The sequence below is a fragment of the Microcoleus sp. AT9b-C3 genome, assembly GCF_036705485.1.
Classification (GTDB): domain Bacteria; phylum Cyanobacteriota; class Cyanobacteriia; order Cyanobacteriales; family Microcoleaceae; genus Microcoleus.
Genome location: NZ_JAUBUR010000003.1, coordinates 283,103 through 327,781, shown reverse-complemented (window position 1 = coordinate 327,781; position 44,679 = coordinate 283,103). Strand labels below are relative to the sequence as shown.

Annotated in this window: 34 protein-coding genes and 1 pseudogene (1 of these 35 running past the window's edge); 10 read left to right on the top strand and 25 right to left on the bottom strand. The window is 46.6% G+C overall.

Going from position 1 to position 44,679, the window contains the following annotated elements:
* A pseudogene (locus tag QUB77_RS05065) lies at nucleotides 1-393 on the top strand (hypothetical protein); the annotation flags it as partial.
* A gap of 456 nt (nucleotides 394-849) precedes the next feature.
* Nucleotides 850-2,481, top strand: coding sequence for a sodium:proton antiporter (locus QUB77_RS05060; protein ID WP_333169953.1), 1,632 nt, complete (start codon nucleotides 850-852; stop codon nucleotides 2,479-2,481).
* Here QUB77_RS05060 and QUB77_RS05055 read toward each other — a convergent pair.
* From QUB77_RS05055 to QUB77_RS05045, 3 genes are all read right to left on the bottom strand, one after another.
* The gene (locus QUB77_RS05055; protein ID WP_333169954.1) at nucleotides 2,438-3,154 is read right to left on the bottom strand and encodes a TrkA family potassium uptake protein; all 717 of its coding nucleotides are present in this window, start codon (nucleotides 3,152-3,154) and stop codon (nucleotides 2,438-2,440) included. The genes QUB77_RS05060 and QUB77_RS05055 overlap by 44 nt on opposite strands.
* 210 nt (nucleotides 3,155-3,364) lie before the next feature.
* Nucleotides 3,365-3,646 (bottom strand): Asp-tRNA(Asn)/Glu-tRNA(Gln) amidotransferase subunit GatC, encoded by a 282-nt coding sequence (gene gatC / locus QUB77_RS05050; RefSeq protein WP_333069565.1) that lies wholly within the window; start codon nucleotides 3,644-3,646, stop codon nucleotides 3,365-3,367.
* A gap of 152 nt (nucleotides 3,647-3,798) precedes the next feature.
* Nucleotides 3,799-4,320 (bottom strand): photosystem I assembly protein Ycf3, encoded by a 522-nt coding sequence (locus QUB77_RS05045; protein WP_333039118.1) that lies wholly within the window; start codon nucleotides 4,318-4,320, stop codon nucleotides 3,799-3,801.
* A gap of 627 nt (nucleotides 4,321-4,947) precedes the next feature.
* On the opposite strand from QUB77_RS05045, the gene QUB77_RS05040 reads away from it, so the two are divergent.
* Nucleotides 4,948-6,264 (top strand): hypothetical protein, encoded by a 1,317-nt coding sequence (locus QUB77_RS05040; protein ID WP_333169955.1) that lies wholly within the window; start codon nucleotides 4,948-4,950, stop codon nucleotides 6,262-6,264.
* Between the two features lie 194 nt (nucleotides 6,265-6,458).
* On the opposite strand, the gene QUB77_RS05035 is transcribed toward QUB77_RS05040, so the two are convergent.
* The 3 genes from QUB77_RS05035 to QUB77_RS05025 form a co-directional block, all read right to left on the bottom strand.
* Nucleotides 6,459-6,683 carry a hypothetical protein gene (locus QUB77_RS05035; RefSeq protein ID WP_333169956.1) on the bottom strand — a complete coding sequence of 75 codons (225 nt, stop codon included), beginning with the start codon at nucleotides 6,681-6,683 and terminating at the stop codon, nucleotides 6,459-6,461.
* Nucleotides 6,684-6,940: 257 nt separating this feature from the next.
* Complete coding sequence (locus tag QUB77_RS05030; protein WP_333169957.1) at nucleotides 6,941-7,096, bottom strand: hypothetical protein; 156 nt, start codon at nucleotides 7,094-7,096, stop codon at nucleotides 6,941-6,943.
* Nucleotides 7,097-7,105: 9 nt separating this feature from the next.
* Nucleotides 7,106-8,281 (bottom strand): SpoIID/LytB domain-containing protein, encoded by a 1,176-nt coding sequence (locus QUB77_RS05025; protein WP_333169958.1) that lies wholly within the window; start codon nucleotides 8,279-8,281, stop codon nucleotides 7,106-7,108.
* A gap of 269 nt (nucleotides 8,282-8,550) precedes the next feature.
* Between QUB77_RS05025 and QUB77_RS05020 the strand changes: the two genes are divergently transcribed.
* Complete coding sequence (locus QUB77_RS05020) at nucleotides 8,551-9,495, top strand: ribonuclease Z (protein ID WP_333169959.1); 945 nt, start codon at nucleotides 8,551-8,553, stop codon at nucleotides 9,493-9,495.
* Nucleotides 9,496-9,891: 396 nt separating this feature from the next.
* Nucleotides 9,892-12,708 (top strand): preprotein translocase subunit SecA, encoded by a 2,817-nt coding sequence (gene secA, locus QUB77_RS05015; protein WP_333169960.1) that lies wholly within the window; start codon nucleotides 9,892-9,894, stop codon nucleotides 12,706-12,708.
* 86 nt (nucleotides 12,709-12,794) lie between these two features.
* Here secA and QUB77_RS05010 read toward each other — a convergent pair whose 3' ends face one another.
* The 3 genes from QUB77_RS05010 to QUB77_RS05000 all read right to left on the bottom strand — a co-directional run bounded on the left by QUB77_RS05010 (nucleotide 12,795) and on the right by QUB77_RS05000 (nucleotide 14,768).
* Nucleotides 12,795-13,088, bottom strand: a complete 294-nt coding sequence (locus tag QUB77_RS05010; protein ID WP_333169961.1) for a DUF3288 family protein — start codon at nucleotides 13,086-13,088, stop codon at nucleotides 12,795-12,797.
* 134 nt (nucleotides 13,089-13,222) lie between these two features.
* Nucleotides 13,223-14,146, bottom strand: a complete 924-nt coding sequence (locus QUB77_RS05005) for a hypothetical protein (protein ID WP_333169962.1) — start codon at nucleotides 14,144-14,146, stop codon at nucleotides 13,223-13,225.
* A 55-nt stretch (nucleotides 14,147-14,201) separates the two neighbouring features.
* Entirely contained in the window at nucleotides 14,202-14,768 is a 567-nt protein-coding gene (locus tag QUB77_RS05000) for a tetratricopeptide repeat protein (protein ID WP_333169963.1), read from the bottom strand.
* A 135-nt stretch (nucleotides 14,769-14,903) separates the two neighbouring features.
* On the opposite strand from QUB77_RS05000, the gene QUB77_RS04995 reads away from it, so the two are divergent.
* Nucleotides 14,904-15,149, top strand: a complete 246-nt coding sequence (locus QUB77_RS04995; protein WP_333169964.1) for a hypothetical protein — start codon at nucleotides 14,904-14,906, stop codon at nucleotides 15,147-15,149.
* Here the strand turns inward: QUB77_RS04995 and QUB77_RS04990 are convergent.
* Entirely contained in the window at nucleotides 15,124-17,169 is a 2,046-nt protein-coding gene (locus tag QUB77_RS04990; RefSeq protein ID WP_333169965.1) for a serine/threonine-protein kinase, read from the bottom strand. The two genes, QUB77_RS04995 and QUB77_RS04990, sit on opposite strands and share 26 nt — an antisense overlap.
* 436 nt (nucleotides 17,170-17,605) lie before the next feature.
* On the opposite strand from QUB77_RS04990, the gene msrP reads away from it, so the two are divergent.
* On the top strand, nucleotides 17,606-18,589 hold the full coding sequence (gene msrP, locus QUB77_RS04985) for a protein-methionine-sulfoxide reductase catalytic subunit MsrP (protein WP_333169966.1): 984 nt from the start codon (nucleotides 17,606-17,608) through the stop codon (nucleotides 18,587-18,589).
* Nucleotides 18,590-18,720: 131 nt separating this feature from the next.
* On the opposite strand, the gene miaA is transcribed toward msrP, so the two are convergent.
* The gene (gene miaA, locus QUB77_RS04980; RefSeq protein ID WP_333169968.1) at nucleotides 18,721-19,641 is read right to left on the bottom strand and encodes a tRNA (adenosine(37)-N6)-dimethylallyltransferase MiaA; all 921 of its coding nucleotides are present in this window, start codon (nucleotides 19,639-19,641) and stop codon (nucleotides 18,721-18,723) included.
* Nucleotides 19,642-19,898: 257 nt separating this feature from the next.
* Between miaA and gyrB the strand changes: the two genes are divergently transcribed.
* The gene (gene gyrB / locus QUB77_RS04975; protein ID WP_190734614.1) at nucleotides 19,899-21,839 is read left to right on the top strand and encodes a DNA topoisomerase (ATP-hydrolyzing) subunit B; all 1,941 of its coding nucleotides are present in this window, start codon (nucleotides 19,899-19,901) and stop codon (nucleotides 21,837-21,839) included.
* Between the two features lie 242 nt (nucleotides 21,840-22,081).
* Nucleotides 22,082-22,798: a heme oxygenase (biliverdin-producing) gene (locus QUB77_RS04970; protein WP_333169969.1), complete on the top strand. Its 717-nt coding sequence runs from the start codon at nucleotides 22,082-22,084 to the stop codon at nucleotides 22,796-22,798.
* A 274-nt stretch (nucleotides 22,799-23,072) separates the two neighbouring features.
* On the opposite strand, the gene QUB77_RS04965 is transcribed toward QUB77_RS04970, so the two are convergent.
* On the bottom strand, nucleotides 23,073-23,732 hold the full coding sequence (locus tag QUB77_RS04965; RefSeq protein ID WP_333169970.1) for an S-layer homology domain-containing protein: 660 nt from the start codon (nucleotides 23,730-23,732) through the stop codon (nucleotides 23,073-23,075).
* Nucleotides 23,733-23,858: 126 nt separating this feature from the next.
* Nucleotides 23,859-27,419, bottom strand: a complete 3,561-nt coding sequence (mfd, locus tag QUB77_RS04960) for a transcription-repair coupling factor (RefSeq protein WP_333169971.1) — start codon at nucleotides 27,417-27,419, stop codon at nucleotides 23,859-23,861.
* A 424-nt stretch (nucleotides 27,420-27,843) separates the two neighbouring features.
* Here mfd and QUB77_RS04955 point away from each other — a divergent pair, with 424 nt between their 5' ends.
* The gene (locus QUB77_RS04955; protein WP_333169972.1) at nucleotides 27,844-29,172 is read left to right on the top strand and encodes a hemolysin family protein; all 1,329 of its coding nucleotides are present in this window, start codon (nucleotides 27,844-27,846) and stop codon (nucleotides 29,170-29,172) included.
* A 67-nt stretch (nucleotides 29,173-29,239) separates the two neighbouring features.
* Here the strand turns inward: QUB77_RS04955 and QUB77_RS04950 are convergent, their stop codons facing one another.
* From QUB77_RS04950 to QUB77_RS04895, 12 genes are all read right to left on the bottom strand, one after another.
* Nucleotides 29,240-30,574, bottom strand: a complete 1,335-nt coding sequence (locus QUB77_RS04950) for a hypothetical protein (protein WP_333169973.1) — start codon at nucleotides 30,572-30,574, stop codon at nucleotides 29,240-29,242.
* 6 nt (nucleotides 30,575-30,580) lie between these two features.
* Nucleotides 30,581-31,906 (bottom strand): hypothetical protein, encoded by a 1,326-nt coding sequence (locus QUB77_RS04945; protein WP_333169974.1) that lies wholly within the window; start codon nucleotides 31,904-31,906, stop codon nucleotides 30,581-30,583.
* A 13-nt stretch (nucleotides 31,907-31,919) separates the two neighbouring features.
* A complete protein-coding gene (locus QUB77_RS04940) occupies nucleotides 31,920-33,149 on the bottom strand; it encodes an SGNH/GDSL hydrolase family protein (RefSeq protein WP_333169975.1) in 1,230 nt (409 codons plus the stop codon).
* Nucleotides 33,150-33,153: 4 nt separating this feature from the next.
* On the bottom strand, nucleotides 33,154-33,318 hold the full coding sequence (locus QUB77_RS04935) for a DUF5989 family protein (RefSeq protein WP_190657062.1): 165 nt from the start codon (nucleotides 33,316-33,318) through the stop codon (nucleotides 33,154-33,156).
* Nucleotides 33,319-33,726 (bottom strand): SxtJ family membrane protein, encoded by a 408-nt coding sequence (locus QUB77_RS04930; protein ID WP_333169976.1) that lies wholly within the window; start codon nucleotides 33,724-33,726, stop codon nucleotides 33,319-33,321.
* Between the two features lie 110 nt (nucleotides 33,727-33,836).
* Nucleotides 33,837-35,813 carry a carbamoyltransferase gene (locus QUB77_RS04925; protein ID WP_333169977.1) on the bottom strand — a complete coding sequence of 659 codons (1,977 nt, stop codon included), beginning with the start codon at nucleotides 35,811-35,813 and terminating at the stop codon, nucleotides 33,837-33,839.
* A gap of 169 nt (nucleotides 35,814-35,982) precedes the next feature.
* Nucleotides 35,983-36,468: a hypothetical protein gene (locus QUB77_RS04920; RefSeq protein ID WP_333169978.1), complete on the bottom strand. Its 486-nt coding sequence runs from the start codon at nucleotides 36,466-36,468 to the stop codon at nucleotides 35,983-35,985.
* 323 nt (nucleotides 36,469-36,791) lie between these two features.
* Entirely contained in the window at nucleotides 36,792-37,712 is a 921-nt protein-coding gene (locus QUB77_RS04915; protein ID WP_333169979.1) for an NAD(+) kinase, read from the bottom strand.
* A 307-nt stretch (nucleotides 37,713-38,019) separates the two neighbouring features.
* The gene (locus QUB77_RS04910) at nucleotides 38,020-39,651 is read right to left on the bottom strand and encodes a hypothetical protein (RefSeq protein ID WP_333322836.1); all 1,632 of its coding nucleotides are present in this window, start codon (nucleotides 39,649-39,651) and stop codon (nucleotides 38,020-38,022) included.
* An 85-nt stretch (nucleotides 39,652-39,736) separates the two neighbouring features.
* On the bottom strand, nucleotides 39,737-43,552 hold the full coding sequence (cobN, locus tag QUB77_RS04905; protein ID WP_333169981.1) for a cobaltochelatase subunit CobN: 3,816 nt from the start codon (nucleotides 43,550-43,552) through the stop codon (nucleotides 39,737-39,739).
* A gap of 191 nt (nucleotides 43,553-43,743) precedes the next feature.
* Entirely contained in the window at nucleotides 43,744-44,604 is an 861-nt protein-coding gene (locus tag QUB77_RS04900) for a DMT family transporter (protein WP_190734590.1), read from the bottom strand.
* On the bottom strand, nucleotides 44,601-44,679 hold the end of the coding sequence (locus tag QUB77_RS04895; RefSeq protein WP_333169982.1) for an ABC transporter ATP-binding protein. 659 nt of this gene lie beyond the right edge of the window; the window shows 79 of its 738 coding nt (coding positions 660-738); its start codon lies off the right edge, out of view — the gene reads right to left on this strand; its stop codon occupies nucleotides 44,601-44,603. Before QUB77_RS04895 ends, QUB77_RS04900 begins: the two co-directional genes overlap by 4 nt.

Here is a 44,679-nt window from a genome sequence, read left to right as displayed (position 1 = left end):
AGGCATGGGTGCTGCTGGATAATGCTTTTACGGTCACGCTACCACAAGACCGTAAAAGATGTCAAATGGGCTCTATACGGCAGCATACGACTAGGTTCACTAGCCTTAATTGTTGGACTCAGCAGCTTGCTAATTCCTGGTATTGGTCAGGCATTAGCGGTGGAAAGCATTTTAGCAACTTTCTTTGGAAGTGGGATTGCTGCAACTGCTGGCGGTCTATACGGCGCACTTCAAGGATGGTTGGTGCCAGAAGAACAAGCAAGAATTTACAATCACAGATTTAACCAGGGAGATTATTTGCTCGTCATGGAGGCAAGAGAAAATGAGATCGTGGTTGCTGAACCTGTCCTTAAACGTTGGGAGATTCTGACGTGGCGTGTCTGTGATGCCTAGGTAAATTCAAGGTAAGAAATAACGATTACCTTCGAGGAATTTAGTCCCGCGAATAAGAACGTCCAAAACCCACTCAAAAATTGGAAGGTCGATGATTTTGGGCGATCGCTCTTTTATTCCTGACATACGGAGCGACAACTTCCAGTACCCGCCGATTCGGCAACCGCGATCGGGTCTGCAATGCTTCAGAATAGACAGTTAAAAAACTCTTAAAAACCCGCAAAATTAAGAGGAATTAGCATCCTGTAAGGGTTGGGAATTCATCCTAATTTACCCAAAAAATTGCACTGTAAAAACGATTCGATCGCCCAAAAAACCCAGAAATGCTGTTTCAGCTTCATCGCCATTCATCCAAATACACCCCATAAATTGCAGTTAATTGTACAACAGAGTGAACCGTTTCCTGTAGACTAAAACCGTAGTTAATCTGTTAATTTCTTCGAGGAAAAGGAGTTTATGGGAGGAGTATCGGTGATAGAGTCGATTGTAGCGCAACAAACTCCCTTGGGCAGCGAACCTGCTACAAATAGCCAAACGGCAGGAGTCATTCCTGAATTGGTCATCATCTTGATTATTTTGCTGCTGATTGCAACTGTTGTGGCACTCGTAACCCAACGGTTGCGAATTCCCTATGTGACGGGCTTAGTGTTAGCAGGCTTGCCCATTACCGAGGTCTTGTCGCGTCGAATTGGTTTAGACCCATCTTTAGTATTAAATCTTTTTCTACCAATTCTGATTTTTGAAGCAGCTATCAATACGGATATCAGCCGTCTCCGCAGCACCTTTAAGGCGATCGCCCTGCTGGCGGGTCCAGGATCGATCTTTTCCTCAGCAATTATCGCTGTTCTGGTTAAATTTGGGCTGGGGCTAGACTGGATTCCAGCATCGCTGATCGGAGTCATTCTGGCAAACACTGATACAGTCTCTATGATCGCGGTATTTAAGGAGATCCGTGTGCCTTCCCGGCTATCCACCATCGTGGAAGGAGAAACTCTGTTCAATGATGCGGCGGCCCTGGTTTCTTTCAATTTGATTCTAGTCGTTTATGCTACAGGTTCTCTTACTGTCATAGGAGGAATTAAGGAACTGCTCGTGGTTGCCTTGGGTGGAGGACTCGTGGGTTTCATCTTAGGTTACTTGAGTCTGCCGATATTTGTTCGATTAAATGACCCGTTGAGTAGTCTCTTGCTGACCGTTGCCCTAGCGTTAGGAACATTCCAAATTGGGCAATTTTTTGGGGTATCTGGTGCGGTGGCTGTGGTTATCGCCGGACTCATTTTTGGCAATCTGGGGCTTTCTCGCAGTACGTCTGCTTCCGATCGAATTACGCTACTCAGCTTCTGGGAGTACGCTGGTTTTGGTGTCAATACATTTATTTTTCTGCTGATCGGCATTGAGATTAACCCCCTCACGCTGTGGAGAATTTTGCCATCCATCCTGTTCGTCATTTTCGCGTATCAACTGGGACGGATTCTCTCAGTCTATCTGTTGTTAGCGGGGCTGCGATGGTTCGATCGTCCGATTCCCCTGCGCTGGCAGCACGTTCTGTTTCTGGGAAACATCAAAGGCTCACTCTCGATGGCACTGGCGCTGAGTATTCCTCTGGCATTGACAGGACGAGATAACATCATTGCGCTGGTTTTCGGTGCAGTTTTATTCTCCTTGGTCGGACAGGGATTAAGTTTACCCTGGCTGGTAAAACGACTAAAAATTAGCCGTGTTTCTGATGTAATGCAGGAAGCTGGGCAGTTACAGATTCAGTTGATTGCTTCCAAAGCGGCTCAAGATGAGCTAGATAGTTTGCTGAAAGCAGGCGTATTGCCGAAGGCAGTTTACGAGGAGTTATGGGCATCGTATCAAGCACGAGTAGCACACTCGGAGCGAGTGCTGCGCGATCTCTACAATAAACATCGGGCCGGGCAAGTACAGGGCGATCGCAGCGGGCTAGATACGATTCGACGGCGATTACTTTTAGCAGAAAAAGGAGCCGTTAGCGATGCCCTCCGCAAACGAATTGTTCCAGAGGATCTGGTTGAGCCTTACATCAAAGATTTGGATGAGAAACTTCTAACGTTGGCAGATGACTAGCGCGAATGCCGAGGTAATCAATCATTTGGTGAACTAGCTCTGGACGGGTGACGACGAGAATGGTAGAACCTGCTTCAAGAACAGTATTGCCGTTCGGAATCTCCAGATTGGCGCAGGCATGGCATTGATAACCAATAATCAGCGAACCTGTTGGAAAACGAGAATCTTGAGCAATTTGGGCAACGGTGCGACCTGCCACCTTGCAATCGCCGGGAACTGGCAGCTTTAGTACCTCGACTTGCCCGTGTTCAAAGTGCATCATCGACTCAATTTGGGGATATTCAATCGCATTGGCCATTGATGCAACTGCCAAATCAATAGTGCTGATGATGTGACTGGCTCCGGCAAGTCGATAGGCTTCCAGGAATTCGCGATCGCGCATTCGCACCACAATATGGGAAATGCCATAGCTTCTGGATAGGGTGATCAGCGCTAAATTCAGTGCATCGTCCCTGAGTGCAGCAACGACTGCGCTTGCTTGTTTAATTCCCGCTTCCAGAAGAACCGTTGTGCTCACCGCACTGCCTTCAAATGCCATGACTCCGATTTTTTCTCGAGCAAAACGACAGGCCAGCGGGTCGGCATCGATGATTGCAACCGTATGACCGAGTTTTAATAACTGCTGGGCTAAACCCAGTCCCATCATTCCTGCTCCACCAATTAATACGTACATGACTGTTTGTCACCCCAAGAATGAACTTTACAGAGCGATCGCTGTGAGCGATATTGTGTTAGGTTTCTATCAGTTTGATCGGCTTGTGGGGTGGCTTATACCGGGCTTACTTATTTACCTGTTCCACAATTAATTTAATCTGCTTTTGGGGTAGGCATTGCTAGCCCGCCCCTCAAGGGATGTTCCTCAGTTAGGTTCCTAGCGGGAACCCTACATAATCTTAGGCACTTTAAAAAACTCCCCATCGCGATCGGGGGCTCCCTCCAAAATACTTTCTCGCTCAGGAAAAGGTTGCAAATCGTCAGATCGCATTACATTACTAACATCGATCGCCCGCGTTGTCGGCTGTACCTTGCTCGTATCGAGTTCGCTCAACTGCTCGAAATAATCCAAAATACCGTTTAGTTGACCAGTAAACTGCTCTTCTTCTTCCGGCGTTAATTCCAATCTTGCTAAATTCGCTACTTTCCGAACTTCTTCTCTGTCAATCATAAAAATCTGTAATTGGGACTTAGTGAGTAGTTTTGATCGGTGATTTGTAAGTTTTAAGCGAAAGAGTGTTCCATTCACCAATCCACACTTAAAACTTACAACTTTCTGTTTTTTCCCCAATCAAGCTTCTTGTAGCTAGCTAACAACTGAGGTTAAAAATAGACATCAATTTGCGATCGGCCTGTCGTCTTCAGCCAATTTTGCACCTCAATGTAATTGTTGGGGGCTAAGCGAATAGCCTCCTTCCAATAATCCGCAGCTTTATCAAACAGCCCTTCCGCCCCTTCAATATTGCCCGCTTCCTTTTCCTTTTCCCCTTGATAGTGGTAAATCACAGCAATATTATTGAGTGCTTGTGGCATTCTCGGATTGAGATCCAAAGCCTCGCTGTAATATTCCAAAGCTTTATCGTGTTCGCCGTTGCTAGTATGGATCAGCCCCATATTGTACAAGACATAACTGCGATCGTAAGGATCTTCCTCCAGCTTCAGCGCTTCATGATAATTGTCCAGCGCTTCAGCATATTCGCCATCTGCTTGAGCTGACATACCATCCCGGTAATAAGCAAAAGCTTCCTTCGCCTGCTTTTTGGCCGGCATAATCTTTAGGATGATATCAGCCATTACCGTGAAGCTTTTGTCAATAAAGTTATCGTTGCGTTGAGTTCTTGGCATATGCGATTCTTTGGTTAGTGGCTAATCCGAAAAATTAGCCTGTAAAGTTTTCCTATTAATAATTGCGCCACTGTTGTAGTGGGCTGTTGTGTTGAGGGCGCTAAAAAGTTTAGTCGATCGCAACTGCGAACCTTAAAACACGCCCTTGCGTTTAACACTCTCGCAAGTTCTATCTATTTTATATAAGTCTTGCAAGACTTGCAAAAAAACCAGATTTCTTTAACTTCTCTCTCGTACTCTACACAAAACTTACAAAAACCCGCAACGGTGGAAAAAGTTCTGCTGGAGGGTGCAGGGACAATCCTCTTCGATGGCTTTCCTTCGGATCGCGAAAGCTAATACCAACGGGCGGCGCACCGTACCCTACTAACTGTACCAACCATCCCCCTCCTTGACCCTCAGAGCAAACAAGCAAATAGCCTGCATATGAGAAATTCGATCGCAAAGTTTTATTAAGCTATCCGAGTTCAGCCCATACTTAAAAGTTATTCGGCAAAACACTAGCAATATTTGGCCCTAAAGTCAAGGGCAGCCTCAAAAAAAATCAGAAAGGCGATCGGCAAAACCCGCTCGAATTCCCGCAATATATAATAAAAATAACCGGGTAATTTTCACAGAGAGAAACCTATGGCTCCGAATCCCACCATTATGCAAGCCGTCGAACAACTTGGCTACCGCGTTACGGTTGGAGACGTGGCGGCAAAAGCTGGATTAGATGTCAATTTTGCCCAGCGAGAACTGTTAAGCCTCGCCTCCGAAGCAGGCGGCAACCTGCAAGTAGCAGAATCCGGCGACATTGCCTACCTATTTCCCAAGAACTTTCGAGATATTTTGCGAAACAAATTCTTGCGCTTGCAGTTGCAGGAATGGTGGCAAAAAATCTGGCGCATTCTATTTTACCTGATTCGGATATCTTTTGGCATAGTGCTGGTAGCTTCCATCCTCTTAATTTTTGTTGCTATCACGCTTTTACTCTCCAGCGGCGATAGCAATAACAGCGGTGGCGGAGGAGGAGATAGTGGCGGCGGGGGCGGCAGAGGCGGCGGCTTTTCCTTTTTTCCCTACTTCTGGAACGACTTAATCTGGATATTTTACTGGAACCATGACCAACCATACTACCAGCAGCGATCGCGCTTAACTGACCAAAAACCCCAGATGAGTTTTCTAGAAGCAGTTTTCTCCTTTCTATTTGGAGACGGCAATCCCAATTACAATCTAGAAGAGCGCAAGTGGAGCGATATTGCCACTGCAATTCGCAACAGCCGAGGCGCCGTCGTCGCCGAACAAATTGCCCCATATCTAGACAATCTCGGACAAGGATACGTCCGAGAATACGAAGAATATATGTTACCAGCCCTCGCCCGTTTTGACGGCCGCCCCGAAGTCAGCCCCGAAGGGCAAATAGTCTACCACTTCCCGCAATTGCAAACCACAGCCACCGAGAGAAATTCTGAACCAGTAGCAGCTTATTTGCGAGAAATGCTGTGGCGTTTCAGCAACGCCAGTTCCGGCCAAATCATGCTCGCAGCAGGGTTAGGAGCCGTCAATCTTGTCGGTGCGTTAGTTTTGGGGAATTTATTAACTAATAATTTAATTGCAGGTGGATTTATCGGTTTTGTCAGCGCTGTTTATCCCATAATCCTGATTTATGGCGTCGGATTTCTCGCAATTCCTTTAATTCGCTACTTCTGGATTCAGTGGAAAAATAGCCGGATAGAGGCTCGCAATCAAGAGCGTCAGCAGCGAGTAATGTTATTAAACGAACCAGATGCCAACTTGCTCAAAAAACTGGTCTACGCCCGGGAATTTGCAGCAGAAAACGTTCTGACTGGAGAAGACTTAGCTTATACAACAGAAACAGAATTAACCCAACAAGAACTAGAACAGTCAGCCAAAATAGATGCCGAATGGCAGCGCAGGATCGATCGCTCGGACAACTTGTAACACTAATGAAAAAAAACAGTTGTTTATTGTTAAGTTAGGTTGCACTCAAATCTTGCACCCTTTTCAAGAATAGGCAGGATGCCTGTTCCACAATAATATACCTTTGTTGGGCAACTGGCTTTTAGCTCGTTGCTAAGAATTGTGGAAAATATCAATTTCTATTGATGTCAGAAGTTTTTATACTCCGAGTTTTATTAAATAAGCTTAGGGCGTTTAAAAATCAAACAATTTTGGTCATACTTCGAGTCGTGATCCAGAGCCACAAGTTCCCATCCGTCCTCGCCCAAATGATTGACAAATAGATGCAGCGAGCCTTGTTTCCAATCTCGCTGTTCTTCACCGTTTACATATAAACTAATCAGCTTGTTTCCAAAAGGATACATATTCGCATCCACAAATAAATACTCCCACTTTTGCATAGCAATCCTTAATCTAGTTAGTCATGTAGTTAGCGATCAGTCATTAGTCATTAGTCATTAGTCATTAGTCATTAGTCATTCCCAATTCCCAATTTCCAATACTTCAGCTACGCGGTTCCTGGCCGGCCACTACGCGCTTCCTGAGCGTAGTCAAAGGGCCCTACAAGTTCCCAATTCCCTGTATCCAGGACACGGAAGTCACAGATACAGGAATAGCCGTTTTTCCCTTCTTCCTTCTTCCTTCTTCCTTCTTCCTTCTATCCTTTACATCCGTTACATCCGTTACATCCGAAGAAAGCTAATCCGTTGCCGAACTTCCTTCTTCCTTCTTCCTTCTTCCTTCTATCCTTTACATCCGTTACATCCGTTACATCCGTGGAGCGAATCCGTTGCCGAATTTCTTTCTTCTCCATTCCCAGCAGTTACTGGACTGCAATTCTAGCCAAAGTAGCACCTCGGTAATAGTGCAACAAAATCTGCTGGTAGCCGTATCCTTGTCTAGCCAAATTGTATGCCCCCCACTGACTCATTCCTACAGCGTGACCGAAACCTTTGCCAGCAACTTGAAAACCGGTAGGAGCTTGGCCGCTGTTCCTTGGGTTCCCACCGCCTCCATACTGAGGAATCACGGTAAACCGCGTACTCCTCAAATTTAAAACCCGGCGTAAATCTGCGCCCGTCATGACCCTAGAACCGCCATCTCCAACTACTTTCATCCTCAAAACGCTGCCGTGAGCGGTAGTGCGTTCTGGCTTCATCGAGATCACATTGCCCACGCCAGAAATCTTACTGCTGATTTGAGCCCGAGAAAAATTTTCTTTCCATTGGTAAACCGGCGCCCCTTGGTCGAAGTCAGGAACAGCACGCAGGTAAGGCAGGGGTTCCGTCCAAACATCCTCGACATTTTCAGTATGTCCCCCAGACGCAGAGTGGAAAGCTGCTAAAATAATCTGACCGTTGTAGGCCAGAACTTGACCGGCGGTTGCATCGACTGCCGAATAAGTGCCAGAAGATTCTGTTTGCAGTCCTTTGTAAACCTGCGAATACTGAGTGCTGTCCACATCGTAAAGGTCGGTTTCGCTTTTCAGGCGCTGGTGGATAGCGTAGGAACGGGCGGCGACTGCTTGGGCTTTCAAAGCCTCTTGAGGCCAATTGCCACTCATCTCGGCGCCGAGAACGCTGTAGAGATATTGTTCGATATCGACGTAGTTGATGGCAGTCAAGCCTCCTTTTTGGGGAACTAGAAGCGTGCGTCCCCGATACCAGCGATCGCCAATCCAAACATAACCGTTCCCCGTCGGCTCGATCCAAACTTGGTTGGCAGCCCAGCGACCAATTGCCACTGTTCCCGATCGCAATTGAGCCGACTGAGAACTGTTTGCCGACAGTTCCCCCAAATTGCGCCCGTTACCGTCGCGGATTGCAGCCTTAGTAGAACTGCCGACTTTTACCTGACTCGCCCCGTCTTGTACCGCCACTCGCAAGATCAGCGCGGCCTGTGCTGGGGCTACCATTACCAGCCAAAACAACAACGAAATCCAAAAGTAGCGTTTTTTTAATGTCGAAAAAACGGAACCAAAAAATACTCCTGACTGCATTTGAAAATTTTCCTCCTGTGCTGTATCAGTTTAAGAATTTTTAAGGGAAGGGAAGGGAAGGGAAAAAGGAAGGGGAACGGAAGAAACAAAACGTTAGAATTGGGTGGATCGCTCTGTACGCTTGTCAAAAATGATTGTAGCGAAGAGATGTTCGCAGGAACAGCGATTTATCCCGGTTCCTGCCTGCGACTATTTCCTATATGTCGGATTTGTCGCACTCTGGATATATGTAACATATTTTTTAAGACTTAATTGAGGTGATTTGACTCTTGCAGATTACATTTCTCGGAACTAGCTCCGGCGTACCCACGCGATCGCGCAACGTTTCCAGCATCGCCCTCCGGTTGCCCCAGCGAGCGGAACTCTGGCTGTTTGACTGTGGCGAAGGAACTCAGCACCAGTTTCTCCGCAGCGATCTCAAAGTCAGCCAACTAAGCCGCATTTTCATCACTCACCTGCACGGCGACCACATTTTCGGCTTAATGGGTTTGCTGGCTAGCTGCGGTTTGGCGGGGAATGTCAAGCGCATCGATATTTACGGGCCTCCGGGACTTGAAGAATATTTGCAAGCTGGCGTTCGCTATTCTCAAACTCATTTTTCTTACCCAGTTAAGGTACACAAAAGTCACGAGGGAGTCATCTATGAAGATGACGAATATATTGTTAGCTGCGGCCCTTTGAAGCACCGAGTTACTGCTTTTGGTTATCGAGTAACGGAGAAAGACCGTCCGGGACATTTTGATGTAGAAAAAGCGAAGGCTGTGGGTATTCCTTCCGGGCCGCTTTACGGTCAATTAAAACAAGGAAAGACAGTAAAGTTAGAGGACGGGCGACAGTTTAAAGGTACGGATTTTTGCGGCCCGGATCAAATCGGGCGCAAGTTTGTTTATTGTACTGACACGGTTTTTTGTGAGGGGGCAGTGGAATTGGCGAAGGATGCTGATTTGTTGGTTCATGAAGCTACTTTTGCTCATCAAGATGCTCAAATGGCCTTCGATCGCCTGCATTCAACTTCAACAATGGCGGCTCAGGTTGCTTTGATTGCTGGAGCGAAACAGCTAATTATGACGCATTTTAGCCCGCGTTACGCTCCGGGGAATGCGATCGTCCTGGATGATTTGCTCAAGGAAGCGCAGGCAATTTTTCCGAATACGAAAATGGCCTATGACTTTTTGACTTATGAAGTGCCGCGGCCTGTTTCAAACGAGGGTTAATCTGACCTGAGATGTTACAGCATTTTCAATAAGGGCGATCGGGGCGGGCTAGGAGGGCTCACCCCACAAAAACATTAATCTATGGTGGAACAGGCCGGAAAGCCAGTTGCTGAAATTAGCAACAAAAACATTAATCTCTGGTTGAATAGGGAGATTGCCTGTTACGCCCAGGAATTGTCAGTAAGCACATATACCTGAGTTGCGCTCGCGACCCACCTTCACCAACTTCAATCGAAAATCGAAAATCTAAAATCCAAAATCGGTCGATCGACCGCAGCGACGGCCCAGGAGGGCCAATGGTTGCTACAATCGGGAAGGGTATATGTTGTGGCTAACACTACAGCCCGTAACCCTGAAAGCTAATAGCTAAATTATTAAAAATCTGCCTCTGTTGCCATGTTTAAAAATCTGCTAGGCGATCCCAACGCGCGCAAACTGAGAAAATTTCAGCCTTGGGTAGCTGATATCAATATTTTGGAAGAAGACATCCGCGCACTCTCAGACGACGGCCTCAGAGGGAAAACGGCGGAGTTTCAAGAACGTCTGGCCAAAGCTAAATCTCTCAACGAGGAGAAAGAGATCCTAGACGAAATCTTGCCGGAGGCTTTTGCAGTGGTGCGGGAAGCGGGACAACGGGTTTTAGGAATGCGCCACTTTGATGTCCAACTCCTCGGGGGCATTATCCTGCACAAAGGCCAAATTGCCGAAATGAAAACCGGTGAGGGTAAAACTCTTGTGGCGACGCTGCCAGCTTACCTCAACGCCCTCAACGGTAAAGGCGTACACATCATCACCGTCAACGATTATCTCGCAAGACGGGACGCGGAATGGATGGGACAAGTGCACCGCTTCCTGGGATTGACTGTGGGACTGATTCAGCAGGGCATGGATCAGGTGGAACGCAAGAAAAATTATAGCTGCGATATTACCTACGCTACTAACAGCGAAGTCGGCTTTGATTATTTGCGCGACAACATGGCTACTGTCATGGAAGATGTAGTGCAGCGTCCTTTTAATTTCTGCGTGATTGACGAGGTTGACTCGGTGCTGATTGATGAAGCACGGACGCCTTTAATTATTTCCGGCCAGGTGGAACGCCCCAGTGAGAAGTATATACGGGCGGCTGAGGTAGCTGCTGCTCTGAGAAAGGAAAATGAAGAACATTACGAGGTTGACGAAAAGGCTCGGAATGTGCTGTTGACCGATGAAGGCTTTGGTGAAGCTGAGCGGTTGTTGGGTGTTACGGATTTGTACGACCCGGCTGACCCTTGGGCGCATTACATTTTTAATGCGATTAAGGCGAAGGAATTGTTTATTAAGGATATTAACTACATCGTCACTCCCGATCGCGAAGTCGTGATTGTGGATGAGTTTACCGGTCGGGTGATGCCGGGACGCCGCTGGAGTGACGGTTTGCACCAGGCGATCGAAGCGAAGGAACGGGCGGAAATTCAGCCGGAAACTCAAACGCTGGCGACAATTACTTATCAGAATTTCTTTTTGCTTTATCCGAAGCTGTCGGGGATGACTGGAACGGCAAAGACTGAAGAGACGGAGTTTGAGAAGATTTACAATCTGGAAGTGACGCTGATTCCCACTAACCGGATTACCAGCCGCACAGACCTTTCCGATATGGTTTACAAGGCGGAGGCTGGGAAGTGGAATGCGATCGCCCAAGAATGCGCGGAAATGCACGAGATCGGTCGGCCGGTGCTGGTGGGCACTACGAGCGTGGAAAAGTCGGAGTTGCTGTCGCGGCTGCTGCTGGAGAGGAAAATTCCTCACAATTTGCTGAATGCTAAACCGGAAAATGTGGAGCGGGAATCAGAAATTATCGCTCAAGCCGGACGCAAAGGTGCTGTGACGATCGCGACAAACATGGCGGGACGCGGTACTGATATTATTTTGGGCGGTAATTCTGAGTACATGGCGCGCCTGAAGTTGCGGGAGTATTTTATGCCCCGGATCGTGCAACCCGAAGATGACGACGGGTTTTCGGTGGTGCAAGTGCCTGGTATTAGCGGCCGCCCCGCACCTCAAGGTTTTGCTCCGACTACGAAAAAGGTAAAGTCTTGGAAAGCTTCGGCCCAGATTTTCCCGACGCAGTTATCGAAAGATGCCGAGCAAATGCTCAAGGCGGCGGTGGAATTGGCGGTGAAGGAGTACGGCGAGCGATCGCTCTCGGAATTGCAAGCCGATGATATCGTGGCTATAGCTTCGGAAAAAGCGCCGACAAAAGACCCGGTAATTCAAAAATTGCGGGAAGCTTACAATTTAACTCGCCGCGAATACGATGCTTTTACCAGCACGGAACACGATGAAGTCGTGAAGTTGGGAGGCTTGCACGTCATAGGTACAGAACGCCACGAATCGCGCCGGATCGACAATCAGTTGCGCGGCCGGGCGGGACGCCAAGGAGACCCTGGTTCCACACGGTTTTTCTTGAGTTTGGAAGACAATTTGCTCAGGATTTTCGGCGGCGAACGGGTGGCCGGTTTGATGAAGGCTTTCGGTGTTGAGGAAGATATGCCGATCGAATCTGGAATGCTGACTCGTTCCCTCGAAGGCGCTCAGAAAAAAGTCGAAACTTACTATTACGATATCCGCAAGCAGGTATTTGAATACGACGAAGTGATGAACAATCAGCGTCGAGCAATCTATGCGGAACGCCGCCGAGTATTGGAAGGTTTGGACTCCAAGGAACAGGTAATTAGGTATGCCGAACAGACGATGGACGACATCGTGGGAGCATACATCAATCCCGATTTACCTTCGGAAGAATGGGAACTCGACAAACTTGTGAGCAAGGTGAAGGAATTTGTTTATCTGCTGGCTGACATGACACCGGATCAACTAGAAGATTTGTCCGTTGAGGAAGTTAAAACTTTCTTGCACGAACAAGTCCGCAATGCTTACGACATGAAAGAAGCAGAAGTTAATGCAATCCGAGCAGAATTGATGCGAGATGCGGAACGGTTCTTTATTTTGCAGCAAATTGATACTTTGTGGCGGGAACACTTGCAACAAATGGATGCTTTGCGCGAGTCTGTAGGGCTGCGCGGTTACGGTCAGAAAGACCCGCTGATCGAGTACAAAACTGAAGGTTACGAGCTGTTTTTGGACATGATGACGGATATCCGCCGCAATGTGGTTTATTCGCTGTTCCAGTTCCAGCCGCAGCCGGCAATGCAAGTTTCGCCAGAGATGGTTTGAAGATAGTTAACAGTTAACAGTTAACAGTTAACTGTTGACTGTTGACTGTTGCTTCTCGGCTTTTCCTCGAAGTTGCAGGTTTGAGATTAAAGCCAATCTTCTTGATCGCTTTTTTGTTTCCTGTAAACTTCACCTGTGGCGTGAATTTTACGGGTTTGTTCGTAAAGACTTTCTTCGGTATAATTCCATTTTTGCAGGACTTTTTTTAAGTCTGATTGAATATCTCTAGCGCCTGGAAAGCCTCGGTAGCGAATTATTAATCTTGCTAATTCCGATAAATTGTAGTCGGTTGCTTCTCCTGCTAATAAAGTATCCACACTGGCTCGATCGCGCTTGTATTGCGGATGCTGCTGATCTTGATTTTTTTCTACTAAATCCATACTATTTATGTTTTCCAATCATCTGAAAATGTTGCTACAAGCAACCGCCACCAAAAGCGCGGACATAAATAACTATCATGAATAGAGTCATAAATCCGCCCTTCATAAACGGTTTGATTCGGGTATGATAACTGTCAACTGTCAACTGTGTAAATTGTCGCTTCAGTCATTCCCAGAAATTTTTGTGTTTGTTCAGTAATACCAAATAGTCGATCGCCGTGACAAAAGATTTCCCAGGCGCGAATTCCCATAAAACCAATACCTGCAACCGCCAAGGGCATCGCTGCGGACCCTAAAAGCGCCGCAATCGGGGGAAATATCATGCACAGTGTTAACAGAATGCCAGTAATAACACCGCCAGCAATGCCAGCTTTGGCGGTGGCGGTGGCGACTTTTTCGACTAACTCTGACTGGGTAATTTTGCCTTCAACGCACAATAGCGAGTTTTCTAAGATAGAAAATATTAACTCAATTACTGCGGCGGCGATCGCCCCTTTCATTGCAGCCCCAACGATTTCCGCAACTGCTGCTTTAAACGCTGCATCCGCTAAAACTTGCTTAGCGACAGCTAATTCTGCGGCAGTCATGTCTACACCACCGCGAGCACGATTCACCCAAAAATATTCAAAAATCCCGTTAGCAGCTTCGCTTCCGCCTCCATTGACGTGCGCTTGGATGTGACTCCAATCTTTATCTTGACAGAAGTTGCGAATTGCTTCCGGGCCTTGGGCACGAATTTGGGCCGGTATGGATTCAAATACTTTTGCTGCTTCTTGAACGTTTCGGATGCCCTCACGCATCCCAGCCGTAGCAAATTTGGATTGCAGCTTTGTTGGCAGGTTCTCAAAACGGATGTTATGTGCTATTTTAAAAGCTTCTTGACTGGCGATCGCGCCGGCACTAACCATTGAACTTGGCGCTGATTGTACCCACGCCGTTAATACAGTTGCATTTTCCTCAACTTTAGCAGCGATTTGGTGGGCTAAGTTTTGGGTATCGGCAACAGTTTCTTGTACTTTAGCCGTTAGGAATTCGAGCGGATTCTGGCTAATTTCCATGTTGATCCAGCTTGCATCGTTAATGATTGAATTATTTTGACTATAACATTCCTCTTCAGTAAGTGTGATTTTTTACTGAATTGTTTCTCGCTTCTAAGTCCGGCTGTAAATTTAGAGCTTTTTTTTGATAAAATAAACCTTCATTGATTCGACCTTCCTGTTCCAAACTTTTACCTAAATTCCAATAAGCGACGGCTAAATCTGGTTGAAGAGCAATAGATTTTTGATAGTAAGTTATAGCGTCATCAAGCTGGCCTTGTTTGTAATACATACTGCCCAAGTTAACATAGGCTTCCACAAAATTATGATCGAATTCGATCGCCTTGGAGTATGCGCGAATTGCCGCGTCTATTTTGCCTTGGGCTTGCAGGATATTGCCTAGAGTTTTGTAGGCGGCGGCGAAATTGGGTTGCTGGCGAAGTGCTTGGTAACAGGAGGCGATCGCCTCTACATATTTCTGTTGCGTATAATAAATATCAGCTATCTTGGTGTGTGCAATAGCCTGGGCGAGCTCGAGGGCTAGTATTTTTTCGTACTGGGCTATCGCCTCCTCAAGTTTTCCTGATTTCTGAAGGCTATCGCCCGCTGACAAATACTGCTCTAACTCGGAATTTGCGGTCATAGATTTTACTTTAACAGCCGAAACTACTTTACCACAAGTGTTAGTTAGCAACGGCGATTTCTAGAAATATTGTGACTATTTAATATTTTAAATTTGTTTTTGTAGCAACATAGGACTTATGCAATCATTCCAGGTATGGGGGCAACCACGGGGGGTTTGCCCTACAAATATATATTGATGCTGTGCGTAAGTCCTGCAACAGTTCGGACAGTTTTTGATTCCCAACAGCTTAGAAACCGAGTTTCTAAGACCCATGCGTCAGCCTGGAAACTGTCGCAAGTGTTGATAGATAAATTAGCTAAATGTTCGATCGCCCTAGGGGTTCAAAAATTAATTGAACGGGCGATCGAAAAAATTAAGGAGACAGTCGCCACACCTTAATCGTGTCGTCAAAACTGCCACTGATCAGAGTTTTGTCTTGAGGATTAAAAGCCAATTCCACCCAAGTAGAATGACCCTTCAGCGTGCCGGCGATTTCGCCGGAACTCATGCGCCACAGCTTGATAGTGCCGCTCAAATCGGCGCTGGCCAGCTTGTCTCCGTCGGGACTGAAAGACAAGGACTTAACCTTGTCGGAATGGCCGATAAAAGTCCGCAGCAGAGAACCGTTGGGCTGCCGCCACTGATTATTTGTGCTGATATCCCACAACTTCACCGTCTTGTCCCAACTGCCGCTGGCGAGAGTTTGACCGTCCGGGCTGATGGCCAGAGACCAAACCGCCTCGGAATGACCCCAAAAAGTGTCTTTGAACTCCCCAGTCTGCCAGTTCCACAGGCTGATCTTACCGTCGCTGCTGCCGATCGCCAAAGTTTCTCGATCGGCACTGAAAGCCACCGACTGCACCTCGTCAACAACCCCCTGGAGAGTTTCCAACTCAGTCCCGCCTTCGACTTGCCACAACTTCAAAGTTTTGTCCTTACCTACAGTGGCCAGGGCTTGGCCGTCGGGACTGAAAACCACCGAGAACACGCCGTCTTGGTGTCCGTCCAAAGTCTGAATTAACTTGCCCGAATAGAAATTCCACAATTTAATCGTACCGTCAACGCCACCGCTGGCGATCGTCCTGCCGTCGGGACTGACGGCCACCGACCACACGGGGCCCAAATGTCCTGCTAAAACCTTGAGCAGCTTGCCGTGACGCTTGTGCCGCAAGTGAATTGTGCCGTCGTTGTTCCCGCTGACTATCACGCGGCCGTTGGGAGCGACTGCTACCGCCCAAACCGGGTTTTTGTTTTGATCCGCCAGAGTCCGCACAGCAGGCCGGGATTGCGATGCCTCACCGTTGAAATCCTGCATCGGGGGCGGATTGAACCGAATTTCGGGAATGCTAGAAACAGGCTCAGAAGAAGTGAAAGCCTGGGGTGCAGGAGATGGCACGCGAATACCCAGCACTACGGACAGCAGGCCAACCGTAGTTGCTCCCCACATGGCCAAAGTCCACTTGGGTTTGCTGAGAATCACTTGTGCCGATGCCGGGCCGTATTTCATGTCTGTGAGAATTGCCTCGGTCGATCGATAGCGTTTTGATGGTTCTCGCTGCACCATTTTATCCAGAATGCGGCCGAGTCGCGCCGAAACTGGTACTTTCAAATAATCTCTCCAAGTCCAACTTTCGGCTTTGATGTCAAACAAATCAAACGGCGACATTCCCGTTAACAAGTGAATGCAAGTGACGCCCAAACTATAGATGTCGCTGCTTTTAATCGCTTGGCCTTTAATTTGTTCCGGGGCCGCGTATTCCGCAGAACCTGTCACCGTTTCTGTTTTGATCGGCTCACTATTAGCCCGAATTGCCGCGCCGAAATCGACTAAAACTAGCCCAGAGGCACTTTCTTGGGAAACGGAATGTAAATTCTCTTTCCCTGCCAAAGCTGGGGATGCTTGGGGAGTTTTGCGGTGAATAATATTGGACGGTTTGATATCTCCGTGAATCAGTTGATGTTCGTGAACAAATTGCAGGACTGGCAACAATTCGCTCAGCAGATACCAAATGTGAATTTCTTTAACAACACCTTTTTCTGAAAGCCGATCTGCCAAATTGCGGCCTTCGATGTATTCTTGCACTAAATACTGGCAGCCTTCGACTTCAAAAGATGCGAGCAGTTTCGGTATTTGCGGATGTTTGCCCAACTCGTCGAGAACTGAGGCCGAGCGACGAAATGCCCAGTTTTGCTGTGTGCGACCTGCCGCGGGCGCGCAGAACTGTTGAATGACGCAGCGGGGCTGGGAAGGTTGGTCTTCATCGACTGCTAAGAAGGTGCGGCAAGTGAGACTTTGACCGAGGCTCTGAAAGACTCGGTAGCGACCTTTTAGCAGCAAGTTCGACTCGCAGCTTTTGCATACTGTCGCGCGATCGAGATTTTGGGGATTCTGGCAATTGGGATTGGTGCAGTAACTCATTTGTCTTTCCGCTGGAGACCCCCGTCCGACATTATTGCTGGTGGGGGAGGAAAGCGGGGCGGTGCGTGCCGCTTCCTGTGGACAAATTAAATAATTGGAATCTTTGCTTGATCATAATTGTTTCCCAGATTTTCGCCACAATGGCTTTGGTCGATCGCACGTAAATAATTGCTGACTTTCCTGCGAGCGAGGTTTAATATGTCGAGCGATTGCTCGCGCGATCGGCCCGATTCGCTGTTACCGAATTACGCTATACTATCCTTGCGAATACTTTCAGGGTCGCAAAGTAAAGTAATCGCGAAGCATGGCCTCCCATCCGCGATCGTCTGTTCTCTCTAGTCAATCTAAAATCTAAAATCTAAAATCTAAAATCGGATGACCGATTAAAACTTAGGCAACTTTCGCCCAACTAACTACTAACTTTTAACTATTACTTATGCCGTTAATTCGCGTTCCCAAACCTTGGGAAATCCTCGAACCCCAAATTACCCCAGAAACAGCCTTTCTCAACCGCCGCCGCTTCATGACAAATTTAATTGGCGCAGGCGTGACTGCTTCGCTGCTGCCGCTGACCGGCTGCCAAAGCAATGCTAGCTCAAAAACTGCTCTGGATCAAAGATCAACCCAAGCATATTCGGAATTGAGCCGGAATCGGGCCTTTGCAAAAGTCGATCGAGCGATTACCGACGAAGCCTTAGCTACAAAATACAACAATTTTTACGAATACGGCGGCACAAAATCTATTTGGCAAGCCGCTCAAGCTTTGCCAACAGAAAACTGGAAAGTAGAAGTAGGCGGTTTAGTAAAAAATCCCCGCACTTATGATATTGACGACCTCGAAAAGAAATTTCCGCTCGAAGAACGAGTTTATCGATTTCGCTGTGTAGAAGCATGGGCGATGGTAGTTCCTTGGGTCGGATTTCCCATGAAATTACTGATGGCTGATGTCGAACCGCAATCGAACGCTAAATTCGTTCGCTTCACCTCATTTTACGACCCCAAAATTACTCCCGGCCCCGGTTTGATGTCGCAATTTTATCCCTGGCCTTATACCGAAGGTCTGCGAATTGAAGAAATGGCCAATGATTTAGCATTTTTTGCCACAGGCTTGTATGGCCGAAGACTACCAAAACAAAATGGTGCGCCACTGCGGCAAGTAATTCCTTGGAAATACGGTTTTAAGGGCGCAAAGTCGATCGTCAAAATTGAATTTGTCGAACAACAGCCCGCCACTTTTTGGAATACAATCGGCCCCAACGAATACGCTTTTGAAGCAAATGTCGAACCCGACAAACCGCACCCCAGATGGTCGCAGGCCAGCGAACGGATAGTCGGTCCCGGTAACAGTTGGTCGTGGGAAACTCGCCCAACTTTGCCCTATAACGGTTACGGCGAATATGTGGCGAGTTTGTACACTTGATTGACGGATTTCCCCTCGTTTCTAGGCTCTGCCTAGGAACGCAGATTTGGAGGCTCTGCCTCTCAATTCCCGCGAGGCAGAGCCTCGGATTCAGGCATTCCCCGGCTCTGCCTGGGAACGAAAAATTGAAATTACATCAGTCTTGATCTGCGTCCCTCAAACTCTTCAACTCTCTGCCAAACTCTTTCTAACAAATCTGGTGTGCTAACATCAAACCATTCAATTTCAGGATAAGCACGAAACCAAGTCCGCTGTCTCTTCGCAAATTGCCGCGTGTGCAAAATTGTCAATTCTTTGGCTTCTTCAAGCTTAATATCGCCAGCCAAATATTGTTTCATTTCCTGATAGCCCAGCGTGTTCAACAGTGGCAAGTCGCAGCCGTATTTTTTACACAAATATTCTACTTCAGCAATCCAACCGCGTTCTAGCATTTGTTCGGTGCGCTGTTCGATCCGATCGACTAAAACATCAATATCACAATCCAACCCAATTTGTAAAATAGGATAATTGGGAGGATTTTCGCCCTGCTGTTCGGAAATAGGGCGACCGGTGACATAAAATACTTCCAGTGCTCTTAAAGTTCTTACTGGGTCATTGAGGTGAATTTTCTCAGCCGCAGACCGATCGACCTGCTGCAACATCGCGTAACATTGAGATTGTCCGAGTTCCGCAAGTTGCGATCGCAATTCGGGCATCGGCCCTACCCTCGGAATTTTTAAACCGCGCACGATCGATTTAATATATAAGCCCGTCCCTCCCACCAACAACAGCGGGGGAGACAGGGGAAAATCGACATCAGCAATTAATTTTTGAGCTTGTTGCTGGTAATCTGCGACTGTCAGCGTTTCTGTCGGATCGCAGATGTCAATTAAGTGATGCGGTACAGAAGTGCGATCGACCGCCGTGGGTTTTGCGGTTCCGATGTCAAATTCGCGGTACACTTGACGGGAGTCCGCACTCAGGATCGAGGATTGCAGTCGCCCCGCCAAAGCCAAAGCCACTCCAGACTTCCCCGTCGCCGTCGCCCCGCAAATCGTAATTAATCTAGGCATAAGCTGTCGCACATTTTCCTATAAAAACTCTCAAATCCTCTCCTATCAAGGCTTTCCCCTTTCTCCTACACTGATTCACCGCGATCGGTCTGGGCAGTCCTCCAGCAATCTGAAAACTATTCCCCTCCGTCCCCCCGATAAATTTCCCTTCAGAAAGCCCTAGCATCGCCTTTAACGGTTTTGTGCTATAATTTTAGGAGTTTTCCCATTTTAGAAGCTTTCGGGGCTTTAGGCCTCATTATTGGAGCTATTTTTGTATGACCAGCAGCTACAGCGCCGACCAGATTCAAGTTCTCGAAGGTCTCGAAGCAGTCCGTAAACGACCGGGGATGTACATCGGTACCACCGGCCCGCGAGGACTCCACCATCTAGTTTACGAGGTTGTGGACAATTCCATAGATGAGGCGCTGGCTGGCCACTGCACTCACATCGAGATTGACATCAACGCCGACGGTTCCGTGACCGTGACAGACGACGGCCGGGGTATTCCCACTGGCATCGTTGCCAAGACTGGCAAATCGGGCATAGAAACAGTAATGACTGTACTCCACGCCGGCGGTAAATTTGGCGGTGGTGGCTACAAGGTTTCTGGAGGATTGCACGGTGTAGGTATTTCTGTTGTTAACGCGCTGTCCGAGTGGGTAGAAGTGACAGTTTGGCGCGACCAAAAAGAACATTTACAGCGCTACGAAAGAGGCAATCCAGTTACTGAACTTAATGTCAAGCCCCACAAAGGCACTCGCACCGGCACTTCAGTTTCTTTCTTGCCAGATACTCAAATATTTAGCACTGGTATTGAATTTGATTACACTACACTCGCCGGGCGCTTGCGAGAATTGGGTTACTTGAATGCGGGCGTGAGAATTACGTTTAGCGACCACCGTTTGGAACTGCTCAAAAGTAGCGAACCGCGCGTCGAAACCTACTGTTACGAGGGCGGAATCAAGGAATATATCGCCTACATGAACCGCGAAAAGCAGCCTCTGCACGAAGAAGTGATCTACGTGCAAGGAGAACGCAACAACGTGCAGATAGAAGTGGCTTTGCAGTGGTGCGTCGATGCTTTTAGTGACAACGTTCTCGGTTTTGCTAACAACATTCGGACGATCGACGGAGGCACGCACTTAGAAGGTTTGAAGGCTGTTTTGACGCGGACGATGAATTCGTTCGCCCGCAAGCGCAACAAAATCAAAGAAAACGAGCCCAACCTCGCCGGCGAAAACGTTCGCGAAGGTTTGACAGCAGTGATTTCTGTGAAAGTCCCAGACCCGGAATTTGAAGGCCAAACTAAAACTAAGCTAGGAAATACAGAAGTTCGGGGAATTGTCGATTCCTTGGTAGGCGAAGTATTGACAGAATATTTAGAGTTTCGCCCCCAAGTAGCTGACGCTATTTTGGAAAAAGCAATTCAGGCATTTAAGGCCGCTGAAGCCGCCCGCCGTGCCCGCGATTTAGTGCGCCGAAAATCAGTCTTAGAATCGTCTCCTTTGCCTGGAAAATTAGCGGACTGTAGTTCCAGAGACCCAGCCCTGTCTGAGATCTACCTGGTGGAAGGGGATTCTGCAGGCGGATCGGCCAAACAAGGGCGCGATCGCCAATTCCAAGCAATCCTGCCTTTGCGCGGTAAAATTCTCAATATTGAGAAAACCGACGACGCTAAAATTTACAAAAATAACGAAATTCAATCGTTAATTACAGCACTGGGTTTGGGCATCAAAGGCGAAGAATTCGATCCGGGTCAATTGCGGTATCACCACATCGTAATTATGACTGACGCTGACGTAGATGGTGCTCACATCCGCACGCTGTTGCTGACTTTCTTCTACCGCTATCAGCGCGCACTTGTAGAACAAGGTTACATCTATATTGCTTGTCCTCCTCTCTATAAAGTGGAACGGGGACGAAATCATTACTACTGTTACAGCGATCGCGAAATGAACAATCTCGTCCGCAATGAATTTCCGGCGAATGCTAATTACACCGTCCAGCGGTTCAAAGGTTTGGGGGAAATGATGCCGACACAGTTGTGGGATACAACGATGAACCCAGAAACTCGGACGCTGAAACGGGTGGAGATTGAAGATGCTGCTGAGGCCGATCGCATCTTTACGATCTTAATGGGCGATCGTGTCGCCCCCCGCCGCGAATTCATCGAAACCTACGGCCCCAAACTCAACCTCCTCGACTTGGACATCTAAGTTAGTTGACAGTTGACAGTTGACAGTTGACAGTTGCCAGTTCTTGGCTGGCGAGGAGGAGTCATTAGTCATTAGTTAGTGGCGGATGACTACTGACTACTGTCAACTGCCTACTGCCCAGTTTTGTTATAAAAATTAATACAATCTCTCATCAAATCGATCTAAGGTAAACACTTAGGTAAATTTTAGATTTTTGGCGCATCCATCAGCTACCACAAAAATAGAAGGTTGGACAGTATAGCATGAGCATCAATTTAGCGACCAAATTGCGTGAGGGAACGAAAAAGTCCCACACAATGGCAGAAAATGTCGGTTTTGTCAAGTGTTTTTTAAAAGGCGTTGTAGAAAAAACTTCTTACCGGAAGTTAGTAGGAAACCTCTACTTTGTCTACTCGGCAATCGAAGAGGAAATGGAACGCCAAAAGCAGCATCCGGTTGTTTCAAAAATTTACTTTTCTGAGTTGAATCGCAAACAAAGCTTAGAGCAAGATTTATTTTACTACTACGGTGCCAATTGGCGCGAACAAGTAGCTCCGTCAGCCGCAGCTAAAGCTTATGTGGAGCGAATTCACGAGATTTCGGCGACAGCACCGGAACTGTTAGTAGCTCACTCTTACACTCGCTACCTTGGCGATTTATCCGGCGGACAAATCCTGAAGGGAATTGCCCAGCGCGGGATGAACCTTTCCGATGGAGAAGGCACTGCTTTCTATGAATTCCAGGATATTCCTGATGAAAAAGAATTCAAAGTTAACTACCGTCAGGCAATGAATGAACTGCCGATTGACGAAGCCACAGCAGAGCGAATTGTTGACGAAGCTAATGCAGCTTTTGGCATGAACATGAAGATGTTCATGGAGTTAGAAGGCAATTTGATTAAAGCAGTCGGTCAGATGCTTTTCAATACCCTGACGCGGAAGCGCGGTGGTGGCAGTACCGAATTGGCTACTGCTGATTGAGTTAAAGCTCACTGGGGATAATTTGAGCCTCGTTTCAGAGGAAAACTTTAAATCCTGGGGGTTTGATGGCTGCTTTTACAGTCACCAAATCTCCGGGATTTTGCATGGCGGGCGATCGACTTTTTAACTCATATCAAATCCGTTAGCATGGGAATAGTAAATTCGAGTTCAGTGTTGACAGTTGACAGTTGACGCCGTGAACAGTCAACTGTCAACTGTCAACCGTCAACATCACGGACGGTGTAACCGGAAAGGATATCACAACTCAACACTATCACCTTCCCACGCCGCGATCGGGAGGCTGCTCGTCCGGGACAGGCAAAGAAGTGGGCCTTACCTGCCGCTCCAAATACTTGCTCAAAGCGTAAGCGATATCCCCACGACTCATTGGCTTCAAAGGATTTATCTTATTAGTTCCGAGTTCAACATTAACAAACCCTTCATAAAGTGCAGTAGCAATAGACTTTCTAGCCCAATTAGGAATTTCCCCTGCATCTGGATACTTAGCTAAAATCTCGGAAATGCTGGGATCGGGAAACTGAAAAACCCCGTAAGCTTGAGCAAAAATCGCCAAAGCTTCAGCGCGAGTCACCCTTTGATTTGGGAAAAACATTCCGTCGCGATATCCACTCATTGTTCCCGTTTTCAAAGCAGTTTGAATCGCACTGTAAGCCCAGTAACTCTTCGGTACGTCCGGCACTTCCCTATCCGGTTTCTGAGCGGTTTTCCGCCGTTCCAAACCAAAAGTTTTCACTAAAATCATCGCCAAATCGGCGCGACTGACAAGGCCATCAGCATTAAAATTCCCATTAGCATCTTTATTCATCAATCCTGCACTCACCACCCGGTCGATCGGGTCAATTATGTCTTGAGATTGAACCGCCATAGGCACTCCTTGCAGTAGGGCGATCGCCAAAAAAATACTCACTAACATTTTCACGATTTTAATCCTTTCTGTCGCTAAAACCATCATGAAAACAGCAGTAATATTTTTTATGGTTCCATCGGTATTATTCTGTGGTTTCGACGGTGCGCTAGATTTCGGGATTATATATTAAAATCAAACAGTTGCTTCCGGCAAAGCGCCCTGCATTTTACCCAGCCAATCAATCAAATTATCTAATTGCTTTTGGGCCGTCAAAACCGCCATCCCTCGAATAGTAACCTTCCCCTTGCTGTAGACAAAACGAGAGCGCAAATGTTCCGGCAAATTAGCCTTGAGCAAATTCCAAGCAGGTTCTTCCATAGCTGTTTCCAAAACTATGTGCTGCTTATTCTCCGGTTTTATCCGAGAAAAACCGATTTTTTTAGCGATTTGTTTGAGTTCTACCACACGGATAAGTTGCTGGGCTGGCAGAGGAATTGGCCCATAGCGATCGCACCAATCAGCCTGAATCTGCTGTAATTCTTCAGGGGTATTAGCAGAAGCCACAGACCGGTAAGCGCTCATCTTTTGATCCAAATCTGCGATGTAATCGGCAGGAATAAACGCCGTCAAAGTTAGGTCAATTTGCGCGTCCTCAACTTTCGGAATTTCCTGACCCTTAATTTCCCGAATAGCCTCCTCTAACATTTCAGCATACAAATCAAAACCGATCGCCTCCATTTGACCAGACTGTTCAGTACCCAAAACATCACCCGAACCGCGAATTTCCATATCTCGGACAGCCAACTGATAGCCCGAACCCAACTGGGCAAACTCTTGAATTGCGCGCAGCCGCTGCCTTGCAGCATCAGAAAGTTGGTTCTGCTTGGGATAAAACAGCCAAGCATGAGCTTGAATCCCCGCGCGTCCCACCCGTCCCCGCAACTGGTAAAGCTGACCCAAACCAAACTTCTGCGCGTCTTCAATTAAAATAGTATTGACTCGCGGAATATCCAAACCCGACTCAATAATCGTCGTACACACCAAAATATCGAACTCCGCCGCACTGAAAGTCAGCATGATTGATTCTAGTTCCGAAGCCTCCATTTGACCGTGGGCGATCGCAATTCTGGCAGACGGAACCATCTCCTGCAACTGAGCGGCCAACTCATCAATCCCCTCAATCCGCGGCACCACGTAAAAAACCTGACCGCCCCTGTCCAACTCTTGACGAATTGCCGATCGCACCGTTTCCGGGTTATAGGGAGCCAAATGCGTCTGAATCGGCCGTCTGCTGGGAGGTGGAGTCGAAATCAAACTCATCTCGCGAATCCCCGACAGCGACATATACAAAGTCCGGGGAATCGGCGTTGCTGTCAAAGTCAGAACATCTACCTCTGTTTTGAGAGATTTAATCGCTTCCTTTTGCTTAACTCCAAACCGCTGTTCTTCATCCACCACCAACAAGCCCAAATCGCGAAATTTAATCGCTTTGCTCAAAACAGCTTGAGTACCCACAATCACATCTAATTCCCCAGTCGCCAAACGCTTGTGAATCTCCCGGCGCTCGGTTTCAGTGCGAAAGCGATTGAGCAAACCAACTTCGATCGGGTAAGGGGAAAAACGTTCCGAGAGCGTGTGATAGTGCTGTTGGGTCAAAATTGTCGTCGGCGCGAGCAAAGCCACCTGCTTGCCCGCCGTAACCGCCTTAAAAATCGCTCTCAGAGCAACTTCTGTCTTACCAAAACCGACATCGCCGCAGACCAAGCGATCCATCGGTCGATCGCCCTCCATGTCGCGTTTCACATCCTGAGTTGCCTTCAACTGATCCGGGGTTGGCTGGTAAGGAAAAGAATCCTCTAATTCTTGTTGCCAAGGCATATCAGGAGGAAAGGCGTAACCTGTTTGTTTAGCTCTTTTAGCATAAAGATTCAGCAAATCCACTGCCAATTTTTTAACAGCTTTGCGAACCTTTGTTTTAGTTTTTTCCCAAGTTTGGCCTGTCAGCTTGTTGAGATCCGGTACTTTATCGCCTACAGTCCGAAACCTCGACAAAGCGCCCAATTGATCTGCCGCCACCCTCAGAGTACCGTCAGCGTATTGAATCAGCAAATATTCGCGAGTTTCGCGATCGATCGTCAAACGTTCCAACTTGATAAATTTGCCCACTCCGTGCTGGCGGTGAACCACATAATCACCAGGGCTTAATTTATTCGGGTCTACTTGCTTAGAAGCAGCGCGGCGGCGCTTGCGGACGTAGCTAAAAGTAGCGAGAGAATGCTGACCGTAAAATTCCCGATCGGTAATTAAAACAATCCGAAAAGTCGGCAGAATAAAACCTTCCAATTCTGCCAAGCCGCTGTACTTCAAAGCAACCGGAACGTGCTGCAATTGCAACTTGTCGATCGCCAAATAATCGCGCGGATTCACCACAAACTGAGCCGGACAGTCGTGTTCCGACAGCAGAGAAACCGATCGGCTCGGTTGAGCGGAAACCAGAAAAATGGTAAAACCCCGATCGCGCTCTTCTCTGAGCATTTGAGACAACTTAGCAAATTGGTGAGGCATCACCGGCACAGGCCGAGAAGCCAAATTAATTGCAGAGGGTAGCTGGTCACTCTCGGCAGAGTTTTGATTTTTTTTAGTAGTAGAATCTTCTGCCAATTCTGAAAGTTCTAGCCTGTCGAAAGCTGCGGCATCTGCCATAGATTCTGCAAAAGTGCGGTGAATTTTCGGAACTTTCAAGTTAGCAATTGGCAACTTTTCTGTTCCCTCACCAGCAACTTCCGATTCGCGATTACAACTATTCCACTGTTCCTGTGCATTCTCAAACCAGCGGTCGCTGTGACCTTCGCACCCTTGCGGTTCGTCAACTACAACTAAAGTATTTTCTGGCAAATAATCTAACAAAGATGCAGGTTTCTCGAAAGCTAAGCCCAACAGCCTGCGGACAAATTTTTCCGCTTCATTTTCTGTGTCTACAGAGCCTAGTTGGTTAATTTCGTCAATATTTTTTTGTGCTAAAACTGCTTTAATAATTGCGTTAAAATTAGTAGGAGTTAAAACTAAGCGATCGACCTTATCGAGCGATCGCTGGGAAGACGGATCGAACTCCCGAATTTGCTCCAAATTATCTCCGAACCATTCCAGCCGCACCGGCAACTCCGCCGCTACGGGAAACACATCGACAATATCACCCCGGCGGCTCCACTGGCCCTCCATTTCCACCAGAGTCACCCGATCGTACCCCATTGAAGCAAGTTGGCGATCGAGTATCTTCGAGTCTTGAACCGCACCTCGCTTCAGCGTCAGACAGTAGGGTTCAAAAGTAGCAGGCGGCGGCAAGTGAGACTGGAGAGCTCTTTCGGTAGCTACAATTGCGATTGGCTTCGACTGATTGGCGGTTTTTTCTTCCTTATCCACCAAATCCGCCAGCACCTGCATCTGCCCCCACGTCATTTCATTCTCGTCGGAGTAAGATAGCTCGTAGGGCGAAGCCTCCGAAGTCGGGTAAAAATGTACGGTTTGCCAGCCCATCGCCTCCAGCCCTGCCACCCAGCGACCGGCTTCTTCTAAAGTAGCCGTTACTGCCAATAAGTTTCGCCCCTCTTGCTGTGCGAGGGCGGAAGCTACTAAACCTTTAGGCAAACGGGCGATGCCGGACAATTGCAAGCAGCGATGCCGTTTGAGCTTGTTGAGAAGTTCTGTTGCTAGGGGCGATCGCCCGAGGGTACGAATTATTGAAGAGAAAGTCATGCGCTTTTAATTTTAATCCCTGATCGGCGAAGGCTCTTTCCCTTTGCCTGTTAAGGAGATTGTACGACAAACATCCATGATTGTGCCGCTCTGCTGTTGACGCCTGGGAACTTAACTGGAGATAGATTTCTGCTTTAATATGTCGATCCTGCGATCGCGATCGAGCCAGTTCCGTTAATCTAGTGACAGGTTTAGAAAAAATTTCGATTTTGCGATCGAGATTCGCAGCTTCCAGACCTCTCCTGTGACTGCACCCAAAGACGGATACCCTGCCACGTACTCAAGTTGTGAAGATCCAAAAATTTTAGACATTAGGGAAATCCCCCAGATACTGGCGGCGTCGTCAATCTAAAATCTAAAATCTAAAATCTAAAATCGACTAACCGGGCAGAGCGCTTCGCCGTTACTACCGAAAATTTTAGAAATGTCCCCAAGTACCGATATTCTGATTGTTCTCCTGCTGATTTTCCTCAATGGCTTGTTTGTGATGTCAGAGATGGCCATCATCTCTGTACGGAAGGTGAGACTGCAACAGATGGCTAACCAAGGTTCAACCAATGCCCGCGTAGCCTTGGATCTGGCTAATGCCCCCAATCAGTTCTTGCCGACAGTTCAAATCGGGATTACGATGCTGGCCATTCTGTCGGGCGCTTTCGGAGAAACGACAATTGCTAAAAGGGTAGAGCCTTTGTTGCGGCTGGTTCCGGCCCTGGCGCCCTACTCTCAGACGATCGCCTCAGTAGTAGCAGTTTTAACGATCACTTATCTGACCCTAATTATCGGCGAACTTGTGCCGAAGCGGCTAGCGCTCAACAACCCAGAGCCGATCGCTTCTAGCGTAGCAATTCCCATGCGAATGCTCTCAAAAATTGGCGCTCCTGCGGTTTATCTGTTAAGTCATTCCACTGACTTAGTGATGCGGATCATGGGGATTGTGCCTTCTACAGAACCGCAAGTTACAGAAGAGGAAATTAAAGTTTTAATCGAGCAAGGAACAGAAGCCGGAACCTTTGAAGAAGCCGAACAAGATATGGTGGAAAGAGTGTTTCGTTTGGGAGATCGGCGAGTCAGCGCCTTAATGACCCCGCGTCCCGATCTTACCTGGCTCGATCTAGATGATTCAGTCGAAGAAAACCGCCAAAAAATGCTCGGCAGCGGTCATTCTCGGTTTCCCGTGTGTCAGGGAGGACTCGACAACGTTGTCGGTTTAGTACACGTTACTGATATGCTGTCTCGGACTTTAACGGGTCAACCCCTAGATTTAAGCGCTTCTTTACGACGACCGTTATTTGTACCAGAAAGCACGCGGGGTTTAAAAGTATTAGAACTTTTCAAACAATCTAGCAATCAAATTGCCTTGGTGGTAGACGAATACGGCGTGATTCAAGGATTGGTTACAGTCAACGACATTTTAGTCGAACTCGTTGGCGACTTTCCCTCGATTGAAGATGCAGACGAGCCTCAAGCGGTGCAGCGCGAAGACGGTTCTTGGCTGTTAGACGGAATGCTAGCAGTCGAAGATTTTTTTGAGCTGTTTGGAATCGAAGAGTCAGCCGAACACAAAGGAAGCTATCACACAATGGGCGGTTTTGTGATTACTAATTTGGGCAAAATTCCCACAGCAGCCGAGCATTTTGAGTGGAACGGTTTGCGCGTGGAAGTAGTCGATATGGACGGCAACCGAGTTGATAAAATCTTGGTAATGCCGATCGACTCCGCGGGCGATCGCTCTAAAACCCAACCAAAAACCTAAAATTTAAACTCAGCGGTAAGGTGCGCTATGCGCACCCTACATCAACCATTCAGCGGATACTTCAGACCTACTTCTTTTTGCTTTTAGCCTCATTTTTCCGCAAAGATTCCAGAATAGAACGGCCCACATAATTGCTGAAAACCACCTCTCCAGCTTTATTGTAGTGGCAGCAGCTATCTACATAAACAGCCTCTTTAATCTTGTCAAAAACATTGACAGCATTCACTAGAGTGATATTATTTTTTTCTAAATTAGGAAACTTTTTGAAAAGAGCCGGATATCCAATTTCCACAGCTTTAGCATAAGGAGTATCCTTGTTAAAAGCAATCTGCTTTTCGGCTTCACCAAACACTCTTTTCGTCTGATAGTATTGATTAGGCTGAAGAACATGAAAATAAGGCACATTACTAGCAGACAGAACTTTGTGCATAAAAATTGAACTTTTCACCCAATTCTGTGCCATTGCTTCAAAAGCTAATGAATCTTGTAAAACCGACTTATTAGTATTGATGTAAATAACGCTACCACTGTCATCTTTTTTTTGTTGCGTCCGTTCTTTTTCAAACTTAATGACATCGGTTTTATAGTTATTAACTAGATTTTGAATGTAAACCGAAGTCAAAGCATCACACGCAGCGAAAGAACAGTTTTGCAAACGTTCCAAACCCTGATTAATCCTAGCTTTATTTTCTTGGATTCGGATAGTTGCTTTCATCGCTTGGGTAGAAAGGCTATTATTCGCCAAGCTACTCAGCGGCAAAATATGCTGAATGCTTGGCATCGCCAAATCGACTTGATTTTTATTGTTTAAGTTAGAAAGTGCTACTTCATTAAAACCATCTATATTGACGACCAGATCCAGTTCTTGCCCTAAAGCCAAAAAATAGTTTAAAATTAATAATTGCTGGGGTTGTTTGTAGCCGCCGGTAGCAAAAGACAAAATTACAAATTCTTTATCTTTCAAACCCGGAATCTGCTTGAGGTATTGAGGTAAAATTTTATTTTGAACTTCAAATATTCCATAATTAGAAGCCACAGAACCGCCAAAAACTCCGATAATAAATTGATTGGGTTTAGTCTTTTTGAAAGGGTAATCGTAAGGTGAGAGAAACCCATAGTTGTTATTTTTAAAACCGGGGCGAAAGTCAGGGCCTGGTTGTTGAATAAACCCAAAAAAAGGATGAAACCTTTCAACAATAGACTGATTCAGCCGCACTCCTTCTAAATTAATTCCTAAAGCCGATTTATCTTGCGTCTTTTCTCTAGTATAGAAAAATTGCTTGTGCTTGACAAAATACCATCCCAAGGAGCCAAGTTCGAGGAAAACCAGTAAAATCACTAAATTAATCAAAGTTATATTGAGAAATTCTTGTCCTTTTTTAAGGAATTTTAAATCTTTCATAAACCTCTATTTCGACTCTCTTACTACTTTAATAATGGAACTAGAAACATAGTTTACCAATACTTCTTCTCCCACTGAATTATAGTGGCAGCAGGCATCTTTGTAAACCGTCTCTTTTGTATTATCTAAAATATTTACTGCGCTAAAAACATTAACCCCAGCTTTTTGCAAATCATCGACTTTGGACAAGAGCACCGGATAACCTTTTTTCACACCTTCAATGTAAGGGCTATTTTGGTCGATCGCAATTTCGTTTTCCTTGGCGGTAAACGCTCGCTTAGTGGGATAATACTGGTTGGGCTGGATAAAGTGAAAATACTTAATCTTTCTACTTGATAAAATTTGATTCATCCCGATCGACGATTGATACCACATCGATGCCATTTTGTCAAAAGCAGCGGCATCCGGCAAAACAAAGTCAGCCTTGGGAATGTATACTATACCGCTATTTGCGGTGTCTGGGTTAGATTGTTTGACTTGCGAATCGTACTTGACAACGGCTTGCTGGTAATTGTTGACTAATTGTTTCACCTGTAGCGAGGTGACAGCGTGACACAAAGCAAGTTGACAAGTTTGCAATTTGTCAATACCTGCTTTCAACTGTTTTTTGTTTTCGTTAATTTGCACGATCGAACTCATCGCTTCCGGTGACAAGTTGTTGTTGGCTAAACCAGTCAGAGGCTGTATGTGCTGAACGCTGGGCATTCCTATTTCTACTTGGGCTTTGTTGTTTAAATTTGACAGTGCTACTTCGTTAAAACCATCAATATTTATGACTAAATCTAACTTTTGACCCAACGCCAGAAAGTAATTTAAAATTAATAATTGTTGGGGCTGTTTGTAGCCACCGTTGCCAAAATTTAAAACAATAATTTCCTTGTTTGCAAATTCTGGATAAGTCTTCAATTTGTTAGAGAATCGGCGATTCACGTATTCATCAACTGCAAAGTTATTCGCAACTGAACCGCCAAAAACTCCGATAATAACTTGATTTTTATGGGTTTTAATAAACGGATATTCGTAGAGTGAAAAAAAGCCGTGTTTGTTGACTTTTAACTTTAATTTTTCATTAGTGAAAGCACCTTGTTTGAGTACATAGCCAAAAAGTGGGTGCAGTCTTTCTACGATAGATTCATCCAGTCTAATGCCGATTCTTTCAATATCTTCTACTACTTTTTCTTTGGCTTTAGTTCTGGTATAAAAAAACTGCTTTTGGTTGACAAAATAAAAAGCTAGCGATAAAGCTTCCAGACAAATAAAGGCGATCGCCACATTAACCGCGATTATAATTAATATATTTTTGCTTTTTTTGAGTACCGTTGAATCTTTCATGAAATTTGACGGCTTAGGGTTTTTTGGGGAGTTGAGACTGCTTCAAATTTTCGCACAAATTTCGGTTGATGAGGATACTAGCCAGTCGGTGTCCGAGTTCATTCCAGTGACCCCCACAGGGTACAGAATTCTCAAAACCGTGGGCGCAGACTTGATATTTTTCAGTGTAACCTTGGATCTGTTCGGATAAATTCAGTACCCGAAAACCCTCGCGCGCACCCAATTTTTCCAGTCGCCTATCGGGATAAAACAAATCCTGAATGTTGTTCTTTCTCATAAAATTTTTTCGCCTGTCGGCCTCCGGTATAACTTGCATCGGATCGCCGATTGTCACAACCAAGAAATCAGCATTTTTCTGCACAACTTCATTCCGCATCGTCACAATCAAACCCTCTGTCACCTTCCAGGCTTCTTGCCAAGCTGCATCTTGAGGTTCCTTGAGGTTCAGGGTACTTAAAGTGGTAAAATGCCCCGATAACTCCCGCTTTTTCCGCTCTAAGTCTACTTTTTTAATGACCTGCAAAATGCGCGAATTGTTGACGATAAAACTGGGCATTCGGTCTACGAAGGAAACTGCTCTTTCGTTGCGATCGATCGGCGCCAGATTGCGAAAAGACATATCCGGTACTAACTTGCCGCTAGCATCATAAGCAAAAAATGGTCGGTAGCGATCGTATTCCAATTTCGGCGAATTGTTAATTATATCATTGCCAATAAAAAAAGCAAGAATTACAATATCAGGACTGTAATCCCACACTTTTTTTCGCAGCATAATTAATTCTTGAGCAGTACCGTAGCCCTGCACGCCGAAATTGATGACCTCAACATTTTTGCGTCCCTTAACGGCCTCGCAGTTGCCTAACTTTCGTTCCAATTTCGACCAGAAAGTTTGTTCGACAGGTACGTGAATTGCTTCGGTGAAAGAATCGCCCAAAACCGCCACGCGCAAAGTATTTGGAGGTTTGGCTTTTGTGTGTTCGCGATCGCGCAAACCCTCACTATTCACCTGCACAAAACTCGCACCTTCCCCATTCCACTCCCCCGACGCGCCCGGTTTCAGCTTCCAGCCCAAATTCGGATCGGAAGTGTGAAAACGAGTTGGCGCCGAGTCTACGAAATCTCCTATTTTTGGATAGCCCTCAACTCTAGCAACTCGCAACCCAATTTCACCAATTACCACCCCCATCAATAAACCGCCGAGTGTCAAACCCAAATTGACACCCAAATTTTTCAACTTGCTCATTATTTCAAAACAGCGTGTAAATAAATGGAGCAATCACAGAACCCTGACTCAATACAATCAAAGCTCCCAAAAAGACTAAAGTCACAATGAGCGGCAACAGCCAATACTTTTGGCGTTCTTTCATAAACGCCCACAAATCTTTTAGAAAATCTAAAGTTGCTTCAAACACTTAAAAAGGACGCTCCATACTAACTTTTGTTCTTGCTTTACTTGGGACGCGGTAAGTATCCATTTTAGGATTGAGTTTTCGCCGCATCGCATCTTCGCCGAAAATGTTTTTGAGCACTCCCATCGGCCAAATTATCAGGTAAAAAACTATCCCTAGGACGATCGGCGTTTCGATCTTGTTGAGGAGCAGTCCAAACTTCATCCATCCGTGATAAATGGGATTCAGAGATTTCGGGGCAACTAATGCTAGCACAACTAGCACGGCGCAGATTGCCCAGGGCCACCAAGGTAGGGAATGCCGCCGCAGTAAAGGTACTGCTAAACCGAACAGCACACCAATCAAGCTGCCAATTAGCAGCCCGAAATCGCGCAAGCCCTTTTTATCGAGTTTTTTAATTTCGTCGCTCATGGGGAAGAAGGAAGAGGGAAGAAGGAAGAGGGAAGAAGGAAGAGGGAAGAGGGAAGAATGACAATTGCCAACTAACAACTCAGAACTTCCCACTGCCCACTGACTAATAATTAATCTAGTTCAAATTCATTTTTCCAAGCATCATCTTGTTTCCAAGGAATTTGTTCGGACTTGGGAAGCAAGTAATTTTCCAAAACCAGATAGTCCATTTCGGTTCGCATGAAACAGCGGTAAGCATCTTCTGGAGTGCAAACAATCGGTTCGCCTCGGACGTTGAAAGAAGTATTTACCACAATCGAACAGCCCGATCGCTCTTCAAAATGGCTGATTAAGTCATAGTAGCGAGGATTGGTTTCTTTGTGAACAGTTTGGATGCGAGCCGAGTAATCGACGTGGGTGACAGCCGGAATCTCGGAACGCGGAATGTTGAGCTTTTCAATGCCAAACAACTGCTCTTGTTCGGGAGTCATCGGAATACGGAGACTGGATTTGACAGGTGCTACCAATAGCATATAAGGGCTAGAATGGTCAATCTCGAAATAATCCGCAACTCGTTCGGCTAAGATTGACGGAGCAAAAGGTCGAAATGATTCCCGATATTTAATTTTCAGGTTCATCACGGACTGCATTTTAGCACTGCGGGGATCGCCAATGATCGATCGACCGCCCAGAGCCCGCGGCCCAAATTCCATCCGCCCCTGGAACCATCCCACCACATTTCCCTGTTCCAAAATTTCCGCCAACTGCGGCATTAATTCGGCATCGTCCAATCGGTGATAGCTAGCTTTGACAGCATCCAAATATTCGAGAATTTCTGCGTCTGTAAACCTCGGCCCCAAATAAGAGCCGCGCATTTGGTCGTGACAAGTTAAATGAGCAACCGACTTCGCCACAGTTGCCACCGCTGGGTTTGCAGTGAGAACGTCAGTCCTCTCCTCAACCGCTGCATTTGCAGTTACAAGTTCAGTTTTGAGGGATTCTATACTATTTGCTGTCGAGTTGGCGATCGCAGTGCGAGTTTGTTCGCAATACTGATACCAAATGGCCAAAGCCGCGCCCAAAGCACCGCCAGCATCTCCTGCCGCCGGCTGAATCCAAATATCTTTGAAAATACCTTCCCGCAAGAGTCTGCCGTTAGCAACACAGTTGAGAGCAACGCCGCCGGCCATACAAAGATAATCGACATCCAATTCTTTTTTAACTGTTCTGCAAAGCCGCAAAACAACTTCTTCGGTAACAACTTGAATGGAAGCTGCAATGTCCATTTCTCGCTGTGTCAATTTTCCTTCAGCTTGACGCGGCGGCCCTTCAAACAGTTCGTCAAACTTCTTATTTGTCATGGTTAAGCCAACTGTATAGTTGAAATAATCCATGTTCAAACGAAAAGTTCCGTCATCTTTGAGGTCGATTAAATAGTTGAGAATTTTGTCTACATACTTGGGTTCGCCGTAAGGAGCTAAACCCATGAGTTTGTATTCGCCAGAGTTGACTTTGAAGCCGGTGTAATAGGTGAAAGCTGAATAAAGCAAACCCAAGGAGTGGGGAAAATCGATTTCCCACTGAGGTGTCAGTTGGTTCCCGTCTCCCAACCAAACCGAGGTTGTTGCCCACTCGCCCACGCCGTCGAGGCACAAAACGGCTGCTTTTTCAAAGGGGCTGGGAAAAAATGCCGATGCTGCGTGGGATTGGTGATGTTCGGTAAATAGCAGAGATGGCAGTTTATTCGTTTTGCAGTTTGCTATTGCTGCCAGATCTCTTTTGAGCATGGTTTTGAGGTAAAGCTTTTCTTTGAGCCATATCGGCATGGCTGCTAGGAAAGAGCGAAAACCTTGGGGTGCGTAGGCTAAATAGGTTTCGAGAAGGCGCTCGAATTTGATTAAAGGTTTGTCGTAAAAGACTATGTGATCGAGTTCCCGCAAATCTATTTTCGCTTCTTTCAAGCAATAAGCGATCGCATTCTTGGGAAATCTGGCGTCGTGTTTTTTGCGGGAAAATCTTTCTTCCTGCGCTGCCGCTATAATTTCTCCGTCGCGAATTAAGGCTGCGGCGCTGTCGTGGTAATACGCCGAGATTCCAAGTATGTTCATTCGTCTCCTCACAAATCGCAATGCGTTTGTATCTGACTATTTAGAATAGCTAACGATTATAGCTGCTTAAGTGCGGATTTGGGCGAGAGTTTTGCGATCGCCTGTAATTTTACCTGAATCGATGTGGGTGCGCCGTCCTGGGGCGATCGGCTGTTAGAGAGCATTTAAGCTAGCGCCGGCGAATCCTGCGCCCCCAAGCTCTGAAATAAGTTAACAGCGGGAATTGATAAAATTCACCTACCAACCACAGCACAATGCCTAAATGGGACAAAAAAGCTAAGCCTGTCCAAGCTACGGGCAGCCACGACAACCGGCTGCCGGGAACCGGGGGAAAATAGTAAGCTGAAAGTCCGAGCAAGGTAGTGGGAAGGAAAATTAGACCAAAAGCCGCTGCCAAGTAGGGCCATCCGAATTCTACGCCTTCGAGGTGTGCTCCTATCCACTGTTTGCCGTTCCAGTGCCAAGTTACGGGCGGTTGGCGATCGGCCATTTGGAGCGATTGTCTTTCAACGCTTGCGGTATAAATGTGCTGGCAGAAGTTGCAAGCTAGGGCGTCCATCATCGGCATGGTAGAAATTTGACCGGTGCGGCACACGGGACAGGGATATGTATCTTGAGGGTTGAAAGGTCTGGTTGATTTTTGGGAAATCTGCATAGATCAGGCTGTTTGTCAAGATATTGAGCGATCTTAACAGAGTACAGAAATTGTATGTTGGGCCGGGCAGGTTTTGCCTGTAAAATAGCATCCTGTAGGGGCGGGTTTTACGAATAATATTTAATGACGGCAAACCATCTATTATATAAACCCGCCGCCACACAACTACTAACCCATATCAACCTTTCTTTCGCTCGAAGCATAAAAATGTAAATTGCGATTTATTGCCTTGTGGGGGCGGGTTTATGAGATTATTGATTTTAGGCAAATATTGTTGGTAAAACCCCCCCTACAGATTAATGATTAATGGTGGATGATTCGGATTAATTGCGGTGATTGTTGCTGTACCGAATTCTGGCTCCTGCCCAGTGAAGTTTTTCCCTCAAAGTGTTGAAATAAGAATAGTTTTCCCGCAAAATGATAAACTGGGCTTCGCAGTCTGCCCTCCGCACGTCTACGCGCTGTCCTGGCCAAATTGCAGTACCCAAAATGCCATCTGTCCAGAGTTTTGTACTGAGTTCGTAATCTGCTAAAGGCCAAATGCTGACGACGGAACCGGGCGGGAGTACGATCGCCCGACTGGATAAACTCAAAGGGCAAATCGGAGTAACTGCGATCGCGTCCATTCCTGAGTGCATAATCGGCCCATTGGCAGATGCGGTGTAGCAAGTCGAACCGGTGGGAGTTGCCACAATTAAACCATCGCCTTGATATTGATCGACTACTTCGCCGTCAACTTCCATTTCTAGAATACAGCTCGGCATTCGATCGGCTGAAGCAGGTTTGACACACATTTCATTTAGTGCCAAAAATCGATCGCTTTGGGGTTCGAGATTGCTTCTGTTTCCCTCAAAAACTGTTGCCTGCAACATCATCCGCTTCTGCACAGCATACCTATCTTCCGAAAGTCTGTCCCAAATCTCCTCAGTATTTTGGAAATCCTCAAAAGACTCGGTTAAAAAGCCCAGATGTCCCCCCACATTCGCTGCCAAAATCGGGATGCCGTCAGCCGCCAAATTCCGGGCAGCAGCTAGGGCCGTACCGTCGCCCCCCAGCACTACCGCTAAATCAATTGGGCTGTTACTAGAAGCTAAAAAAACCGGATACGGGTTATCTTTCGGGCCACTGGGCCCCATTAAAACCTGACACCCGCGACTTTCTAATTGGCGGGCACACTGTTCTGCCCACCGCTGGCTGAGGGTATCTCTGGCTTTGTGGGCGATAATTACTTGTTTTAGTTGCACAACCTATCGATTTTAGATTTTAGATTTTAGATTTTAGATTTTTTGATTTTTTGATTTTAGACTGAATTGCCGCGACTGGCACGATCGCACTGTAGTCGGAAAAATATTATTCCGATGCCACAGGGCATCTCCCGTCGGAGACTCTCCCTGTGGTTTATAGCAATTCCCAAAACTAATCCAATTTTTTGAAAGCTCCAAACCCTTATATCATCGGTCATTTCCCATACTTTAATCGAAGATCGACAATCAAAATCGGTCATTCCCAATTCTTGAATCTAAAATCTAAAATCTAAAATCTAAAATGGTATTATCCCTCGCTGCGTCGGGATTTGGGCCGTGGCCAGATAATACTGGAATCTGCCGCAAGTAGGCTAGAAACTGCGCTCGCCCCAAAGCGGTTGAGGTGGCTGGGGTCAACAAAATAGTCATTGCGGCCGGGCCACCGCTGCGAAAAGTCGCGGAAAGCGAAGCCTTTTTGCCGCGAGAGTTGCTGCATCCGCTGCCGGAACTGCTGTTCTGCCCGCAGGCGAGTTCCGTCTAAGTAGTCGTTGGTGAGGGGCAAATTGACGAAAATTAGGGGAATTTTGCGAGCTTTGGTAAATGCTACAACTGAGTTAAAGGCTGCTGCTTGTTTGCCGCCGAGGTTGAAGTTTTCGTAGTCGCGATCGTACTGGCCTGAAACGTAAGCGCGTTCTCGATAATAAGTGTTGGGATTGTACTTGCCCGACATTGCCATGAATCCGTTGGAGTCGATCGAATCTGCCAATTGGTTGAGTTGTCTGAGGGCTACTGTTGTGCGTCGCGAGACTGGAATCAATTGTGCTTTTTGAGTTGCTGCATCCGCTGCGATCGGTTTTAACTCATATCTGGCAGCATTCTCAGCAACGGGCAAGATGCCCGTTCCACTGGAGAGGAATTTGATTGGGGGGTGGGTGTCTTGCCCGCCTGCAGCATTCTCAGCAACGGGCAAGATGCCCGTTCCACTCGACGGTTGATCGATAGAGGTAAATGCTTTGCGGAAATTGTTGTTAGCGCAGGGCTGCGGGAATCTGTAACACATCGGAATCTCGTTGGGTTCATCCAACTCCAGTTCGGGGCGAATGCCTGCTGCTAAAAGTTGGCTGCCTTCAGAATCGACGATCGAATTAAAAGTGCGATCGTCCCGGCCGCTGTTAAATGCCCGCACACCATCGGCCCAGACAATCATTTGAGGCAAATGACCGGGCTTCAGAAGCCGCCGTAGTTGAAAGTCAACTACTTGTGCAGTTGCCCCATTGACTGAAAAGTTAAATACTTTTAAGCCCGGACGGCCCCTTTGGGCCAAAGATTGTTTTAGCTGTCTGGGATCGACGCCCTGCAATGCGCGGGAACTGCCGACAATCAAAACATCTGGTGGGCCGACCGCCGCAACGTAGGATAGGTAAAGTTGTAGTTGTTCGTTTAGCAAATCACTGCTGAAGCTGACTGTACTGGCTTGCGATCTGGTTGCGCTCGCTTGCTGCTGGGAATAAACCAGGTTTCTCATGTACTCGATTACTTTTTTCTCCGCAAACGCCCGTCTGGGACTGCCGGCGGGAACGGCTTGCATCCAGGCGACGGCCTGCACCCACAAAGCAGCTACTTCGTCCCAGTCTTGTTTTGAATTGGCTGATTGAGCCAAATTAGAAGCTTGGGTGGCAAAGTTAACTGACTCCGTGAAGGCATCGTTTTGCGGGCAAGAGGGAAGGCTGAGGGATTTTCTGGTTTTGTTGGGGTTTTGAGCTAACAGAGACGTTGGGGACTGCGCTAGGACTGCGGATTCGTCGATCGAACCCGATGGCGCTCCAGTGTTGGGCGGCTTCGTTGACGAACATCCCAAAGTTACGGCTAATACAGCGGCTGCAGCGCAGGTACGTTTGAGGATGCTGGTGCTGATGCTAGCAATGTAGCGGCGAATCATAAAGCTTTCAGCGATCGCGAAACATTACTAGATATTACCGCAAGCCGCCATTTCTCTGCTGCGGCGATCGTGACGTTTTGAGTATTTATGTATGGGATTCGATGACGGCTTCGGCTTCCAGGGCGATCGACCTCAATTTATCCAATGTATCCTCGTTCGCACTCTGCCACAACCCCCGCTGACGAGCTTCTAGCAATCTTTCCGCCATATCTCGCAGTGCCCAAGGATTGTTTTCTTGAATAAATGTCTGCACTTTCTCATCAAAAATGTAAGCCTCTGCGATTCCTTCATACATAAAATCCTCTACACAATTTGCCGTAGCATCATAAGCAAACAAAAAATCAACTGTTGCTGCAATTTCAAAAGCACCTTTATAACCGTGACGCATCGCACCTTCTATCCATTTGGGATTCACAGCCCTACTGCGATAAACCCGCGCAATTTCCTCCCGCAGTTGCCGCACTTTTGGATTTTCAGGAATCGAGTTGTCGCCAAAATAAGTTTCAGGATTTTTGCCTTGCAAATTGCGAATTGCGGCCGTCATTCCCCCTTGGAATTGATAATAATCATCCGAGTCGAGGATGTCGTGTTCGCGGTTGTCTTGGTTTTGCAGAACTATTTGCATTTGGCCGAGGCGTTGTTCAAATGCTTCGGGTGCAGAACATCCCCATTCACTCTGTTTAACTCCTGCTACACCTCCGGGCAAATTTGAGGAACTAGAGGAGGTATAGGCGTAACTGCTCCAATTAATGTAAGCTTTTGCTAAATCGCTGTCGTCAGTCCAGTTTTGAGCTTCAATTATGCCTTGAAGTCCTGCGCCGTAAGCACCCGGTTTTGAGCCAAAAACTCGAAATTGCGATCGCCCTTGTGCCTCTTCCTGACTCAAACCTGTAGATTCCCAATACAAAATCTCTTCCTTAACTTGTGCTGCTAAAGGATTGTTTTCTGGCGATTCGTCTAAATCTGCCACAGCTTTTACCGCACTGTCAAACAAATCAATTAAATTAAAAAAAGCATCGCGGAAAAAGCCAGAGATTCGCAAAGTAACATCAACGCGCGGCCGCCCCAAAACAGAAACTGGCAAGATTTCAAAATCTACAACTCGCCGCGAAGGGCCATCCCAAACTGGTTGAACTCCTATCAGCGCCAAGGCTTCGGCGATGTCGTCTCCCCCCGTCCGCATGGTGGATGTTCCCCACACTGACAAACCCAAAGTTTTCGGATATTCGCCGTTTTCTTGGGTGTATCTTTCGATTAAAGTTTCAGCGGCAACTCGGCCAACTCTCCAGGCGGTTTCTGTGGGAATCGCGCGGATATCTACTGAGTAAAAATTTCGGCCGGTGGGCAATACATCTGGTCTGCCGCGGGTGGGCGCGCCCGATGCGCCGCTTGGTATGTGCCGCCCATCTAGTCCGCGCAAAAGGTTGGTAATTTCTTGGTTTGTTTGGAGGAGTGAAGGTAAAAGATAGTTATTTATCCAGTCTAATTCTTGTTTGGTTGCTTCTCCTGTTGGGATATTTTTAACCGCAGATGAACGCGGATTAACGCGGATGTTTTTGATTAAGTTATCTACTAATTCAGCGCCTTTTTCTTCGAGTTCTGCTGTTAAATCGCCGGCTGTGCGGTTCTGAATTTTTGAGGTCGGATCGGCCGTTAACGGGTCGAAATCGTAGCCTGAGTCTTCTGCTAGGGCGCGGGTTATGCCCGATCGCCCGTTGGTGGGATGGCGGGCGATCGCAATTATCAAATCTCTCAACTGTCTACCTTCGGGACACTGCCCAAAAATGTGCAATCCGTCGCGAATTTGGGATTCTTTGAGTTCGCAAAGATAGCCGTCTGTGCGGGTGATAAATTCTGTAAATTCCGATTTATTTAGTTGTATTCCTAACTCTCGATCCAAGTTTTCTTTGTTGGTGAGGGCGAGAATGCGATCGCGAATCATGGGCAATCTGGACGGATCTAAACTTTGGGCTTCGCAATACTCATCAATTAAGGTTTCCAACTGCTGCAAAGGCCCGTAGAGTTCGGCGCGAGTCATCGGCGGTGTCAGGTGGTCGATTATCACGGCTTGCGATCGTCTTTTTGCTTGGGAACCTTCCCCCGGATCGTTGACAATGAAGGGATAAAAATTCGGCATCGCGCCTAATGCTACTTCTGGATAACATTTGTTAGACAATGCTACACTTTTACCCGGAAGCCATTCTAAATTGCCGTGTTTTCCGGCATGAATTATAGCGTCAATTCCCAACTTTTCTCGCAGCCAGTAATAGTAAGCTAGATAATTGTGAGTGGGTGCTAAGTCGGGTGCATGATAATTTAATGCGGGGTCAAGTTCATATCCCCGCGATGGTTGAATTCCTACAAATACATTACCGAACTGAATCCCCGGAATCGGAAAAGACCTATTGTTACTTATAAAATCTTGTGCATAGCTTCCCGGAAGCCCCCATCTTTTACAAATCCCCTCTTGCACTTGCTGCGGCAAACTAGCAAAATATTCTTCATATTCTGCCAAATCCAAAGATTGATGAACAGGCCGCAATTCGCGTCCTTCCGGGTCATTTGTTACGCCAGAAGTTAACAGTTCAATTAACTCATTGCCACTAGCCGGGATGTTTTCAATTTGATAGCCAGCTTGCTGCATAGCTTTGAGGATTTCGACACAGCTAGCGGGCGTATCTAAGCCGACACCGTTGGCTAAGCGGGCGTTGCGGGTGGGGTAATTTGCTAAAATTATGGCGATGCGTCTGTTGGCGGCTGGGGTTTGTTTCATTTTCACCCAATTCGCGGTTAAATCTGCTACAAATTGAATGCGATCGCCCGCTGCTACATAGCCTACTACATCTGTTTCTAATTCGCTGTTCCAAGTCTGTACGGCTTTAAAAGAAACAGCCCTAGTAATGATTTTTCCGTCTACTTCCGGCAATGCTACATTCATCGCCACATCCCGCGGCGAAAGTCCCTGAAGTTCCGTTTCCCACTGTTCCAAACCGCCACCGCTGAAGATTGCTTGCAATACGGGAACGTCTAAGGATTTTAAGCTATTTTGTTCCGGTTCTTGACTGCTGAAACCGGAGACTGCAAAACTTGTGGTGTTGAGCAATAATTGAATTGGTTCTGATTCTTTAGGTTGAAAATACTCCAGCAATTCTATTTGCAAATCTGGTTCCCGCAGAGAAGACACAAAGACGGGAACAGGGACTAAGTTTCGCTCAGATAGAGCTTGACAAAGTGCATCAATTGGGGCTAAGTTTCCTGATAAATAATGAGCGCGATAAAATAAAATTCCGACTTTAGATGTAGAAGTAATGTCCCCGTGTCCGCAAGTTGGAGACGATTCACTTTGCTTTTTCCAATCATAAATTCCGACGCGGGAAACTGTTTGAGGTAGGGGCGGACTATAAGCAGTTTTTAGGCAAGTATCGGCGGCAAATTTTAGTGCATTAACAAAGTTTTGCACTCCACCTTCTGTGAAGTAACGCCAAAGTTGATTGACTGCTGACAGCGATACATTGGAATGGCTGATTAAATCGGGATCTGGACTGTCTTCTCCCGGCATTACAATCAGTGATGCGTTAGTTTTCTGCACAGTTTCCCGCAGAATTTCTAACCCGTAAGACCAATAAGAACGCCCTCCTAAAAGTCTTAAGATTATGACCTCTGCGCGTTCTAAAACTTCCTCAGCATAAGTATCAATTGTTAGTTGTTGCTGTAACTGAAGCAGGTTTACTGCGCGCACTTTGGGAAATTTTGCCGGCATTTTGGATGCAGCGGCTGCGAGAGTTTGAATGTCGGTGTCAGCAGCACTAATAAATACTATTGGTGCTGGGGTTTGCTGAATAAAAATTACTCCTTCTGCTTGAGGGTTCCAACCTCCGGGTGTGGCTGCTATTTTGTGCATTAATTTTTTTTATGTTAATAAATAGTTAGAGAAAGTGCGATCGCCTTGAGTATAACATGACTTATACATCAATAGATGCTAGGGCTTGTTTCAAACCAAGACATCCCCGCCCAACCGAGAGAGGGCGGGCACGGGGGCATCGCCCCTACATTCGGGGGGAGAATGAGCGTCAAAGTCCCGAAAATCTCAACCTATAAACTGATAAATAAAACTCCCAAAATCATGATTCCGGCGCCTAATAATCTTTCTTGAATATCTTTTTCCTTAAAAATGAAATGACCGAACAATACACCCATTAACACGCTAGTACGCTTAATCGCGATCACTCGCACTACGAACGTTAATGTCAAAGCTTGCATTTGAAAAATTATTCCAGTAGCATTGATAAACCCCATAGCAGCTAGCATTGGTAATTGTTTGAGAATTTGTCGCCCTGGATTTGGGGTTTTGTGCAATAAAACTGGCAGTAGCAAAACACTCATTGTACCAAACAAAGAGAATACCCAAAAAATAGGGTAGGAATTGGTAACTCCTATTTTGTCACAATTTGCGGCAATACTCCATAGTAATGCGACGATTAACATCAATTTGGGCCCTGGTTCATCCAGCAGTGCTTTGAATGGGGCTAAATATCCTTTGGATTTCTCTTTGATATTTAATAAATAAGAGCCTGCTACGATTAGTAAAATGCCAATATAATCAAATAATTTGGGATATTCACCGACAATTAACGGTGAAGTTACCAACATGAATAATGGTGTCAAAGCTACCATCGGTAGTGTCAGGGATAAATCTGATAGTTTGATGGCTTTGATGTAGAGGAGGGCTGTGACAGCGTTGATGCTACCTCCGATTAATAGGGCGAGCCAAAATTGAGAGTTTAAGGTCGGAATTCCTGTATAAAATACCCAGGGAATCAAAAAGATGACTGAAAAAAATGAGAAAGACCAAGCGACGACATATTCGTCACTTTTTTTGAGGTTTTGTTTGCCCAAAACGTCTTTGACGGCTTCAAAGAAAGCGCTCAAAATTCCAAAAATTAACCAAGTCATCCTAAATATGCGCTCCTGACTCGCTCGTCGTTTAGCAAATCCGCTCCTATACCTGTGAGGGTAATATTACCAGCT

Bases quoted from the DNA above. Each gene is read 5' to 3' on its own strand.
- QUB77_RS05060 (WP_333169953.1), top strand. From the start codon at position 850: ATGGGAGGAGTATCGGTGATAGAGTCGATTGTAGCGCAACAAACTCCC.
- QUB77_RS05055 (WP_333169954.1), bottom strand. From the start codon at position 3,154: ATGTACGTATTAATTGGTGGAGCAGGAATGATGGGACTGGGTTTAGCC.
- gatC (WP_333069565.1), bottom strand. From the start codon at position 3,646: ATGATTGACAGAGAAGAAGTTCGGAAAGTAGCGAATTTAGCAAGATTG.
- QUB77_RS05045 (WP_333039118.1), bottom strand. From the start codon at position 4,320: ATGCCAAGAACTCAACGCAACGATAACTTTATTGACAAAAGCTTCACG.
- QUB77_RS05040 (WP_333169955.1), top strand. From the start codon at position 4,948: ATGGCTCCGAATCCCACCATTATGCAAGCCGTCGAACAACTTGGCTAC.
- QUB77_RS05035 (WP_333169956.1), bottom strand. From the start codon at position 6,683: ATGCAAAAGTGGGAGTATTTATTTGTGGATGCGAATATGTATCCTTTT.
- QUB77_RS05030 (WP_333169957.1), bottom strand. From the start codon at position 7,096: ATGGAGAAGAAAGAAATTCGGCAACGGATTCGCTCCACGGATGTAACG.
- QUB77_RS05025 (WP_333169958.1), bottom strand. From the start codon at position 8,281: ATGCAGTCAGGAGTATTTTTTGGTTCCGTTTTTTCGACATTAAAAAAA.
- secA (WP_333169960.1), top strand. From the start codon at position 9,892: ATGTTTAAAAATCTGCTAGGCGATCCCAACGCGCGCAAACTGAGAAAA.
- QUB77_RS05010 (WP_333169961.1), bottom strand. From the start codon at position 13,088: ATGGATTTAGTAGAAAAAAATCAAGATCAGCAGCATCCGCAATACAAG.
- QUB77_RS05005 (WP_333169962.1), bottom strand. From the start codon at position 14,146: ATGGAAATTAGCCAGAATCCGCTCGAATTCCTAACGGCTAAAGTACAA.
- QUB77_RS05000 (WP_333169963.1), bottom strand. From the start codon at position 14,768: ATGACCGCAAATTCCGAGTTAGAGCAGTATTTGTCAGCGGGCGATAGC.
- QUB77_RS04995 (WP_333169964.1), top strand. From the start codon at position 14,904: ATGGGGGCAACCACGGGGGGTTTGCCCTACAAATATATATTGATGCTG.
- QUB77_RS04990 (WP_333169965.1), bottom strand. From the start codon at position 17,169: ATGAGTTACTGCACCAATCCCAATTGCCAGAATCCCCAAAATCTCGAT.
- msrP (WP_333169966.1), top strand. From the start codon at position 17,606: ATGCCGTTAATTCGCGTTCCCAAACCTTGGGAAATCCTCGAACCCCAA.
- miaA (WP_333169968.1), bottom strand. From the start codon at position 19,641: ATGCCTAGATTAATTACGATTTGCGGGGCGACGGCGACGGGGAAGTCT.
- gyrB (WP_190734614.1), top strand. From the start codon at position 19,899: ATGACCAGCAGCTACAGCGCCGACCAGATTCAAGTTCTCGAAGGTCTC.
- QUB77_RS04970 (WP_333169969.1), top strand. From the start codon at position 22,082: ATGAGCATCAATTTAGCGACCAAATTGCGTGAGGGAACGAAAAAGTCC.
- QUB77_RS04965 (WP_333169970.1), bottom strand. From the start codon at position 23,732: ATGTTAGTGAGTATTTTTTTGGCGATCGCCCTACTGCAAGGAGTGCCT.
- mfd (WP_333169971.1), bottom strand. From the start codon at position 27,419: ATGACTTTCTCTTCAATAATTCGTACCCTCGGGCGATCGCCCCTAGCA.
- QUB77_RS04955 (WP_333169972.1), top strand. From the start codon at position 27,844: ATGTCCCCAAGTACCGATATTCTGATTGTTCTCCTGCTGATTTTCCTC.
- QUB77_RS04950 (WP_333169973.1), bottom strand. From the start codon at position 30,574: ATGAAAGATTTAAAATTCCTTAAAAAAGGACAAGAATTTCTCAATATA.
- QUB77_RS04945 (WP_333169974.1), bottom strand. From the start codon at position 31,906: ATGAAAGATTCAACGGTACTCAAAAAAAGCAAAAATATATTAATTATA.
- QUB77_RS04940 (WP_333169975.1), bottom strand. From the start codon at position 33,149: ATGAGCAAGTTGAAAAATTTGGGTGTCAATTTGGGTTTGACACTCGGC.
- QUB77_RS04930 (WP_333169976.1), bottom strand. From the start codon at position 33,726: ATGAGCGACGAAATTAAAAAACTCGATAAAAAGGGCTTGCGCGATTTC.
- QUB77_RS04925 (WP_333169977.1), bottom strand. From the start codon at position 35,813: ATGAACATACTTGGAATCTCGGCGTATTACCACGACAGCGCCGCAGCC.
- QUB77_RS04920 (WP_333169978.1), bottom strand. From the start codon at position 36,468: ATGCAGATTTCCCAAAAATCAACCAGACCTTTCAACCCTCAAGATACA.
- QUB77_RS04910 (WP_333322836.1), bottom strand. From the start codon at position 39,651: ATGATTCGCCGCTACATTGCTAGCATCAGCACCAGCATCCTCAAACGT.
- cobN (WP_333169981.1), bottom strand. From the start codon at position 43,552: ATGCACAAAATAGCAGCCACACCCGGAGGTTGGAACCCTCAAGCAGAA.
- QUB77_RS04900 (WP_190734590.1), bottom strand. From the start codon at position 44,604: ATGACTTGGTTAATTTTTGGAATTTTGAGCGCTTTCTTTGAAGCCGTC.